Annotated in this window: 51 protein-coding genes and 4 tRNA genes (2 of these 55 only partly in view); 16 read left to right on the forward strand and 39 right to left on the reverse strand. The window is 67.6% G+C overall.

Going from position 1 to position 57,303, the window contains the following annotated elements:
* Window positions 1-1,552, reverse strand: partial view of an aspartate--tRNA ligase gene (gene aspS / locus ACFFN1_RS10325; RefSeq protein WP_376840647.1) — the 5' portion only. The gene continues 227 nt to the left of window position 1, outside the view; only the first 1,552 of its 1,779 coding nucleotides appear in the window; its start codon is at window positions 1,550-1,552; its stop codon lies off the left edge, out of view.
* A gap of 129 nt (window positions 1,553-1,681) precedes the next feature.
* On the opposite strand from aspS, the gene ACFFN1_RS10330 reads away from it, so the two are divergent.
* Window positions 1,682-2,071 (forward strand): ArsR/SmtB family transcription factor, encoded by a 390-nt coding sequence (locus ACFFN1_RS10330; protein ID WP_376840648.1) that lies wholly within the window; start codon window positions 1,682-1,684, stop codon window positions 2,069-2,071.
* A 7-nt stretch (window positions 2,072-2,078) separates the two neighbouring features.
* On the opposite strand, the gene hisS is transcribed toward ACFFN1_RS10330, so the two are convergent.
* Window positions 2,079-3,434: a histidine--tRNA ligase gene (gene hisS / locus ACFFN1_RS10335; protein ID WP_376840650.1), complete on the reverse strand. Its 1,356-nt coding sequence runs from the start codon at window positions 3,432-3,434 to the stop codon at window positions 2,079-2,081.
* A gap of 80 nt (window positions 3,435-3,514) precedes the next feature.
* Window positions 3,515-4,198: an MBL fold metallo-hydrolase gene (locus ACFFN1_RS10340; protein WP_376840651.1), complete on the reverse strand. Its 684-nt coding sequence runs from the start codon at window positions 4,196-4,198 to the stop codon at window positions 3,515-3,517.
* A 126-nt stretch (window positions 4,199-4,324) separates the two neighbouring features.
* On the opposite strand from ACFFN1_RS10340, the gene ACFFN1_RS10345 reads away from it, so the two are divergent.
* Window positions 4,325-5,785, forward strand: coding sequence for a DUF349 domain-containing protein (locus ACFFN1_RS10345; protein ID WP_376840652.1), 1,461 nt, complete (start codon window positions 4,325-4,327; stop codon window positions 5,783-5,785).
* A gap of 207 nt (window positions 5,786-5,992) precedes the next feature.
* On the forward strand, window positions 5,993-6,571 hold the full coding sequence (locus tag ACFFN1_RS10350; protein WP_376840653.1) for a hypothetical protein: 579 nt from the start codon (window positions 5,993-5,995) through the stop codon (window positions 6,569-6,571).
* Window positions 6,572-6,573: 2 nt separating this feature from the next.
* Here the strand turns inward: ACFFN1_RS10350 and ACFFN1_RS10355 are convergent, their stop codons facing one another.
* The 18 genes from ACFFN1_RS10355 to ACFFN1_RS10440 all read right to left on the reverse strand — a co-directional run bounded on the left by ACFFN1_RS10355 (window position 6,574) and on the right by ACFFN1_RS10440 (window position 23,167).
* A complete protein-coding gene (locus ACFFN1_RS10355) occupies window positions 6,574-8,895 on the reverse strand; it encodes a RelA/SpoT family protein (protein ID WP_376840654.1) in 2,322 nt (773 codons plus the stop codon).
* Between the two features lie 112 nt (window positions 8,896-9,007).
* Window positions 9,008-10,033 (reverse strand): protein translocase subunit SecF, encoded by a 1,026-nt coding sequence (secF, locus tag ACFFN1_RS10360; RefSeq protein ID WP_376840707.1) that lies wholly within the window; start codon window positions 10,031-10,033, stop codon window positions 9,008-9,010.
* Complete coding sequence (secD, locus tag ACFFN1_RS10365; RefSeq protein WP_376840655.1) at window positions 10,033-12,156, reverse strand: protein translocase subunit SecD; 2,124 nt, start codon at window positions 12,154-12,156, stop codon at window positions 10,033-10,035. The genes secF and secD overlap by 1 nt, the downstream gene beginning before the upstream one ends.
* A gap of 24 nt (window positions 12,157-12,180) precedes the next feature.
* Window positions 12,181-12,663, reverse strand: coding sequence for a preprotein translocase subunit YajC (gene yajC / locus ACFFN1_RS10370; RefSeq protein WP_376840656.1), 483 nt, complete (start codon window positions 12,661-12,663; stop codon window positions 12,181-12,183).
* Between the two features lie 74 nt (window positions 12,664-12,737).
* Entirely contained in the window at window positions 12,738-13,826 is a 1,089-nt protein-coding gene (gene ruvB, locus ACFFN1_RS10375; protein ID WP_376840657.1) for a Holliday junction branch migration DNA helicase RuvB, read from the reverse strand.
* A complete protein-coding gene (gene ruvA / locus ACFFN1_RS10380; RefSeq protein ID WP_376840658.1) occupies window positions 13,823-14,434 on the reverse strand; it encodes a Holliday junction branch migration protein RuvA in 612 nt (203 codons plus the stop codon). The genes ruvB and ruvA overlap by 4 nt, the downstream gene beginning before the upstream one ends.
* 187 nt (window positions 14,435-14,621) lie before the next feature.
* A complete protein-coding gene (ruvC, locus tag ACFFN1_RS10385) occupies window positions 14,622-15,233 on the reverse strand; it encodes a crossover junction endodeoxyribonuclease RuvC (protein WP_376840659.1) in 612 nt (203 codons plus the stop codon).
* Window positions 15,234-15,237: 4 nt separating this feature from the next.
* Window positions 15,238-15,993 (reverse strand): YebC/PmpR family DNA-binding transcriptional regulator, encoded by a 756-nt coding sequence (locus ACFFN1_RS10390; RefSeq protein ID WP_376840660.1) that lies wholly within the window; start codon window positions 15,991-15,993, stop codon window positions 15,238-15,240.
* Window positions 15,994-16,099: 106 nt separating this feature from the next.
* Window positions 16,100-16,579: an NUDIX hydrolase gene (locus tag ACFFN1_RS10395; RefSeq protein ID WP_376840661.1), complete on the reverse strand. Its 480-nt coding sequence runs from the start codon at window positions 16,577-16,579 to the stop codon at window positions 16,100-16,102.
* Window positions 16,580-16,665: 86 nt separating this feature from the next.
* Window positions 16,666-18,711, reverse strand: coding sequence for a S9 family peptidase (locus tag ACFFN1_RS10400; protein WP_376840662.1), 2,046 nt, complete (start codon window positions 18,709-18,711; stop codon window positions 16,666-16,668).
* A complete protein-coding gene (locus ACFFN1_RS10405) occupies window positions 18,708-19,295 on the reverse strand; it encodes an HIT family protein (protein WP_376840663.1) in 588 nt (195 codons plus the stop codon). Before ACFFN1_RS10405 ends, ACFFN1_RS10400 begins: the two co-directional genes overlap by 4 nt.
* The gene (thrS, locus tag ACFFN1_RS10410) at window positions 19,292-21,304 is read right to left on the reverse strand and encodes a threonine--tRNA ligase (protein ID WP_376840664.1); all 2,013 of its coding nucleotides are present in this window, start codon (window positions 21,302-21,304) and stop codon (window positions 19,292-19,294) included. The genes ACFFN1_RS10405 and thrS overlap by 4 nt, the downstream gene beginning before the upstream one ends.
* 127 nt (window positions 21,305-21,431) lie before the next feature.
* On the reverse strand, window positions 21,432-21,773 hold the full coding sequence (locus ACFFN1_RS10415) for a hypothetical protein (protein ID WP_376840665.1): 342 nt from the start codon (window positions 21,771-21,773) through the stop codon (window positions 21,432-21,434).
* A 2-nt stretch (window positions 21,774-21,775) separates the two neighbouring features.
* The gene (locus ACFFN1_RS10420; protein WP_376840666.1) at window positions 21,776-22,579 is read right to left on the reverse strand and encodes a hypothetical protein; all 804 of its coding nucleotides are present in this window, start codon (window positions 22,577-22,579) and stop codon (window positions 21,776-21,778) included.
* 205 nt (window positions 22,580-22,784) lie between these two features.
* Window positions 22,785-22,856: transfer RNA gene (locus ACFFN1_RS10425), tRNA-Val, on the reverse strand.
* A 50-nt stretch (window positions 22,857-22,906) separates the two neighbouring features.
* A tRNA-Val gene (locus ACFFN1_RS10430) sits at window positions 22,907-22,978 on the reverse strand.
* A 21-nt stretch (window positions 22,979-22,999) separates the two neighbouring features.
* Window positions 23,000-23,070: transfer RNA gene (locus ACFFN1_RS10435), tRNA-Cys, on the reverse strand.
* A gap of 24 nt (window positions 23,071-23,094) precedes the next feature.
* Window positions 23,095-23,167, reverse strand: a tRNA-Gly gene (locus ACFFN1_RS10440).
* 170 nt (window positions 23,168-23,337) lie between these two features.
* Between ACFFN1_RS10440 and ACFFN1_RS10445 the strand changes: the two genes are divergently transcribed.
* On the forward strand, window positions 23,338-23,808 hold the full coding sequence (locus ACFFN1_RS10445; protein ID WP_376840667.1) for a TIGR02611 family protein: 471 nt from the start codon (window positions 23,338-23,340) through the stop codon (window positions 23,806-23,808).
* Between the two features lie 42 nt (window positions 23,809-23,850).
* Here ACFFN1_RS10445 and ACFFN1_RS10450 read toward each other — a convergent pair whose 3' ends face one another.
* The 9 genes from ACFFN1_RS10450 to hrcA all read right to left on the reverse strand — a co-directional run bounded on the left by ACFFN1_RS10450 (window position 23,851) and on the right by hrcA (window position 32,689).
* Window positions 23,851-24,762 (reverse strand): PPK2 family polyphosphate kinase, encoded by a 912-nt coding sequence (locus ACFFN1_RS10450; protein WP_376840668.1) that lies wholly within the window; start codon window positions 24,760-24,762, stop codon window positions 23,851-23,853.
* Entirely contained in the window at window positions 24,762-25,781 is a 1,020-nt protein-coding gene (zapE, locus tag ACFFN1_RS10455; protein ID WP_376840669.1) for a cell division protein ZapE, read from the reverse strand. Before zapE ends, ACFFN1_RS10450 begins: the two co-directional genes overlap by 1 nt.
* Before the next feature lie 104 nt (window positions 25,782-25,885).
* Window positions 25,886-26,827: a GTPase Era gene (gene era / locus ACFFN1_RS10460; protein ID WP_376840670.1), complete on the reverse strand. Its 942-nt coding sequence runs from the start codon at window positions 26,825-26,827 to the stop codon at window positions 25,886-25,888.
* Window positions 26,824-28,095: a hemolysin family protein gene (locus tag ACFFN1_RS10465; RefSeq protein WP_376840671.1), complete on the reverse strand. Its 1,272-nt coding sequence runs from the start codon at window positions 28,093-28,095 to the stop codon at window positions 26,824-26,826. Before ACFFN1_RS10465 ends, era begins: the two co-directional genes overlap by 4 nt.
* A gap of 4 nt (window positions 28,096-28,099) precedes the next feature.
* Complete coding sequence (gene ybeY / locus ACFFN1_RS10470) at window positions 28,100-28,579, reverse strand: rRNA maturation RNase YbeY (RefSeq protein WP_376840672.1); 480 nt, start codon at window positions 28,577-28,579, stop codon at window positions 28,100-28,102.
* 1 nt (window position 28,580) lies between these two features.
* The gene (locus ACFFN1_RS10475) at window positions 28,581-29,549 is read right to left on the reverse strand and encodes a PhoH family protein (RefSeq protein ID WP_376840673.1); all 969 of its coding nucleotides are present in this window, start codon (window positions 29,547-29,549) and stop codon (window positions 28,581-28,583) included.
* A 166-nt stretch (window positions 29,550-29,715) separates the two neighbouring features.
* Window positions 29,716-30,483, reverse strand: coding sequence for a 16S rRNA (uracil(1498)-N(3))-methyltransferase (locus ACFFN1_RS10480; RefSeq protein ID WP_376840674.1), 768 nt, complete (start codon window positions 30,481-30,483; stop codon window positions 29,716-29,718).
* Window positions 30,480-31,598, reverse strand: coding sequence for a molecular chaperone DnaJ (gene dnaJ, locus ACFFN1_RS10485; RefSeq protein WP_376840675.1), 1,119 nt, complete (start codon window positions 31,596-31,598; stop codon window positions 30,480-30,482). Before dnaJ ends, ACFFN1_RS10480 begins: the two co-directional genes overlap by 4 nt.
* A gap of 80 nt (window positions 31,599-31,678) precedes the next feature.
* Window positions 31,679-32,689: a heat-inducible transcriptional repressor HrcA gene (gene hrcA / locus ACFFN1_RS10490; RefSeq protein WP_376840676.1), complete on the reverse strand. Its 1,011-nt coding sequence runs from the start codon at window positions 32,687-32,689 to the stop codon at window positions 31,679-31,681.
* A 183-nt stretch (window positions 32,690-32,872) separates the two neighbouring features.
* Between hrcA and ACFFN1_RS10495 the strand changes: the two genes are divergently transcribed.
* Window positions 32,873-33,748, forward strand: coding sequence for a DUF3097 domain-containing protein (locus tag ACFFN1_RS10495; protein WP_376840677.1), 876 nt, complete (start codon window positions 32,873-32,875; stop codon window positions 33,746-33,748).
* 161 nt (window positions 33,749-33,909) lie between these two features.
* On the forward strand, window positions 33,910-34,575 hold the full coding sequence (locus tag ACFFN1_RS10500) for a DUF4870 domain-containing protein (protein WP_376840678.1): 666 nt from the start codon (window positions 33,910-33,912) through the stop codon (window positions 34,573-34,575).
* A 142-nt stretch (window positions 34,576-34,717) separates the two neighbouring features.
* On the opposite strand, the gene hemW is transcribed toward ACFFN1_RS10500, so the two are convergent.
* Window positions 34,718-35,947, reverse strand: a complete 1,230-nt coding sequence (gene hemW, locus ACFFN1_RS10505; protein ID WP_376840679.1) for a radical SAM family heme chaperone HemW — start codon at window positions 35,945-35,947, stop codon at window positions 34,718-34,720.
* Between the two features lies 1 nt (window position 35,948).
* On the reverse strand, window positions 35,949-37,811 hold the full coding sequence (gene lepA / locus ACFFN1_RS10510; RefSeq protein WP_376840708.1) for a translation elongation factor 4: 1,863 nt from the start codon (window positions 37,809-37,811) through the stop codon (window positions 35,949-35,951).
* 165 nt (window positions 37,812-37,976) lie between these two features.
* Here lepA and ACFFN1_RS10515 point away from each other — a divergent pair, with 165 nt between their 5' ends.
* The 3 genes from ACFFN1_RS10515 to rpsT all read left to right on the forward strand — a co-directional run bounded on the left by ACFFN1_RS10515 (window position 37,977) and on the right by rpsT (window position 39,992).
* The gene (locus tag ACFFN1_RS10515; protein ID WP_376840680.1) at window positions 37,977-38,825 is read left to right on the forward strand and encodes an endonuclease/exonuclease/phosphatase family protein; all 849 of its coding nucleotides are present in this window, start codon (window positions 37,977-37,979) and stop codon (window positions 38,823-38,825) included.
* Between the two features lie 17 nt (window positions 38,826-38,842).
* Window positions 38,843-39,559: a type II toxin-antitoxin system PemK/MazF family toxin gene (locus ACFFN1_RS10520; RefSeq protein ID WP_376840681.1), complete on the forward strand. Its 717-nt coding sequence runs from the start codon at window positions 38,843-38,845 to the stop codon at window positions 39,557-39,559.
* Window positions 39,560-39,731: 172 nt separating this feature from the next.
* Complete coding sequence (gene rpsT / locus ACFFN1_RS10525; RefSeq protein WP_376840709.1) at window positions 39,732-39,992, forward strand: 30S ribosomal protein S20; 261 nt, start codon at window positions 39,732-39,734, stop codon at window positions 39,990-39,992.
* A gap of 96 nt (window positions 39,993-40,088) precedes the next feature.
* Here rpsT and holA read toward each other — a convergent pair whose 3' ends face one another.
* The 5 genes from holA to ACFFN1_RS10550 form a co-directional block, all read right to left on the reverse strand.
* Window positions 40,089-41,078, reverse strand: coding sequence for a DNA polymerase III subunit delta (holA, locus tag ACFFN1_RS10530; RefSeq protein WP_376840682.1), 990 nt, complete (start codon window positions 41,076-41,078; stop codon window positions 40,089-40,091).
* Between the two features lie 4 nt (window positions 41,079-41,082).
* A complete protein-coding gene (locus tag ACFFN1_RS10535) occupies window positions 41,083-43,407 on the reverse strand; it encodes a ComEC/Rec2 family competence protein (protein ID WP_376840683.1) in 2,325 nt (774 codons plus the stop codon).
* The gene (locus ACFFN1_RS10540) at window positions 43,404-44,324 is read right to left on the reverse strand and encodes a ComEA family DNA-binding protein (protein ID WP_376840684.1); all 921 of its coding nucleotides are present in this window, start codon (window positions 44,322-44,324) and stop codon (window positions 43,404-43,406) included. Before ACFFN1_RS10540 ends, ACFFN1_RS10535 begins: the two co-directional genes overlap by 4 nt.
* 146 nt (window positions 44,325-44,470) lie before the next feature.
* Window positions 44,471-45,373, reverse strand: a complete 903-nt coding sequence (locus ACFFN1_RS10545) for a DegV family protein (RefSeq protein WP_376840685.1) — start codon at window positions 45,371-45,373, stop codon at window positions 44,471-44,473.
* Window positions 45,370-46,680, reverse strand: coding sequence for a UDP-glucose dehydrogenase family protein (locus ACFFN1_RS10550; RefSeq protein WP_376840710.1), 1,311 nt, complete (start codon window positions 46,678-46,680; stop codon window positions 45,370-45,372). The genes ACFFN1_RS10545 and ACFFN1_RS10550 overlap by 4 nt, the downstream gene beginning before the upstream one ends.
* Window positions 46,681-46,829: 149 nt before the next feature.
* Here ACFFN1_RS10550 and ACFFN1_RS10555 point away from each other — a divergent pair, with 149 nt between their 5' ends.
* Window positions 46,830-47,513 (forward strand): hypothetical protein, encoded by a 684-nt coding sequence (locus ACFFN1_RS10555; RefSeq protein WP_376840686.1) that lies wholly within the window; start codon window positions 46,830-46,832, stop codon window positions 47,511-47,513.
* A gap of 99 nt (window positions 47,514-47,612) precedes the next feature.
* Here ACFFN1_RS10555 and nadE read toward each other — a convergent pair whose 3' ends face one another.
* Both nadE and leuS read right to left on the reverse strand, forming a co-directional pair.
* Entirely contained in the window at window positions 47,613-48,440 is an 828-nt protein-coding gene (gene nadE / locus ACFFN1_RS10560) for an NAD(+) synthase (protein WP_376840687.1), read from the reverse strand.
* A gap of 59 nt (window positions 48,441-48,499) precedes the next feature.
* A complete protein-coding gene (leuS, locus tag ACFFN1_RS10565) occupies window positions 48,500-51,376 on the reverse strand; it encodes a leucine--tRNA ligase (protein WP_376840688.1) in 2,877 nt (958 codons plus the stop codon).
* A gap of 251 nt (window positions 51,377-51,627) precedes the next feature.
* On the opposite strand from leuS, the gene ACFFN1_RS10570 reads away from it, so the two are divergent.
* The 6 genes from ACFFN1_RS10570 to ACFFN1_RS10595 form a co-directional block, all read left to right on the forward strand.
* Window positions 51,628-53,478 carry an AMP-dependent synthetase/ligase gene (locus ACFFN1_RS10570; protein WP_376840689.1) on the forward strand — a complete coding sequence of 617 codons (1,851 nt, stop codon included), beginning with the start codon at window positions 51,628-51,630 and terminating at the stop codon, window positions 53,476-53,478.
* Window positions 53,479-53,544: 66 nt separating this feature from the next.
* Entirely contained in the window at window positions 53,545-54,540 is a 996-nt protein-coding gene (gene ppk2, locus ACFFN1_RS10575) for a polyphosphate kinase 2 (RefSeq protein ID WP_376840690.1), read from the forward strand.
* Between the two features lie 79 nt (window positions 54,541-54,619).
* The gene (locus ACFFN1_RS10580; RefSeq protein ID WP_376840691.1) at window positions 54,620-55,675 is read left to right on the forward strand and encodes a YhjD/YihY/BrkB family envelope integrity protein; all 1,056 of its coding nucleotides are present in this window, start codon (window positions 54,620-54,622) and stop codon (window positions 55,673-55,675) included.
* Window positions 55,645-56,400, forward strand: coding sequence for a DNA-3-methyladenine glycosylase (locus ACFFN1_RS10585; RefSeq protein ID WP_376840692.1), 756 nt, complete (start codon window positions 55,645-55,647; stop codon window positions 56,398-56,400). The genes ACFFN1_RS10580 and ACFFN1_RS10585 overlap by 31 nt, the downstream gene beginning before the upstream one ends.
* On the forward strand, window positions 56,363-57,106 hold the full coding sequence (locus tag ACFFN1_RS10590; RefSeq protein ID WP_376840693.1) for a fructosamine kinase family protein: 744 nt from the start codon (window positions 56,363-56,365) through the stop codon (window positions 57,104-57,106). Before ACFFN1_RS10585 ends, ACFFN1_RS10590 begins: the two co-directional genes overlap by 38 nt.
* 55 nt (window positions 57,107-57,161) lie before the next feature.
* Window positions 57,162-57,303, forward strand: the start of a protein-coding gene (locus ACFFN1_RS10595) for an antibiotic biosynthesis monooxygenase family protein (protein ID WP_376840694.1). The gene runs 173 nt beyond the window's last position; 142 of the gene's 315 nt are visible here — the first part of the coding sequence; it begins with the start codon at window positions 57,162-57,164; the stop codon falls past the right edge of the window.

The raw sequence follows: 57,303 nt of genomic DNA on the forward strand, positions 1-57,303 counted from the left end.
AGCCGAACTTCTCCTGAGCTTCGGCTGCCGAGATGCCCATGACGTCGAACACCCGCTGCTGCACCTCGGGACGGTGGATGCGCAGCGAACCGCCGCCGATCTCGTTGCCGTTGCACACGATGTCGTAGGCGCTGGCCAGTGCGGCACCCGGATCGGTGTCGAAGGTGTCGAGGAACTCCGGCTTCGGAGCGGTGAAGGCGTGGTGGACGGCGGTCCACTTGCCTTCGCCGACGGCGACGTCACCCGCGGCGACGGCGTCCTCAGCCGGCTCGAAGACCGGTGCGTCGACGATCCACACGAAGGACCAGTCGCCGTCCTTGATGAGGCCGGTGCGCTCGGCGATCTCATTGCGTGCAGCACCGAGCAGCGCGCGGGCGGCTGCCGGCTTGTCAGCGGCGAAGAAGATCGCATCGCCGGGCTTTGCGCCGACCTTCTCCGCCAGGCCGGCCTTCTCCTCATCGGAGATGTTCTTGGCGACCGGGCCGACGAGGGCGCCGTCTTCGCCGATGAGCACATAGGCCAGACCCTTGGCGCCGCGCTGGCGAGCCCAGTCCTGCCAGCCGTCGAGCTGACGGCGGGGCAGCGAGCCGCCGCCGGGATAGACGACAGCGCCGACATAGGGAGCCTGGAACACGCGGAACGGGGTGTTCGCGAAGTACTCGGTCAGGTCGGTCAGCTCGATGTCGAAGCGCAGATCGGGCTTGTCGGTGCCGTAGCGCTCCATCGCCTCCCAGTAGGGCATGCGCGGGATCGGGGTGTCGATGGTGTGGCCGATGAGCGCCCACAGGGCCTTGAGGATGTCCTCGGCCAGGGCGATGACATCATCCTGTTCGACGAAGGAGGCTTCGATGTCGAGCTGGGTGAACTCCGGCTGGCGGTCGGCGCGGAAGTCCTCATCGCGGTAGCAGCGGGCCAGCTGGTAGTAGCGTTCGATGCCGCCGACCTGCAGCAGCTGCTTGAACAGCTGCGGCGACTGCGGCAGCGCGTACCAGGAGCCGGGGCGCAGACGGGCGGGGATGACGAAGTCGCGTGCGCCTTCCGGAGTGGAGCGGGTCATCGTCGGGGTCTCGACCTCGATGAAGCGGTGTTCGTCGAGCACCCGGCGGGCGGCCTTGTTGGCCTCCGAGCGCAGCCGGATGATGCGGGCCGGTTCACTGCGGCGCAGATCGAGGTAGCGGTGCTTGAGGCGGACCTCCTCGCCGACGGTGCCGGAGTCCTCGGCGTGGTCGGAGACCTGGAAGGGCAGCGGTGCCGCCTGCGAGAGCACGGTCACCTCGGTGTCGATGACCTCGATCTCGCCGGTGGCCAGCTGGTCGTTGGTGTTGCCCTCCGGGCGGGCGGCGACGGTGCCGGTGACCTGGATGACGGTCTCATTGCGCAGCTTGTCGGCGACGTCCTCACGCACGACGACCTGCACGATGCCCGAGGAGTCGCGCAGATCGATGAAGGCCACTCCCCCGTGGTCGCGGCGCCGGTCGACCCATCCGGTGAGGGTGACGGTGCTATCGATGTCGGGCGTGCCGAGTGTGGCCGCCTCGCGGGTGCGTAGCATAGGGTGGGACTCCTTCATGGTGTGAGGACTGTGGTGCTGGCCTGCAGACACGGACCATGCGCAGACCCTGCGCTTGCACCATGATAGTCACATCGTGCGTGGTACGGATTGAAAGGCTGGATGCTGTCGATGAGTCATGAGGCGAACGTCGAGATCGCTGTTCCCGAGGTGCCGACGCAGGCCCAGGTCGACGTCGCCGCTGAGACGTTCAGGATGCTGTCGTCGTCGACCCGGCTGTTCATCGTCTGGCATCTGCTGCACGGGGAGCGCGATGTCAGCAGCCTCGCCGAAGAGTGCGGGGTGAGCGTGCAGGTCGTCTCCCAGCATCTGGCGAAGATGCGGCTGGCCGGACTCGTCTCCTCCCGCCGCGACGGCAAGCACATCTTCTACGTCGTCGATGACCCGCACGTTGTCACGATGGTGGCCGAGATCTTCGACCACATCGCCCCGGACGGTTCGCTGGCGCCAGACCCGGGGCCGCGCACGGCAGCGCCGCTCCGGGTGCAGGCCGACGGCTGAGCCTACCTCAGTCTGCTGCGCCAGCGTCGACGCGTTCGACCCGCGGCCACACGTCCTCTGCCGGCGGCGCCCACAGCTCAGGGTCGGCCGAGACCTGCTCACCGGAGCGGATGTCCTTGACCTCGTGGCCGGTCTCACCGTCGATGAACCAGACGTATGGGATGCCGCGGCGGTCAGCGAAGCGGATCTGCTTGCCGAACTTGCTCGCAGCCGGGGCGACATCGACGGGGATGCCGCGGCGACGCAGCTGCATGGCGGTGGCATCCGCCTCGGCGCGGGCGCTCTCATCGGTGACGGCGACGAGCACAGCGGTCGGCACGGAGCGGGTCGCTGCCAGCATCCGGTTCTTACCCACCAGCCGCGACATCAGGCGGGAGACGCCGAGCGAGATGCCAACACCGGGATAGGTCTTCCTGCCGTTCGTCGCGAGCGAATCGTAGCGGCCGCCGGAGCACACCGAGCCGAGCGATTCGTGGCCGCGCAGCTGCGTTTCGTACACCGAGCCGGTGTAGTAGTCGAGTCCGCGGGCGATCTTGAGCTGGGCGACAACGACGCCGGGCTGCACCTGGCGGGCGGCGTCGACGAGCCGGACGAGGGATTCGAGCCCCTCATCGAGGAGGTCGTTGCTGACGCCGAGGGCGAGCACCTGTTCGGCGAAGGCCGAGGTGTCCGCTTCGATCCCGGCCAGGGCCAGCAGCGCCTTCTGCTGGGCGGCACTGGCACCGGCATCGGCGGCGAGCAGCTCGCCGACCTTCTCCGGGCCGATCTTGTCGTACTTGTCGAGGCTGCGCAGCACAGCCGGGATGTTCTCCAGGTCGAGTCCGCGGGCGAAGCCTTCGAGCAGCTTGCGGTTGTTCGCCAGGATCCGCACCGGCGGCACCCCCAGCTCGCTCAGCGCCTCGAAGGCCTGCGCCATGACGAGCGGGACTTCGACTTCGAAGTGATCGGCCAGAGTGTCTTCGGCGACAACGTCGATATCGGCCTGGATGAACTCGCGGAACCGGCCGTCCTGGGGACGCTCCCCGCGCCACACCGGCTGGATCTGGTAGCGCTTGAACGGGAACGACAGGTGCCCGGCGTTCTCGACGACATAGCGGGCAAACGGCACCGTCAGGTCGAAGTGCAGACCCATAGGATTGCGCGCCTCCGCCGGATCACCATGCAGGCGGGAGACGGCGAAGATCTCCTTGTCGATCTCCCCGTCCTTGGCCAGGGCGCTCAGCGGTTCAACGGCACGCGTGTGCAGAGCGGCATAGCCGTTGAGCTCGAAGGTGTGCTTGAGCAGGTCGATGACGCGCTCTTCGACGATGCGGTCACCGGGCAGCCATTCGGGGAAGCCGGATAGGCGTGCGGCTTGTGCCATGGGTCGTTCTCCTTGCCAGGTGGGTGCCGGCCGGCGGTGGTGCGCCGGCCGCATCCATCATAGGTCGCGCAGTGCGGTGGTCAGAGGAAGGGGTTGGTGCGCATTTCGTGCGCAATGGTGCTGCCGGGGCCGTGGCCGGGCAGCACCGGAGTGTCGGGCATCACGGCGAACATCTGCAGTGAGGAGCGCATCGCCGCGTCGTCACCGCCGGGCAGATCGGTGCGGCCGATCGACCCGGCGAAGAGCACATCTCCGGTGAACAGCACCTCGGGCACCTCGAGCTCCCCGGCCGGTCCCGATGTGTCGCGCACCCGCCACAGCATCGAACCTTCCGTGTGCCCGGGCGCCAGGGTCGCCTCGATCTGCAGCCCGGCCGCCTCCCAGGCGGCACCGTCAGCGGTCTCGGTCACCTCGGGAGCGGTCCAATCGCCGAGCATGCCCGCCAGCATCTGTCCGAGCTGCGGGGAGATGGTGCCGGCCGGGTCGGCGAGACGGTAGACGTCGGGGCTGGCCAGATGCGCCTGCAGCTGCGGGAACACTTCGCGCAGACGCGGGAGTCCGAGCACGTGGTCGGCATGGCCGTGGGTCAGCAGCACCGCCACCGGCGTCCAGCCGAGCTCGTCGAGCAGCTCCTTCATCTGCGGGGCGCAGTCGAATCCGGCGTCGACGAGCAGGCATTCGCGTGCAGCGCCGTCGGGATGCTCAGCTGCCACGGCGTAGCAGTTGACATCGAGGAACTCAGCGCGGACTCCAGCAATCTCCATGTCCCCAGTGTATCGAGCAGGATGGACACCGGTTCAGCAGGCAGATTTGTCGTTATGCTGGGAACGTACATTCCAGCGTTGAGTGATCCCTCACAGGATTCGACCGACGAGACGACAAGGTGCCACATGACCGACGAGACGCAGCAGTCCACCTCCGCGCCGCAGCCCGGCGACGCAGCCCAGCCCGCCGCAGCGCAGCAGCCGACTCCCACCCCGAAGCCCACTCCCGCCCCGGCTCCTAAGCCCTCGGCGATTCCCTCGCCGGCGGCCCTGCGTCCGCGTCCGGGCCCGGCAGCCGCCGCTGCGCCGGCACCGGTGCAGGACCGCACAGCAGAGCTGGCCGAGGCGACGGCGTTCGGCCGGGTCGCTGAGGATTCCACGGTCTATGTCCGCACTGCTGAGGGCGAGCGAGAGGTCGGCCAGTACCCGGATGCCGATGATGCGCAGGCGCTGGAGTACTTCGCCCGCAAATACCTTGATCTCGCCGATGCGGTGACGCTGCTGGAGCAGCGCCTGGCAGCCGGTGCTGCCGGGGCGACCGTCGCCGAGGCGGCGAGCACCCAGCGAGAGGCGCTGGCCGAAGCGCAGGTGGTCGGCGATATCGACGCCTTGCGCCGCCGCCTCGACGCCGTCTCCGAGGCTGCTGCCCAGGCGACCGCCCGACAGGCTGAGGAGCATGCGCAGGCGAAGGAAGCCGGTGTGCAGAAGCGCATCGCAGTTGTCGAGGAGGCCGAGGCGATCGCCGCTGCCGATCCGGCGCGCGTGCAGTGGAAGCAGTCAAGCGCCCGGATGAAGGAGCTGTTCGCTGAGTGGAAGCAGGTGCAGGCGACGACTCCGCGGCTGCCCCGGTCGAAGGACCAGGAGCTGTGGGGCCGCTTCTCGAAGGCCCGCAACCGCTTCGACAAGGCCCGCCGCGAGTTCTTCTCCGCACTCGATGAGCGCAATGCCGAGGGCAAGCGCGTCAAGGAGAAGCTCGTGACCGAGGCTGAAGCGCTGTCGGATTCCACCGACTGGCGGGAGACCGCCCAGCAGTACCGCCGGCTCATGGACCGGTGGAAGGCCGCTCCGCGCGCCGGCCGGAAGGACGATGACGCGCTGTGGGCGAAGTTCCGTGCTGCCCAGGATCGCTTCTTCGCCGCCCGCAACCGGGCCAATGAGGAGGTTGAGGCAGAGTACGTCGGCAACCTCAAGGTCAAGGAGGCGCTGCTGGCTGAGGCCGAGGCGCTGCTGCCGATCACCGATCCGGCCGTGGCAAAGGAGAAGCTGCGCGTCATCCAGGACCAGTGGGAGGACGCCGGCAAGGTTCCCCGGGCGGACATCTCGCGCATGGAGGGCGGACTGCGTGCTGTCGAGCGGGCCCTCGCCGAGGCGGAGGACGCCGAATGGCGTCGGACGAACCCGGAGCACCAGGCCCGCACCTCGGGCATGCTCGCCCAGCTCGACGCCTCGATTGCCGGTCTCGAAGCCGATCTCGCGAAGGCCGAAGCAGCCGGCGAGGAGAGGGCGATCGCCCAGGCACGGGAGGCGCTCGACACCCGCCGCGCCTGGCGCGATCAGGTGGCGCGCACCGCAGAAGAGCTGCAGTGACACAGCCGCGGTGATACGGCCGCAGCGGCAGCGCAGTGCTGAGGAGTGAGCGCACTGCTGAGGCGTGAGCGCAGCTGCAGGCTTCGGCCCCACCACAGTTGAGCGATTCGGCTCCGGCCCGTCTGGTCTCCAGGCGGGCCGGAACTGGTTATCCACAGATTCGGCCGGCCTCTGGCCGCGACGCTTCGAGTGGGCGAGAGTGGAGGCATGGACGATCTGCTGCGCCTGGGTGAGCCGCTGAGCTATGCCGAGCTCATGGGGCTGACATTCGACGGTCTGGCGTTCCGGCTGTCAGCCACCTGCTGGGCGCCGGTCGGCATGCCGGTCGATGCGCAGCTGCGGGCCAGCAGCATCGGGCCTGCTCCCCTGTCGAATCTGGTGCTCAGCCATCATTCGGCGCATTGGGTGTGGTGGGGTTCCGGGCTCGCACCGGTCGTCGCGGAGTACACGACCCGCACGCGCCGCCGGATCCGCTCGACTCGGCTGCCGGCGATCGTCCATGAGCGGAATGTGTGTCCCAGTGAGGAGACGCAGCTGGCCGGCCTCGCCCTCACCTCACCGGAGCGCACGCTGTACGACCTGCTCTATGCGCTGCTCGACGCCGAGCCCGATGATGCACAGGCGCAGGAAGGCGCCCGCAGAGTGCTGGGACCGGTCGGGGTCGATGAGCAGATCGCCTTCGCCCGGTTCGTCGTCGAGCAGTATCGGCGGCCCCATGTTGTGCGCATGCGCCGGCTGCTGGCTGCGCTCGTGCCGCACGCGCGTGCACTGCTGCCGGTGCGCTGAGCTCAGCCGCCGGTGATCCGGTAGACGTCGAAGACGCCTTCGACCTGTTTGACGGCAGAGAGCACAGTCTCCAGATGGGTGGAGTCGCCGATCTCGAAGACGAACCGCGACTGCGCCACCCGGGCCCGAGAGGTCGCGACCGAGGCCGAGAGGATATTCACGTGGTTGTCGGTGAGCACCTTCGTGATGTCCGACAGCAGGCCGGCGCGGTCGAGGGCTTCGACCTGGATCTGCACAAGGTAGATGCCCTGGGAGTTGTGGGACCACTCGACGTCGACGATGCGCTCGGGTTCGCGTTTGAGGCTCGCGACGTTCTTGCAGTCCTTCCGATGCACCGAGACTCCGGCGCCGCGGGTGACGAAGCCGATGATTTCGTCTCCGGGCACCGGGGTGCAGCAGCGTGCGAGCTTGACGAGGATGTCGTCGGAGCCCTTGACGCGCACGCCGTCGGTCGAGGAGTGATGGCCGCGGGATTTGCCGCGGCGATTGGACGGCCGCAGGATCTCGGTGGTCGGCTGGTTGTCGTCATCGGGCTCATCGGCGGCGACTTCCTTGGCGAGCAGGTCGACGACGTGGGCGGCGGACATCGTGCCGTTGCCGATCGCGGCATACAGCGCGGTGACATCGGGCAGCCGCTGCTCGCTCGCGACGACGAGCAGCGCTTCCTGGCTCATGAGCGCATCGGCTGAGAGATGATGGCGGCGCATCGCACGGGCGAGCTGGTCGCGGCCGGTCTCGATCGCCTCTTCGCGGCGTTCCTTGGAGAACCACTGGCGGATCTTGTTGCGCGCCCGCGGGCTCGTGACGAAGGCCAGCCAGTCGCGGGAGGGCCCGGCATTCTCATCCTTGGAGGTGAACACTTCGACGACATCGCCGTTGTGCAGCGTCGAGTCGAGAGACACCAGACGGCCGTTGACGCGCGCGCCCATCGTCTTGTGCCCGACTTCGGTGTGCACCGCATAGGCGAAGTCGACCGGGGTGGCATCTGCGGGCAGGGAGATGATGTCGCCCTTGGGCGTGAAGATGTAGACCTCTTTGGAGTTGACCTCGAAGCGCAGATTGTCGAGGAACTCATCCGGATCCGAGGTCTCGCGCTGCCAGTCGAGCAGCTGCCGCAGCCAGGCGACCTGGTCGACCTCGCCGGAGTCGCCGACTTTGGCCATCCTGCCGCCCGCAGCATTGATCGCCTGCGGGTTGACCTTGCGACGGTCCTTGTACTTCCAGTGGGCGGCGATGCCGAACTCGGCCCGCCGGTGCATCTCATGGGTGCGGATCTGGATCTCGACGGGTTTGCCGTAGGGCCCGATGACGGTGGTGTGCAGACTCTGGTACATGTTGTACTTCGGCATCGCGATGTAGTCCTTGAAGCGGCCGGCGATCGGCGACCACTTCGCATGGACGAGACCGAGCACGGCATAGCATTCGCGCACGGTCTCCACCAGCACCCGGACTCCGACGAGATCGTAGATATCGGCGAACTCGTGACCGCGGACGACCATCTTCTGGTAGATCGAGTAGTAGTGCTTCGGCCGTCCGGAGATCTCCGCGGCGATATTGGCCTCTGCGGCCTCCTCTTTGAGCTCCTTCGACACGATCGCCAGGTACTTCTCCCGCTCCGGGGCGCGTTCGGCTACGAGCCGGATGATCTCGCTGTAGACCTTGGGGTAGAGCACCTGGAAGGACAGGTCCTCGAGCTCCCATTTGATCGTGTTCATGCCCAGCCGGTGTGCCAGCGGGGCGAAGATCTCGAGTGTCTCCTTGGCCTTCCTCTGGCTCGAGGCGGCCGGGACGTACTTCCACGTGCGGGCGTTGTGCAGCCGGTCGGCGAGCTTGATGACGAGCACCCGGATGTCCTTGGACATCGCCAGGATCATCTTGCGCACGGTCTCCGACTGGGTGGCAGCACCGTATTCGATCTTGTCGAGCTTCGTCACCCCGTCGACCATGAGGGCGATCTCATCGCCGAAGTCCTCGCGCAGCTGTTCGAGGCTGAAGTCGGTGTCCTCGACGGTGTCGTGCAGCAGCGCGGCGGCCAGGGTCGGCGGGTTCATGCCGATCTCTGCGAGGATCGTCGCGACGGCGACCGGATGGGTGATGTAGGGGTCGCCGCTCTTGCGCATCTGCCCGCGATGCCACTTCTCCGCCACCCGGTAGGCACGGACGATGACCTCGATATCGGCCTTGGGGTGGTTGTGGGCAACAGCCTGCAGCAGCGGCGCCAGCGCCTTGGGGTGCTGCGGGGTCTGCTGCGAGCGGGCAGTCCAGAACGCCAGACGCGAGATGCCGCGCGGCCTGCGCGTGGACTCACCGGTGGTGTCGGCCATCTGACGCTCCTTCCCTCACATAATCAACAGACCATGACAGGGGAGCATTCCCTGTCATGGTCTGTCCATTTTACGCGGTCGCGGCCGCCTGGCTGTGCAACTGCGCCGGTGCTCAGGCGCCGACGTCTTCGAAGAGCACCGGCGGCCGGTCGGGCAGCCCGCGCTTGCGGCGGTACTCGTCGACGATCTCCTCCTGCTCCTTAACCGCCGGTTCGTTCTTCCGCAGCAGGTTGTACAGCGGCGAGGCGACGAACAGCGTCGAGGCGGCGGCGACGATGGTGCCGATGAACAGCGAGAGCGCGATATCGGTCAGGGTGCCGGCACCGAGCAGGAACACACCGATGAAGAGGATCGCTGCGATCGGCAGCACCGAGATCATCGAGGTGTTGATCGAACGCACCGTCGTCTGGTTGACGCCGAGGTTGACGAGTTCGGAGAACTTCATCCGGTGGTTGTCCTTGAAGTCCTCGGTGTTCTCGCGGATCTTGTCGAAGACCACCACGGTGTCGTACAGCGAGAAGCTGAGGACGGTGAGGAAGCCGATGATGGCCTCCGGGGTGACTTCGAAGCCGAGTGCCGAGTAGATGCCCATCGTCACGACCATGACGAAGACGAGCCCGAGGATCGCTGCCAGCGACATCTTCCACGTGCGGAAGTAGATCGCCATCACGAGCATCGCGATCGCCACGAAGATGATGAGCGCCCGCGTCATCTTCTCGGTGACGTCCTGCCCCCATTTGGGTCCGACGAAGTTCGAGGTGACATCGGCGTTGTCGACCTGGTACGACTCGACGAGCGCGTCTCGGACCTGCTGCATCTGCTCATCGGTGAGCTGATCGGTGTCGATCTTGATCGAGGTGTCCGAGGTCGGCACCACCGAGGTCGTCACCTCAGAGCCGACGACGCCGGTGATGGCATCGTGCGCGTGCTGTTCGGAGGTGTCCGAGGTGTTGGCGATCTGGAACTGCGAGCCGCCCTTGAACGCGATGCCGAGGTTGAACCCGCCGACGAGCGGCACGATGAGCGAGGCGACCATGAGCGCGGCCGCGATGCCGAGCCACAGCTTCGAGCGCTTGATGAACGGGATCGAGGTGCGCCCCGAGTGCAGGTCATTGCCCCAGGAGAAGAAGCGGCGCATCATCGGGCATCACCGTCCTTTCCGGTTCCGGTCTCAGCCTTCTCTGTGGTGCTGCCCTCTTCCTTCTCCTGCGCTTCCTTCGCGCGCAGCGCCTTGCGCTCGGCGATCGAGAGCTCGGAGCGGTCAGCGGTGAGCGTGCTGGTGCCCTTGCGGCGGCCGCCCCGCGCCGAGGCGGCAGACCGCTTCTCGATGCTGGCCTGCCGGCGCTTGGCCTCCTTGTAGGAGCCGCGCTTCTTCGACTTCTCCTTCGCCTTCTCCAGGTCAAGGCCCATCGCACCGCGGTAGGCGGCCATCTTGACGCCGAGCTGACGCGGATCCATGCCCGACCACGGGTGTCCGTGGCCGAAGAAGTGGGTGCGGGCGAGCACCTGGAGCATCGGATGCGTGAACAGGACGACGAGGATGACGTCGACGATGACGGTGAGGCCGAGCGTGAACGCGAAGCCGCGCACGCTGCCGACGGCCAGGATGTAGAGGATGACGGCGGCAAGCATGTTGACGGCCTTCGAGGCGAAGATCGTGCGCTTGGCGCGATCCCAGCCGATCTCGACTGCGCTGGTGAGCTTGCGGCCTGACCGCAGCTCGTCTCGCACGCGTTCGAAGTAGACGATGAAGGAGTCCGCTGTCATGCCGATGCCGACGATGAGACCGGCGACGCCGGCCAGCGACAGCCGGTATCCGTAGCGCCATGTGACGAACAATAAGAGCAGATACGTCAGCACACCGGCGACCGCGAGGCTGGAGACGGTCACGAGGCCGAGCACGCGGTACTGGATGAGCGAGTAGATCACGACGAGCAGCAGGCCGATGCCGCCGGCGAGCAGGCCTTTGGCGAGGTAGTCGGCACCGAGGGTCGGCGAGATCTGCTGTTCGCTCTGCACCTGGAAGCTGATCGGCAGGGAGCCGTTCTTCAGCTGGCTGGCAAGCGTTTCGGCTTCTTCGATGGTGAAGGCGCCGGAGATCTGCATCCGCCCGTCAGTGATGTGCGCCTGCGAACGCGGTGCGGACAGCACGAGCCCATCGAGCACCATGGCGAACTGGTCGTAGGGCTCCTGCTGGCCGGTGAGCTCACCGGAGATCTGGCTGAACGCCTCGGAGCCGTACTTGTCGAGGGTCACGGAGACAGCCGGGCGGTTCGTCTGGGTGCCCTGTGCAGTGGTCTCGAACTCGAAGCTGGCGTCGGTGATGTGGGAGCCGTCGAATTCGACGGGGCCGAGCACGTACTTGGCCTGGCCGGACTGATCACAGGCGACGACCGGCTCATCAGCGGGGCCGGCCTCACCGCCGGTGCGGTTCTCCTCTAGGCTGCAGTCGAGCTCCTGGAACTCGGTGAGCACCTCCGGGGTCATCCAGCTCTGGTCGGTCTGCGGGTCGAAGCGCGGGAACTCGCCCTCTGCGACGGTCTCGGCTCCGGATTCTGCGTCTTCTGCGCTGCCGGGCTTGCCGGCAGGTCCTGGAATCGTGCCGGCATCGCTGGGCTCAGCGGCGGCATTGACGTCCGCGGCTGCATCAGCGGTGATCGATCCTGCGCCGCCCTGTGCCGGGTCTTCATCAGCCGGGGCTTCGGGGTCGGCACCCTCCTCGGGCATCTCCCCTTCCGGAAGCTCACCTTCGGGCGCTTCGCCCTGGTCCTTGAGGAGCTCTTCGAGCTGCTTGCGCTCCTCATCGGTGATGTCGCTGCCCTGATCCTCGCCGTCCTCGGCCGGCTGCTCCTCACCGGTTTCGGCCTGCGGCGGTCCGACGACGGCGACCCGGCGGAACACCATCTGTGCAGAGGAGCGCACCAGCTCGCGCGTCTGCTCATCAGGATTGCCCGGCAGGTTCACGATGATGTTGCGGTCACCCTGGGTGGTGATCTCAGCTTCGGACACACCAGTGGAGTCGACGCGCTGGCGGATGATCGCCACCGCCTGTTCGAGCTGCTCCTGGGTGATGCGCTGATCCTCCAGCTGCGGCTCGAGGATGATCGATGTGCCGCCTTCGAGGTCGAGGGCGAGCTTGGGCGTCCAGGTGGCGGTCGACCAGATGGCTCCGCCGCCGATGAGGGCGACGAGGGCCAGCGTGAAGATCGTCAGCCATGCGAAGCGCAGGCCGGGACGCGGCTTGTCTGCGGAAGTTGACACAGGGGATCTTTCGTCGGGGTGTGATCAGGCCTTGAAGTCGTCGCCGCGGTCGTCGCGGCGCAGGTCGTCGACGTCGCTGTCGTAGCGATCGTCGGACGAGTAGTCGTCGTACCGGTCCTCAGACGAAGAGTCGGACGAGTAGTCGTCATAGCGATCGGCGGAGGAGCCATCGCCGTAGCGGTCGGACGCTGCCGCATCGTCGTCGGTGCTGCTGGCGTCATCGCTGGAGAGCCCGTCGGTGGCGACACCGCTGGCGGGTTCGATATGGCCGATAGCCTGCTGGTGGACGCGCAGCACCGTGCCGGGGCCGCTCTCGATGGTCACGATGTGGTCTTCAGGCGCGACCGTGAGCACGGTTCCGTACACACCGAAGGTCGTCATCACCTCGGCGCCAGGCACGAGGTCGTTCTTCAGGCTCTCCTGGCGGGCCTTCTGCTTCTTACGGCTGCTGAACATGAAGAAGAGCATGAGGGCGCCGAGCACGAGAAAAATGAGGGTGGAATTCACAAGCGTTCCGCCTTTCGATGATGACAATGGGCCGCAGCCAAAACGCCAGTCTAGTGGTCTGGCTGCGCCAAGCACTAATCGTCGTCTGTGAACTCGAAGAGAGCACGTTCGGCATCCCGCGGCGTGAGGCCGAGGTGGCGCCAGCCTGCAGTCGTGGCGACGCGACCGCGCGGGGTGCGGGACATGAGGCCTTCGCGCACGAGGAACGGCTCGGCGACCTCTTCGACGGTGTCCGGCTCCTCCCCCACTGACACGGCCAGTGTGCGCAGTCCGACCGGTCCGCCGTCGAAGCGTTCGCACAGGGCGCGCAGCACTGCCCGGTCGAGGCGGTCGAGTCCGCGTTCGTCGACTTCGTAGACCTCCAGCGCAGCCCGTGCCGCGGCGTAGTCGACAACGCCCTTTCCGCGCACCTGCGCCCAGTCGCGGACGCGGCGCAGCAGCCGGTTGGCGATTCTGGGGGTGCCGCGGGAGCGGGTGGCGATCTCCGTGAGGCCGGCGGCATCTGCTTCGATGTCGAGCATCGTCGCTGAGCGCCGCAGCACGGTGTGCAGATCCTCCTCGGAGTAGAAGTCGAGGTGGCCGGTGAACCCGAAGCGGTCGCGCAGCGGTGCCGGCAGCAGACCGGAGCGGGTCGTCGCGCCGACGAGGGTGAAGAGCGGCAGGTCGAGCGGAATGGCGGTCGCTCCCGGGCCCTTGCCGACGATGACGTCGACGCGGAAGTCCTCCATCGCGACGTAGAGCATCTCCTCGGCTGCCCGGGCCACACGGTGGATCTCGTCGATGAAGAGGACTTCGCCCTCCTCCAGCGAAGACAGGATCGCTGCCAGATCGCCGGCGTGCTGCACGGCCGGGCCCGAGGTGACCCTGATCTGGGTGCCGAGTTCGTGGGCGATGATCATCGCCAGGGTAGTCTTGCCCAGCCCCGGCGGGCCGGAGAGCAGCACGTGGTCAGGTGCCCGGTTGCGGGCGGCAGCGGCGTCGAGGACGAGGGAGAGCTGTTCGCACACCTGCGGCTGGCCGGTGAAGTCCTTGAGCCCGCGGGGCCGGAGCGCGACCTCAGCGACCCGCTCAGCGTCATCGGCGCCCGCACGGGTCAGCCGTGCGCTCTCGGCTCCGGTGAGCTCATCGCCGGTGAATTCGACTTCGTAGCTCGGCTCGCTCATACGCGCCCGCCGATCGACTTGAGCGTGGCCTTGAGCAGCTCAGCGGTGCTCGGCTCGCCTTCGAGCTGCGCACGAGTCTCGGCGACGGCCTTTTCCGCGTGCGCCTGGCTCCAGCCGAGGTTGACGAGGCCTGCGACGACCTGGGCGCTCGTGGCATCGGCAGCAGCCGGTGCGGCCTGGGCTGCGGGCGCTCCGGCCGGGCGCGGGATGACGCTGAGCTTGCCGGCCAGTTCGAGCATGAGGCGCGCCGCGACCTTCTTGCCGACGCCGGGGACCTTCGTGAGGGCGGCCTGGTCCTCATCGGCGATCGCCTGGTGCAGCTCATCAGGGCTGAGCACGGAGAGCACGGCCAGTGCGAGCCGGGGCCCGATCCCGGAGATCGTCTGCAGCGTTTCGAACAGGTCCCGCTCCTCGGCATCGCCGAAGCCGTAGAGGGTCAGCGAGTCCTCGCGGACGACGAGCACGGTGTGCAGCTCGATGTCCTGGCCGCGGCGCACCTCGGCGGCCAGCGCTGGGGTGGCGAAGACCCGGCGGCCGATCCCGGCGGTGACGACGATGAGGCTGTCGGGGCGCACGCTGTGCACCGTGCCCGAAAGAAAGGTGATCACTCAATCTCCCAGTGAGAACGTGTGTACGAATACAACTCTAACTGCTCGCACGAACAGAACCCGGCACCTGTGTCCTCGGGGCGTGCCGCGCTCCGCGAGACCGTACCGTTCACCGGCTGCGCGCCGCGCTCCGCGAGACCTACCCGCTCTGCGGTCGAACACCCCGTTCAGCGGGCGGGCAGCGCGTTCAGCGACGGCGGTTGGCGCCGGCGCTCTTGAGCGCGGCTGCCCACTGCTGCTGCGCCGGTGTCAGCGAGCTGCCCTGCCGGCCGGCGCCCTGGCGGGTGTCGACGTCCTTCGTGAACCCCGGCGTCGAACCGGCCGCACCGGCGCCGCGCCACAGGTGGCAGATCGCCAGCGCGAGGGCGTCGGCGGCATCGGCGGGCTTGACGGGGGCGTCGAGGCGCAGGATCCGGGTGACCATGTTCGTCACCTGCGCCTTGCCGGCCCGGCCGCTGCCGGTGACGGCGGCCTTCACCTCGGAAGGGGTGTGCATCGCCACGGGGATGCCGCGCCGGGCGGCCAACCCCATCGTCAGCCCGGAGGCCTGGGCGGTGCCGATGATCGTCGAGACATTGTGGCGGGCGAAGACCCGCTCGATGCTCACAACATCGGGCCGGTGCTCATCGAGCCACCGGTCGAAGGCGTCGGCGAGGGCACCGAGGCGGGTGTCGACGGCGTCGACGGAGGGCGTTTCGACGACGTCGACGGCGACGAGAGCCGGCCTGTGGACGCGCTGGGCATCGATGACGCCGATGCCGCAGCGGGTCAGGCCCGGGTCGACTCCCATCACACGCATCGGTTCATGCGCCGTTCAGCTGTGCGAGAACCTCAGCGGAGACATCGGCGTTCGAGTAGACGTTCTGCACGTCATCGCAGTCTTCGAGCACGTCGATGAGGTTGAAGACCTTCTCTGCGGTGGCGACGTCGAGAGGCACTTCGATGTTCGGCACGAAGGAGGCGTCGGCGGAGTCGTAGTCGATGTCCGCTTCCTGCAGGGCGGTGCGCACCGCGACGAGGTCGGTGGCCTCGCAGATGATCTCGTAGATCTCGCCGTTGTCGTTGACCTCTTCGGCGCCGGCCTCCAGGGTCGCTTCCATGATCGCCTCGTCGTCGGTGTCCGCAGCGGGGACGACGATGACGCCCTTGCGGTTGAAGTTGTACGACACCGAACCCGGATCGGCCATCGAGCCGCCGTTGCGGGTCACCGCGACCCGCACCTCGGAGGCGGCGCGGTTGCGGTTGTCGGTCAGGCACTCGATGAGCATGGCGACGCCGCCGGGGCCGTAGCCTTCGTACATGATCGTCTCGTAGTCGACGCCGCCGCCGTCGAGACCGGCGCCGCGCTTGACGGCGCGTTCGATGTTGTCATTGGGAACCGAGGACTTCTTGGCCTTCTGGATGGCGTCGAAGAGGGTGGGGTTGCCGTCGACATCGGGGCCGCCGGCACGGGCTGCCACCTCGATGTTCTTGACCAGCTTGGCGAACAGCTTGCCGCGCTTGGCGTCGATCGCTGCCTTCTTGTGCTTGGTTGTCGCCCACTTGGAGTGGCCTGCCACAGATGTCTCCTCGTCTCGGTTGTGCGTGTGCGCCGCCGACGCTCGGCGCCTCTCAGCGCCCGAGCCTGCCGCGCGGCTGTCTGAAGTGTACCGCCGCGGCTGTCTGCTAATCGAGAACGAGCGGTTCGGCCGGCACGTCCCGGCGCTGCACCATCTCCACGAGCGTCGCCAGCTGCGGAGGATAGATGACGTCGGTCGTCGAGCGCAGCTCTTCGAGCGGCCACCAGCGGCCTTCGACGATCGAGGCCTTCTCGACATCGGTCCAGACGGCTTCGTCGAAGTCGAAGTCCTCCTCGCACTGCATGCCGTAGTAGGTCTCGTGCTGCAGCGTCGAATGGTGCTTGAACTCCATCACGAAGGAGCGGCTGGCGAGCGGGCCGAGGAGGTCGCCGGGGTCGCACTCGATGCCGGCCTCTTCGGACAGCTCACGAGCCGCGGTCTGCACGGAAGTCTCGCCCAGTTCTGAGCCGCCGCCGCAGGTGATCCACCAGTGGCGTGAATCGTCGTACATGTCCTTGACATGCAACAGCAGGACCTCTCCTGCAGCGTTGAGCAGCACGACACGTGCTGCGGTGCGGGCTTTCATTCTTCTTCCTCTCGGCTGAGCTGGTGCGCCAGCTCCTCGGCGGTCGTTGCATCAGTCTCCGCTGCGGGAGAGCTGGTGAGCGGCGGTCAGGCGGGCAGGTGGGTGCTCCACCACCTGAGGATGTGCTCGAATCGCTGCACACGGTGGCGGGGCCTGCCGGTGCGTGAGAGCCCATGGCTCTCGCCGGGGAAGATCAGCAGCTCAGTGTACGTGCCATTGCGCTGCAGTTCTGCATAGTACCGCTGCGCCTGCTCCAAAGGACAGCGGAAGTCGCGCTCGGAGTGGATGACGAAGGTCGGCACATTGTTCTGCGCAAGACGCGTCATCGGCGACTGCACGGCGATCCGCTCGGCATCACGGCCGGTGTACTCCTCGGTGAAGAAGCGGCCGATGTCCGAGGTGCCGACGAAGGTCGCCGGATCGAGGTAGCCGCGTTCGACGATGCCGGCGGCGAAGCGGTCGGTGTCGTTGAGCGTCATCGCGGTGAGGTAGCCGCCGTAGGATCCGCCCTGCACGCCCATGCGGCTGCCGTCGAGCTCGGGGTGTGCGGCCAGCGCGGCGTCGAGGATCGCAAGCACATCGGCCATCGCCGGTTCGGCCATATTGCCCTGCACCGCCCGACCCCAGGCGCGGCCGCGGCCGTTGGAGCCGCGCGGATTGGAGTAGACGACGGCGTAGCCGGCGCCGACGAGCACCTGGGTCTCGTCGAACACCGCCTCGGTGTACTGGGCGAAGGGCCCGCCGTGGATGTTGAGGATGACCGGGAACGGTCCCTCGCCCTCGGGGATCGCGACCCAGCCGCGGACATCGCCGAGCGGGGTCGGTGCGGTGACCGGCTGCGGAGTGACGACCGGCAGCGGCGTCTCGACGAGGCTGCGGGCGAAGTCGCTCAGCTGCTCCAGCCCACCCGCGGCGTCGACGGCGAAAACCTCGCCGGGCGAGGTGACCGTGGCGGCGGTGACGATGAGCCGCTCGCCGTGGCGGGCGAGACCGGTGACGACGAGCTCCGGCGGCGTCAGCAGCGCCGGACCCGCGCCCGAGGCGGGGGTGCTCTCCGTGCCCGAGGCGGGGGTGCTCTCCGTGCCCGAGGCGGAGGCCGCCTCGGCGTGGGTGAGCGCACCGTCAGTGAGCTGCACGAGCGGGCCGTCGAGCGGGATGCGGGCAGCGCGCTGGGAGCCGGCGACGGTGAGCACGACATAGGCGCAGCCATCGGCGACGACCGGTGCGATGCCTTCGAGTTCGACGGTCTCATCGCAGGTCAGACGCGTGGTGTCGCCGGTGCGCAGATCGTGGACGAAGAGGCCGGGAACCGCGGCGACGAAGTCGATGGCCGATGCGCGCAGCTCCGATCCGGTGAAGAGGATGCGGTCGTCGTCGAGCCACTGGTGGGCGCCGACGCTCAGCATCCCCAGGTCGATGCGCTCCATTCCGGACTCTCCGATGAGCCACAGGTGGGAGCGCAGATCGACGCCGGCTGCCGGCTGTTCGACGCCGGCGATAACGCTCAGGCGTCCGCTCGGACTGAACTGGGGATCGCTGATGTCCTCGCTGTGCTCCGTCAGCTGTTCGGCAGCCGGCACATCCTCGCTGCCGGACACGCTCACGGCTGTCAGCGCCGGGTCCGTGAGGTCTGCGGCGTAGAGCTGGGTGACGCGGTCGCGGCGGTAGCCGAGCCCATCGGCGAGGTAAGCAGCCGCGGTGATGTGGCGCGGGGCCTCGGCATCGGCGCTGATGTCCTCATCGGTGCCGTAGCGTCCCTCCTCCGGCGTGCGGGCGAGCCAGACGACGCGGGCGCCGGAGGGGTCGAAGGCGAAGCCGGAGACGCCCAGCTGTGCGTCGGTCACGCGCCGGGCCTCGGCACCGGGGCTGCCGATGAACAGCTGCGGGGTGTCGTTCGGTCCGGTCGCCCGGATGAAGCCGAAGGCGGAGTCGGTGATGGTGAGGCTGCTGTCGCTCCAGCCGTGGGTGGCGCGGGTCCACTCCCCTGCCGCGGCGTCGAGGCTGCGGGTGAGGTACTGGGCGCGGTAGGTGTTGGCGTCCAGATCCGGGCGGGTGAGCTGGCAGTACAGACGGTCACCGGTGACGACCGGCTCTGCGCAGCTGATGAGGGAGGTGATATCGGCTGGTTTCACGCGTTCCATTCCTTTGCGAAGAGGGCTCGGACGTCGGCATGGACCTGTGGCAGCGCCTTGGTCTGGGCGATGATGGGCAGGAAGTTGGCGTCTCCGCCCCAGCGGGGCACAACATGCTGGTGCAGGTGCGCGGCGATGCCGGCTCCGGCCACCCCGCCCTGGTTCATCCCGAGGTTGAAGCCGTGCGGTGCCGACACTGCGCGGATGACGCGCATCGCCTGCTGGGTGAACCGGGCGAGCTCGACCGTCTCCTCCTCGCTCAGATCCGTGTAGTCGGCGACATGGCGATACGGGCAGATGAGCAGGTGGCCGGGATTGTAGGGGTACAGGTTGAGCACCGCGAAGACCGTCTCGCCGCGGGCGACGATGAGGCCGTCCTCATCACTGCGGCTCGGCGCCAGGCAGAACGGGCACTGCTGGGCGCTGCTATCGGCGGGCTTGTCCTGCCCGCCGATGTAGACCATGCGGTGCGGCGTCCACAACCGCTGCAGGCCGTCGGGCTCCCCGGGGAACCCGGCAGCCGCCTCGGGCTCGGGGATCCCGGAGGCGGCGGCGCCGGTGTGCTCGCCGTGCTCGTCGGTCATACCTGCGCCTTCGTCTCGATCGCCTCGACGATCTGTGCGATCGCCTCATCGATCGGCACGCCGTTGTGCTGGCTGCCGTCGCGGAACCGGAAGGACACCGCCTGGGCGTCGCGGTCCTCGCCGCCGGCGATGAGGGTGTAGGGCACCTTCGACTTCGAGGCGTTGCGGATCTTCTTGGGGAAGCGGTCGTCGGAGTCGTCGACCTCGACGCGCACGCCGCGGGCGCGCAGCCGATCGGCCACCTCGTGCAGGTACGGGGAGAACTCCTCGGCCACCGGCACGCAGGTGACCTGCACCGGGGAGAGCCAGACGGGGAACGCTCCGGCATAGTGTTCGGTCAGCACGCCGAAGAACCGTTCGATCGAGCCGAACTTCGCCGAGTGGATCATGACCGGACGCTTCCGGGAGCCGTCCGCGGCCTGGTATTCGAGGCCGAAGCGCTCCGGCTGATTGAAGTCGAGCTGCACGGTCGACATCTGCCAGGTGCGGCCGATCGCGTCGCGGGCCTGCACGGAGATCTTGGGGCCGTAGAAGGCTGCGCCACCGGGATCGGGCACGAGTTCGAGGCCGGTCTCACGGCCGACGCTCTCCAGCACCTCGGTGGCGGCCGCCCACTGCTCATCCGAGCCGATGAACTTGTCCTGCTTCTTGCCGTCCTCATCGCGGGTGGAGAGCTCGAGGTAGAAGTCGTTGAGGCCGAAGTCGCGCAGCAGCGAGAGGACGAAGTTGAGCAGGTGGCGGATCTCTGCGGCAGCGTCCTCTTCGGCGACGTAGGAGTGGGAGTCGTCCTGTGTCAGGGCGCGCACGCGGGTCAGGCCGTGGATGACGCCGGAGGCCTCATCGCGGTACACCGTGCCGAACTCGAACAGCCGCAGCGGCAGATCGCGGTAGGAGCGGCCGCGCGAGCGGTAGATGAGATTGTGCATCGGGCAGTTCATCGCCTTGAGCCGGTACGGGGTACCGGCCTTGACGATCTCGCCGGTGGCATCGTCGCGGACCTCGTCGACGGGCAGGGACGGGAACATGTTCTCCCCGTAGTACGGCAGGTGGCCCGAGGTGTAGTAGAGCGCTTCCTTGGAGATGTGCGGGGTGCCGACGTAGGAGAAGCCCTCCTCGATGTGGCGCTGGCGGACGTAGTCCTCCATCTCGCGCTTGATGACACCGCCCTTGGGGTGGAAGACCGGCAGGCCGGAGCCGAGCTCATCGGGGAAGGAGAACAGGTCGAGTTCGGCACCGAGCTTGCGGTGATCGCGGCGCTCCGCCTCGGCGATGCGATCCTGGTAGGCCTTGAGGTCCTCTTTCGAGGCCCAGGCGGTGCCGTAGATGCGCTGCAGCGAGGCATTGGCCTGATCACCGCGCCAGTAGGCGGCCGAGGAGCGGGTGACAGCGAAGCCCTGGCCGATGTGCTTGGTGCTCGGCAGGTGCGGGCCGCGGCACAGATCCTGCCAGACGGCTTCGCCCTGCCGGTTGGTGTTCTCGTAGACCGTCAGCTCAGTGCCGCCGACTTCGACGAAGGCGTCGTCATCGCTTCCGGCCTTGGCACGGTCGTCGATGAGTTCGAGCTTGTACGGCTCTGCGGCCATCCGGCTGCGGGCCTCTTCCTCGGTGACGACAACGCGCTTGAACTGCTGGCCTTGCTTGATGATCTGCTTGGCCCGCTTTTCGATCTGCTTGAGATCCTCCGGGGTAAACGGTTCGGCGACATCGAAGTCGAAGTAGAAGCCGTCGGTGATGTAGGGGCCGATGCCCAGGGTGGTGCCGGGGAACAGCTCCTGGACGGCCTGGGCGACGACATGGCCGGCGGAGTGGCGGAGGATGTTGAGGCCCTCGGCGTCTGCCAGCGTGATGGGCTCGACGACGTCGCCGGGCGCCAGCTCGCGGCTGAGGTCGGCCGAGGCGCCGTTGAGTTCGATGGCGATGACATCTTTCCGGTCGGCGTACACAGTCGTGCCAGTCATTCCTTCCTCGAACGGGATCTGCCTGCCCTCGAGCTGAATGGAATCGGCCACTGCGGTGCTCCTTGCTGTGTCGTCTGTGATGTCGATCGGTGAAAGTCTACCCCTTCTGCCGCCGGCCAGAAGAGGATGGGCTGAGGCTCCGGTTGCGGAGCCTCAGCCCATTGTGGGACTGGTGTTCTCAGCCCTTCTTGAAGATGTACGGGTTGCTGTAACCCTGGTCGGAGTTGGGCATCGTCACTTCCAGCTCAAGGGAGTCGATGTCGGAGTGCGGGACCTCGTATCCGAGGGCGAAGTCCTTGCTCTCACCAGCCGGAACCGGCTCGAACGACAGCGCGCCGCTGTACTCTCCGGTGAAGACGTCCGTGCAGTCACCGCCGGAGTAGGTGCAGGAGATGAGCGGGAAGCCGGGATCGAACTCAGCATCGGAGTTGTTCTCGATAGTGAAGACAACTCGGGCCATCTCGCCGTTGGTGCTTTCAGCACCGAAATCGACCGTGTCCTCGCCGACTGCCACGGCCATCGTCACACCGTCTGTGAGATCGACTGTCGAGCCGCCGCTCGAACCGCCGCTGTCGTCGGTGTCCTCGGAGGGCTGCGCATCCGAGGTCTCGTCGCAGCGCCGGCGGGTTCAGACGGTTGAGCAGAACCGTCTTCCGCCGGGTTGCCGGCGGCGGAGCTCGACGATGAAGGCGACTGGCTCTGCTGGTTCAGGCTCTTGTTGGCGCTGTTCAAGATCCAGATCTGGACAATGATGAGGATGATCGTCAGCAGAATGGAGATTCCGCCGAGCACGATGCCGGTGATGTTCATGCCGCGGTTGGTCGCCTTGTTCTGCTTGGCGGCCGAGAGCCCGATGAAGCCGAGGATGATCGCAGCCAGGGCGAGCAGCAGGGCGAGTCCGCCGGCGACGAAGCCGACGAACGGGATCCACGAGCCGCCGGAGGACAGCAGCGCGAGGATGCCGGCGATGAGCGCGAGGATGCCGAGGATGTTGCGGGACTTGTTGTCGCCGCCGGAGCCGTAGGGGTCAGCCTGACCGCCGTAGGGATCCGACTGGCCTCCATAGGGGGCGCTCGGGCCGCCGTAGGCAGGAGCGAACTGGTCGGCGGGCCCAGCCTCGCCGCCGGGGTAGCCGCCGGCGGAGGAGTAGCTCGGAGCCGGCTCGCCGTACGACGGCTGGGAACCATACTGCGGCTGTGCACCGTAGTCCGGCTGCGAGCCGTAGGGCGACTGGGAGCCGTAGGGCGACTGGGAGCCGTAGCCCGGCTGTCCGCCCTCACCGCTGCTGCCGTAGGGGTCGGAACCGTATGGGGGCTGAGATGACATCGACGTTCTCTTTTCACATTGAGGTCAGTTCGTGCTTTCCCGTTCAGCTTAGCTGTCACGGGGGCACGCTGATGCACGCTGGAGTTGCGATCCTGCAACAGGACGGTGACATACAGGAGTGAAATGTGGCGCGCCCCACACCAGGCAGTCGATCGGCCGACACAACGCAGAATGCCGGGCTGCAGAGCCCGGCATCCACAATCTGTGCGCGATACTGGGATCGAACCAGTGACCTCTTCCGTGTCAGGGAAGCGCGCTACCGCTGCGCCAATCGCGCCTGAACCACTTCATGTGGGGCGTATTCAGTTATGCATGGCGTTCTCGCCGTGCGCGATACTGGGATCGAACCAGTGACCTCTTCCGTGTGAAGGAAGCGCGCTACCGCTGCGCCAATCGCGCTTGCGCCCGAAGGCGAAGCCGAGGTGGAGATGGGATTCGAACCCACGTATACGGCTTTGCAGGCCGCTGCCTCGCCTCTCGGCCACTCCACCGTGAGACGGTCTGGCCTGTCTCCGAGCGGATGACGGGACTCGAACCCGCGACCCTCACCTTGGCAAGGTGATGCTCTACCAACTGAGCCACATCCGCGTGTTTGCGAGGGAGATTTCCTTGCAACGAGAAACAACTCTATCTGGTGAACCCCAAGTTGCCAAATCGCTCGCAGGTGACCCTCGTCACATCAGAGGCGAAGCCCTTGAACCGGCCTCAGCAGCAGTCCCGCAGGCTGCTGCAGCGCTGCCGGACTCTAGACTGATGGGGTGACCCTGCACCGTCCCCGTCCCCCAGGCTGGCTGTCCCGCACCCATAAGCAGGGACGGCCGTGGTGGCGGCGTGCGCGCTTGGCATTCCTGCGGTGGCGGCGGCTGGTGATGAGCAATGCGCAGACGGCATTCATCTACCGCTGGCTGGTCGGCTGCGTCGGGGCCGTCGTCATCGTCATCGGCCTCGCCCTCGTGCCCCTGCCCGGACCGGGCTGGCTCATCGTGTTCATCGGCTTGGCGATCATCGCATCAGAGTTCCAGTGGGCGCAGAGCCTGCTGCTGTGGGGACGGGCCGTGCTGCACCGGTGGACGACCTGGCTGCGGACCAGCCATTGGACGGTCTCACTGGCGGTGGCGGCCGCGACCGCACTGTTCGTCGCCGCTGTTGTATGGCTGACGACGCGAGTCATCGGCCTGCCGGATTGGGTGCCGGACTGGCCGGTGTTCCGGTGGCTGCTGCTGCGCTGACTCATCCTCCGGCAGCTGCGTGGGGTGGAGGCGGGAGGCGGCTCAGTCCTCGAACTGCCGGTTCGTCTCCTCCAGGCGCTTGAGCTCTGCATCCGGATCGAAGTGGCCGAGCGGCCAGTCGAGGTTGAGCTGCTGGAGCTGATGGATGAGCAGCCGCACGATCGCCCACCGCGAATACCATTTGCGGTCGGCCGGGATGACGTACCACGGCACCAGATCCGTCGAGGTGCGGTCGAGCACATCCTGATAGGCCTGGGTGTAATCCGCCCAGCGTGCGCGGTCATCGATGTCGGTCGGGTTGAACTTCCAGTGCTTGTCGACACGGCGCAGCCGGTTCTCCAGGCGCTTCGCCTGCTCCTCCGGCGACACGGTCAGCATGCACTTGACGATATGGATGCCGGAGTCGACCTGCGTGTCCTCGAAGGAGTTGATGTCCTCATAGCGGTCGAGCCACACGGACGGCGGTTCGAGCTCGTGCATGCGCACAGCGAGGATGTCCTCATAGTGGGAGCGGTCGAAGACCCCGATGTTCCCCCAGCGGGGCAGCGCGCGGTTGATCCGCCACAGGAACGGCCGTGACGCCTCCTCAGCGTTGGGCACGCCGAAGGCAGAGACCTGCACGCCGTGCGGGCTCAGTGCGCCGACGACGTGCTTGACGACGCCGCCCTTGCCGGCGGTGTCGCGGCCTTGCAGCACGAGCAGCACCGACTTGCGCAGACCGCCGACATTGGCGTTGGCGTAGAGCCGCTCCTGCAGATCGGAGAGCAGCTCCGTGTCGACCTGCTGGGCTGCTCTGCCGTCCTGCTTCTCCCCTGAGAATCCTGGGGTGGCTGCGGTGTCGATCGCGGAGAAGTCATCGCCGGGGGCGAAGCGCAGCAGCTCGGCGACCTCAGCCGGGGAGGCCTGGTCGACGTTGTCGGCCAGGGGCGGTGTTTCGGCAGGCTGCAGTTCCATCATCGCTCCGTTCCGCTGGCCAGCGCGGTCAGGCGCGACAGGCAGCGCAGATACTTCTTGCGGTAGCCGCCGGAGACCATGTCGTCGGTGAACACAGCGTCGAGGCGGGCTCCGCTGTTGTGAATGGTGATCGCACGGTCGTACATCCGGTCGACGAGGGCGACGAAGCGCAGGGCGACGCTTTCGCTGTCGATCGTCTGCACGTCCTCCCACAGCATCATGTCGATGCCGTCGAGCATCCTGCTGTAGCGCGAGGGGTGGACCGACGGGAGGTGTTCGAGCACCGTGGAGAAGTCGTCGCGGGCGATGGTGACATCGCCTGCAGCGGCGGCGACCGCATCGAGCTCGGCCGCATCGACCGGCTCCGGCGGGGTGGGGCTGCCGCGGTGGCGATAGTCATCGCCGTCGATGGTGAGCACGGTGAACTGATCGGCCAGCGCCTGGATCTCGCGCAGGAAGTCCTGGGCGGCGAAGCGGCCCTGCCCGAGCGCGCCGGGGAGGGTGTTGGAGGTGGCGACGATCTTGACGCCGGCGTCGGTGAGTTCGCGCATGAGCCGCGACATCATGACGGTGTCGCCGGGATCGTCGAGTTCGAACTCGTCGATGCACACGAGCTTCATGCCCGACAGCTCATCGCGGGCGCGCTGGAAGCCGAGGGCGCCGATGAGGTTCGTGTACTCGACGAAGGTGCCAAAGGTCGCCGGCTTCTCGCTGGCGTGCCAGGCCGAGGCGAGCAGGTGGGTCTTGCCGACCCCGTAGCCGCCGTCGAGGTAGATGCCCTTGCCGGCTTTCGGCTTGGAGCCGAAGAGCTTGGAGAGGAACCCCGATTCCCGGCGCTGCGCAGCGAACTCCCGCAGCTGGTCGCGGGCGCGCGACTGCGAGGGCTGACGCTCATCGGGCCGATAGCTGTCGAAGGACACATCCGAGAACTGCGGCGGCGGCACGAAGCCGTTGATGAGGTCTTCGGGGGCGACCTCGGGGCGCCGCTCGGTCAGCTTGATGATCTTGGGTTCACTCACAGCACATAAGTCTACAAACGTTCAGCCGCCGCCCCCGCGCGCCCTGCCGCTATGAGGACATGCGCCTGCCGGGAGCAGACGGAGCCCCGCCGTCAGGAGACGTATCAGGAGAAGTCGAAGCCGAGCCGGCCGAGCTGCTTGGGATCGCGCTGCCAGTCCTTGGCGACCTTGACGTGCAGATCGAGGTAGATCGGGGTGCCGAGGATCGCCTGGATGTTCTTCCGCGCCGTCGTGCCGATCTCCTTGAGGCGGGAACCGCGGCGGCCGATGATGATCGCCTTCTGGCTGGGCCGCTCGACGAAGAGGTTGACCCGCACATCCCACAGCGGCTTGTCCTCCGGCCGGCCCTCGCGCGGGCCCATCTCCTCCACCTGCACGGCCAGGGAGTGCGGCAGCTCATCGCGCACGCCCTCCAGCGCCGCCTCGCGCACAAGCTCGGCGACGAGCACGGATTCCGGCTCGTCGGTGACCTCCCCGTCCGGGTACAGCGGCGGGGACTCCGGCAGGTGGCCGGCGAGCACCGCATCGACGGTGTCGACCTGGAATCCGTCCTGCGCGGAGACCGGGACGATGTCGGCGAAGTCGCCGAGCTGCTCGACGGCGATGAGCGCCTCGGTCAGGTGCTGCCGGTCGACGAGGTCGGTCTTCGTGACAATCGCCACGACCGGGGTGCGCTCGGAGACGAGCTGGAGCTGTTCGGCGATATAGCGGTCGCCGGGGCCGACCCGCTCATCGGCAGGCAGGCAGAAGCCGATGACATCGACTTCGCTCAGGGTCGCCGCGACGAGGTCGTTGAGACGGGAGCCGAGGAGTGTGCGGGGCCGGTGCAGGCCCGGCGTGTCGACGAGTACGAGCTGGTGGTCGTCACGGTGGACGATCCCGCGGATCGTGTGCCGGGTGGTCTGGGGCTTCGCCGAGGTGATGGCGATTTTGGTGCCGACCAGCGCATTCGTCAGCGTGGACTTGCCGGTGTTCGGCCGGCCGACGAGGCAGGCGAAGCCGGCCCGGTAGCCTTCGGGCAGATCGGTGCGGAACAGCTCTGTCATACGTCCTCTGTCTCTCGTTCCCGCCGCACCCGCACATGGGTGATGCGGTGGCGGCGGCCCTGTCCGGGCATCGCTTCGATGTACAGTCCGGAGATCGTGGCATGGGCGCCGGCGATCGGCACGCGGTCGATCTCCTTGGCCAGCAGGCCGCCGACCGTGGTGACGTCCTCGTCCTCGATGCGGGTGTCGAAGAACTCCGCCAGATCGTCGATCTGGGTGCGGGTGCTCACCAGGTACTCCCCCGGCTCGGTTTCGACGATGTCGTCCTCTGCTGCATCGTACTCATCTTCGATCTCGCCGACGATCTCCTCGACGATGTCCTCCATCGTGATGAGGCCGGCGGTGCCGCCGTATTCGTCGACAGCCATCGCCACGTGGTTGCTCGCCAGCTGCATCTCGCGCATGAGCTCGTCGACCGGTTTGGTCTCCGGGACGAAGACCACCGGTCGGCAGTGTTCGGCGACCGGTGCCTCGGCGTCCTCCGGGTGCAGGTGGAGGCGGCGGGCGACGTCCTTGAGGTAGACGATGCCGCGCACATCGTCGAGGTCGTCGTCGATGACCGGCACGCGGGAGAAGCCCGAACGCAGGAACAGCGCCATCGCCTTGGCCAGCGGCTGTGCGGCGTCGATCGCGACGATGTCGGTGCGCGGGACCATCACCTTGTACACGCGGGTGTCGGCGAGGTTGAAGACCGACTCGATCATGTCGCGCTCTTCGTCTTCGATGACGTCGACGGCGGAGGCGCGCTCAACAAGATCGCGCAGCTGGCCTTCGGTAACGAACGGGCCGTCGCGGAACACCTTCTCCGGGGTGAGCATATTGCCCAGCCACACGAGGATCCGCGCAACCGGGCCGAGCGCCTGGCGCAGGCCGACGACGAGCCACCCGGTCAGCAGGGTCACCTGCAGGGAGCGGCGCCGGCCGATGGTGCGCGGGGACACTCCGGCGACGACGAACACGGCGATCGAGGCGGTGATGACCGAGGCGAAGATGAGCTGCCAGCTGATGCCGAAGACGTGGTAGTAGCCGACTGCAACGAACACGGTGGCCAGGGATTCGAAGAACTGCCTGACGAAGGTGAGCACGTTGATGTGCGTCGGCAGATCCGCGAGGATCGCCGCGGCTGTGCCACCGCCCCGGGTGCCGGATTCGGCGGCGTGGGCGATCTCATGATGCGACACGTTCGAGATCGCCGAATCCGCGGCAGCGAGCACAGCTGCGAAGGCGATGCACAGCAGCCCTGAGAGCATGAAGGCGAGGATCGGCACGCTGTCAGTCCTCGGTCGGTTCAGGGATGGTGGTGCGTCCGGGCTCCCGTTCGGCGAACCAGGTCAGCAGCAGGTGGCGCTGCAGCCCGAACATCTCCTCCTTCTCCTCCGGCTCATGGTGGTCGTAGCCCATGAGGTGCAGCAGACCGTGAGCGGTCAGCAGCAGAATCTCATCGCTGAGGGAGTGCCCGGCTGCGCTGGCCTGCTCGGCGGCGACGGCTGGGCAGATGACGATATCGCCGAGCACGCCGTCCTCGTCGTGGCCCGGTTTGAGCTCGTCCATCGGAAAGGACATGACATCGGTGGGACCGTCGAGGCTCATCCACCGCTGGTGCAGCTCGGTCATCGCCGCTTCGTCGATGAACCGGATGCCCACCTCGGCAGCGGGGCTGATGTGCATGCGGTCAAGGACATGCTCAGCCAGGGCGACGACCTCGGGCAGGTCGATCTGGGCGGGGGTCTCGTTGCCGATCTCGATGGTCATCTCAGCGTCCCTTCCGTCCGGCGCCCGCGGCTTCGCGGCCGGACCACAGATCATAGGCGTCGACGATCGCCGACACCAGGTCGTGGCGGACGACGTCCTTGCTCGTCAGCCGGCAGAACCGGATGTCATCGACATGGCCGAGGATGTCCTGGGCGAGCACGAGGCCGCTGCGGGTCGCGCCGGGCAGGTCGACCTGACTGGTATCGCCGGTGACGACCATCCGGGAGCCGAAGCCCAGCCTCGTGAGGAACATCTTCATCTGCTCGAATGTCGTGTTCTGCGCTTCGTCGAGGATGATGAACGAGTCGTTGAGGGTGCGTCCACGCATATAGGCCAGCGGGGCGACCTCAATGGTGCCGGAGTCGAGCAGCATCCTGATCCGGTCCGGTTCGATCATGTCATGCAGCGCATCGTAGAGGGGCCGCACATAGGGGTCGATCTTCTCGTCGAGCGTGCCGGGCAGGAACCCGAGGTTCTCCCCTGCCTCGACGGCCGGCCGGGTAAGGATGATGCGGGAGACGGCTTTGTTCTGCAGCGCATTGACAGCCATCGCCATCGCCAGATAGGTCTTGCCGGTGCCGGCGGGGCCGAGGCCGAAGGTGATGGTGTGCGAGCGGATCGCGGACACGTACTGGTGCTGACCGTAGGTCTTGGGCCGCACGGTGCGCCCGCGCGAGGACAGGATGTTCTCGCTCAGCACCTGGGCTGCGCTGCCGGCCTCAGGCTCCATCGTGTGGACGCGGCGCACCGCATCGGGATCGATGAGCTGGCCGCCGGCGACGAGCTTCTTCAGCTCCCCGATCGTCGTCACGAGCGCACCGACTGCCGCCTCGGGACCGGACAGCGTCATCTCGTGCTGCCGGCAGTGGATGTCGACGTCCGGTGCGAGCTCCTCCAGGGTGCGCAGATTCGCTTCGGCCGGGCCGAACAGCGCAACAGGGTCGATGTTCTCTGGGATCGTCAGGTGCACGCGGGTGTGCGCCTGCTGAGCGGGGCTGAGGTTCTCAGCCGGTTCCGACGTGTTCTGGGCCTCCAGCGCGGGTCCTCTTCTCAGTTCTCGTTCTCAGTTTCGGTGTTCTCGTGGCACGTGGGCTCTTATGGGCAACTCTAGCGCCTCGCCGGTTCGGCCGCCGGGCTCACCAGCGGCCCAGCGCGGCCTGGCACAGGCCGAGTGCCACCGGGCCGGCTGTCGAGGCGCGCAGCACGGTGGCGCCGAGCACCGCAGTCTGGGCTCCTGCCGCACGCAGCGCGGCGATCTCCGCCTCGGCGATGCCGCCTTCGGGGCCGACGATGAGCACGATCCGCGCGCAGCCGGCTGGATCCGCCGAGAGCTTCGCTTGCAGGGCCTGCAGCCGTTCCGTCAGCGGCTGGCTGGCGGCCTCGTGCAGCACGAAGGCCGCGTCGTTCGGTCCCAGCACGTGAGCCAGATCGGTGCCGCGGACCAGCTCGCCCACAGCCGGGACGAAGGCCCGCCTGGCCTGTTCTGCTGCCGCCGCCGAGGTGTGCTGCCATTTGGCGAGCGATTTGCCGGCTTTGGCTGCCGGCCAGCGGACGATGGACCGCTGTGCTTCCCAAGGGATGACGGCGTCGACGCCGACCTCGACGGCTGCTTCGACGGCGGCCAGGTCGCGGCCGGACTTCGCCAGCGCTTGGACGAGCACGAGCTGCGGGCTGGGGCGCTCCTCGACCTCGACTGCGGTGATGTCGATGCGCAGCTCTGAGCGGTCGGCGCGGCTGATCGTGCCGGTGATGCGCAGGCCACTGCCGTCGCTGAGCTGCAGCTGTTCGCCGGCCTGCATGCGGCGCACAGTCACCGCATGGTGGGCGATCGCCTCCGGGGCCAGCAGCTCGCCGGCCTCACCCCGATGGGCGAGACCGGCGTCGATGAAGACCGGCAGGGTCATCGGCCGGCGAACCGCTCGCGGAAGCGGCGGAAGGCGCTGCGCTCTGTGCCCTTGCCGACCGTCGCCTCCGGCTGGGTCTCATCGCGCAGGCGGGCGAGCTCTTCGAGCAGCTCCGCCTGCTTGGCGTCGAGCTTCCTCGGGGTGGCGACGTTGATCGTGATGATGAGGTCGCCGCGGCTGCTGTGGCGCAGCCGCTGTGCGCCGAGCCCGGACAGCTTCTGGGTGGTGCCGGACTGGGTGCCGGCTTCGATGCTGATGTCGCGGCTGCCGTCGAAGGTGTCGAGGGACACGGTCGCGCCGAGGGCGGCCGCCGTCATCGGCACTTCGATCGTGCAGCGCAGATGATCTCCGTCGCGTTCGAAGGAGGGGTGCTCGCGCACGGTGACCTCGATGAACAGGTCGCCGGCCGGTCCGCCGCCGGGTCCCACCTCGCCGCGGCCGGGCAGCTGGATGCGGGTGCCGGTGGTCACGCCGGCGGGCACCTTGAAGCTCAGGGTGCGTTCGACGCGGATCCGGCCGTCTCCGTGGCAGGAGGTGCATGGGTCGGTGATGCGGGTGCCGTAGCCGCCGCAGTTGTTGCAGGTCTGGTTCGTCACCATCTGCCCGAGCAGCGTGCGAGTCATCTGCTGGATCGAGCCGGTGCCGTGGCACAGTGAGCAGGTCTCGACCGAGGTGCCGGGCCGGGTGCCCTCGCCGTCACAGGTGTCGCACACCTCGGCGGTGGCGATGTCGATGTCCTCTGTGCCGCCGAAGGCCGCGGTCTCCAGGTCGATCTCGATGCCGATGAGCGCGTCCTTGCCGCGGCGCTTGCGCGAGGCCGGCCGCTGCGGCCCGCCGCCCATGCCGCCGCCGAAGAAGGTCTCGAACAGATCGGAGACCCCGCCGAAGTTCGCGCCGCCGAAGCCCTGGCCGTATTCGGAGCCGCCGAGGTCGTAGTTGCGGCGCTTCTCCGGATCGGAGAGCACCTCATAGGCGACCGCGACCTGCTTGAACTCGTCTTCGCGCCCCGGGTTGACGTCCGGGTGGAGTGAGCGCGCCAGCTTGCGGTAGGCCTTCTTGATCTCGGCCGTCGAAGCATCCTTGGACACGCCGAGCGTTTCATAGTGATTGGTCACGTTCGTCCTTTGATCGATGAGGCGATTCGCGGATCGGTTGTCGGTTCGTGGGTCTGCGGGCAGGTCAGTCGTTGGGCAGGTCAGTCGTTGAGGATGACCGAGACGTACTTCGCCACGGCTCTCACCGCAGCCATCGTCGTCGGATAGTCCATCCGGGTGGGGCCGAGCACGGCGAGGCTGGCTGCGGAGTCCTCGGCGCCGTAGCTGGTCGCCACCACCGAGGTGGAGGAGAAGGACTCGACGGTGTTCTCGCTGCCGATCCGCACGCTGACCTCGTCGGTCTCTGCGGCGATCGAGGTGAGCAGCTTGAGCAGCACCACCTGCTCCTCGAAGGCTTCGAGCAGCGGGCCGATGTGCGCGCCGAGCTCACGGGCCGAGCGGGCGAGGTTGGCGGTGCCGGCCATGAGCAGGCGATCCTGGCGGCCCACCTGGCTCAGATCGGCCAGCGCCGCGGCCACTGCGCGGCCGGCGCGCTGATGCTCCAGCGGCAGCTCGATGCGTTCGCAGGCTGCCGCGACGGCATCCATGCGCACCTGGTGGAGCACCGACATGAAGCGGTCGCGCAGCCCGGCGACCTCGGCCTCGCTCAGCTCGCTGCCGACGTCGATGAGGCGCTGTTCGACCTGGCCGGCGTCGCTGATGAGCACGACGAGCAGGCGGGGGGCGGCGATCGAGACGAGCTCGATGTGGCGCACCCGGGTCTGCCGGGCGATCGGGTACTGAATGACGGCGACCTGCTGGGTCAGCCGGGCGAGCAGCCGCACGGTGCGCTCGAGCATCTCGTCGATGTCGAGGGGCTCTTCGAGGACGCGTGCGATCGCCCGCTTCTCAGCAGCGGAGAGCGGTTTGACTTCGTCGATCCGGTCGACGAAGCGGCGGTAGCCCTTGTCGGTGGGCACGCGCCCGGCCGAGGTGTGCGGCTGTGCGATGAGGCCTTCGCTTTCGAGGACGGCCATATCGTTGCGGATGGTGGCCGAGGAGACGCCGAGCTGGTGGCGCTCGACGAGGGCTTTCGAGCCGACCGGCTCATTCGTGGCGACATAGTCTTCGACGATGGCGCGCAGCACGCGCGTCCGGCGGTCGTCGTTCACCGCTCCTCACCTCCTCGCAGTCTCGTCCGCTGTCACCGTCTAGCGCTGTCACCGGGCCCGCACACAGCGCGAGCCCCCTGCAGCGACTGGCACTCGGATAAGCAGAGTGCCAATCAAGTGTACGCCTCGCCGATGTTCTGCCCAAACACGGGCACGCCCGAGCTGTGCCCCTACCCTTGGGGTGTGAACTATTCCGATCCCTACGGCGCCGATGTGCTCGCCGGCTCATCGCCGCGTTCCCACCGCCGCCCGCGTTCAGTCGAAGTCCCTGCCCAGCGCGGCCTCGTCGTCGAAGACGTCGAGTCCGGCTATGTCGGGGCGATCACCGGGGTGGAGAAGACCACCGCCGGCTACGTCATGCGCTTGGAGGACCGGCACGGCCGCACGAAGATCGCGCCGCTGGGCCCCGGCTTCTGGGTCGACGGCAAGCCGGTGACCATCACCCGTCCCCAGGCTGTGCGCCCGGCTGCCCCGGCGCGCACCGCCTCGGGTTCGGTGGCCCGTCCCCAGCAGCGTGCCCGCGTGGCGCGCGGCTCCCGCATCTGGGTCGAAGGCAGACACGATGCCGAGCTGGTGGAGAAGATCTGGGGCGACGATCTGCGCGCGGAGGGTGTCGTCGTCGAACCGCTCGGCGGCCTCGATGTGCTGGCGGAGAAGCTCGCGGAGTTCGGTCCGGACCGGCAGCATCGTGTCGGGGTGCTCGCCGACCATCTGGTCGCCGGCACGAAGGAGTCACGCATCGCCGAGGAGGTGCTCGCCGATCCGCGCTTCGCCGGGGTCGTGCACATCATCGGCCATCCCTATATCGACATCTGGCAGGCGGTGCGCCCGGCGGTCGTGGGCATCAGCGCCTGGCCGCAGGTGCCGCGCAGTGAGGACTTCAAGACCGGCACGCTGCGGCGCATCGGCTGGCCGGCCCGCGATCAGCGCGACATCGCGCTGGGTTGGAAGCGGATCCTCGGCTCCGTCACGACGATCGGTGATGTCGAGGCGGCGCTGTCGGGGCGCGTCGAGGAGCTCATCGACTTCGTCACCGTCGACCATCTCTACGGCCGCTGACGGGTTCTTTCGCTTGTGTGGCAGAATGTTGCCGCAACTGTTCGCCGTCCGGTGGCCGCTACGCGCACTTCCGGTGTGCCAGAACTGCACCACTGAGCGGCGGCGCACTGTTCCTCGATCGACTACCGTGGATCTCTGATGACGTCAACGAAAGGAAGGCCATGAGCTCCGACTACCATCCCCAGGGCGGTTACGGATCGCAGCCTGGCGGACCGGCCCCACAATCCTACGGCTCCCAGCCCCAGGGCCCACAGTCCGGCGGCTCCCAGCAGCCGGGCGCCGGTGCCTACGGTCAGCAGCAGGGCGGCTACCAGCAGGCCGGCGGCTACCAGCAGCCAACGGGTGGAGCCTACGGCCAGCAGCCGGGTGCCACCGCCCCGAACGGTCAGCCGCTGGGCGGTTCGACCCTCGCCGGTGTGCCGCTGACAGCGCACCACCCGGAAGGCGCCTACCAGCAGGGTTCGGCCGGCTACTGGCACGCCGATGCCGAAGAGCGGCAGATGGCGATGTGGAACGGCATCGGCTCGCTGCTCATCGGCTTCGTCATGCCGCTCATCCTGTTCATCGTCTACAAAGATCGCAGCGCCTTCGTCCGCGAGCATGCCCGACAGCTGCTCAACGCCAGCCTGTCCTACCTCATCTACATCCTGGCGCTGACAGTCGTCCTCACCATCATCACGATCGTGACGTTCGGCATCGGCGGCTTCCTCTTCATCCTGCTCGTCGCACCGGGCATCATGCTCACGGTCTTCGAAATCATCGCTGCGGTGCGCGGCAGCAACGGCGAAGGCTACCGCGCCCCGCTCACCATCAACATGGTCAAGTGAGCTGAACACTGCACCTGCTCGTCGCAGCTCTCCCGCTCCGCACACAGCACTGAGGCCGGTCCCATGGGGCCGGCCTCAGTGCTTGCCTGCTGGATTCTCCGCAGCACACCGCAGGGTCAGCCGCGCACCGGTCTGATGCTCATCACCGCGCCTCGGTCATGCGGCGGACCATGAGATCGCACAGCAGCCGGCCGTGCAGCGTCGGACTGAACAGCCCCTGCTCAAAGGACACCGGGTCGAGCATCCCGAGGCGTGCGAACTCCGCCGCCTCCGCCTGCACTGCTGCCGGCAGGCTGGCGATGCTGAGCTCATCGCGCAGTCGGGCGGTGAGCATGATCCGCTCCAGCTCCTGCACCTCGGGGTCGAGGATCTCCCGGCCGATGAGCGGAGAGTGACCGGCGTTGAGCCTGTCGGCCCACGCCCGGGGATGCTTGGCATTCCACATCCGCACGCCGCCGAGGTGGGAGTGGGCTCCCGGCCCGAATCCCCACCAGTCAGCGCCGCGCCAGTAGGCGAGATTGTGCCGGCACCGGGTGTCCGGCCCGGTTGAGAAGTTGCTCACTTCGTACCACTGATAGCCGGCGCTGCTCAGCAGCTCATCGGCGAGTTCGTATTTGTCGGCGGCATCGTCGTCTGAGGGCATCGGCAGCTGTCCGCGGCGGATCTGAGCGGCCATCTTGGTGCCGTCTTCGATGATGAGCGAATAGGCCGAGAGGTGATCGGGAGCGCACGCGATCGCCTGCTCCACGGACGTCCGCCAATCGGTCAGGCTCTCCCCCGGTGTGCCGTAGATGAGGTCGAGGCTCACCTGCAGACCGGCGTCCTTGACCCACGCGACGACCTGCGGGATGCGTGCGGCGTCGTGGGTGCGGTCCAAGGTGGCCAGCACCTCGGGGACGGCCGACTGCATGCCCAGCGACACCCGCGTGAAGCCGGCAGCAGCAAGCGTCGCCAGATACTGCGGGCTCAGCGTGTCCGGGTTCGCCTCGGTGGTGACCTCCGCATGCGCGGCGAGCGGGAAGCGCCCGCGCACATCATCGAGCACCCCAGCCAGCACCTCGGCGTCGAGCAGCGTCGGGGTGCCGCCGCCGAAGAACACCGTCGAGACCTCCCGGTCGGGGAAGCCGGCCCGGCGCAGCGCGCCGGCGACGAAGTCGAGTTCGGCTGCCAGCATCGGCCGGTAGTCGCTGCGCGAAGCGCCGGGGCCGAGCTCCTCTGCGGTGTAGGTGTTGAAGTCGCAGTACCCGCAGCGCACCCTGCAGTACGGGACGTGGATGTAGAGGCTCAGACCTCGGCCGGCCGCGCCAAGGGCCGCACTGGCGGGAAGGCTGCCGTCCAGCGGCGCCGGTTCGCCGGCAGGCTGGGCGGGCATATCAGTTCTTCTTCGCGCTTTCGGTGTCAGAGGACAGCGCAGCGATGAAGGCCTCCTGCGGCACCTCGACGGTGCCGACCATCTTCATCCGCTTCTTGCCTTCCTTCTGCTTCTCCAGCAGTTTGCGCTTGCGGCTGATGTCGCCGCCGTAGCACTTCGACAGCACGTCCTTGCGGATGGCGCGGATCGTCTCGCGGGCGATGATCCGGGAGCCGATCGCGGCCTGGACCGGCACCTCGAACTGCTGACGCGGAATGAGGTCCTTGAGCTTCGAGGCCATCTTGACGCCGTAGCTGTAGGCCTCATCGCGGTGGACGATGGCGGAGAAGGCGTCGACGGTGTCGCCGTGGAGCAGGATGTCGACCTTGACGAGGTTGGCGGCCTGCTCGCCGTCGGGCTCATAGTCGAGAGAGGCGTAGCCCTTCGTGCGGGACTTGAGCTGGTCGAAGAAGTCGAAGACGATCTCGCCGAGCGGGATCCGGTAGCGCAGCTCGACTCGGTCCTCCGAGAGGTAGTCCATGCCCTTCATCTGGCCGCGCTTGGACTGGCACAGCTCCATGACCGCGCCGACGAACTCGCTCGGCGTCAGCACCGTGGCGCGGACCATCGGCTCGTGGACTTCGGCGATCTTGCCCTCGGGGTACTCCGAGGGGTTGGTGACGGTGTGTTCGCTGCCGTCCTCCATCCGCACCTGGTAGACCACCGACGGGGCGGTCGAGATGAGATCGAGGTCGAACTCGCGCTCCAGACGCTCACGCACGATCTCCAAGTGCAGCAGGCCGAGGAACCCGCAGCGGAAGCCGAAGCCGAGCGCCGCCGAGGTCTCCGGCTCGTAGGTGAGCGCAGCATCGTTGAGCTTGAGCTTGTCGAGCGCCTCACGCAGATCCGGATACTGGGAGCCGTCGATGGGGAACAGTCCGGAGAACACCATCGGCTTGGGATCCTGGTATCCGGCGAGCGGGTCCTCGGCAGCGTTGTGGGCGGTGGTGACGGTGTCGCCGACGCGGGACTGCCGGACGTCTTTGACGCCGGTGATGAGATAGCCGACCTCTCCGGCGCCGAGGCCGTTGGAGGGTTTGGGCTCCGGGGCGGAAACGCCGATCTCCAGCAGCTCGTGGGTGGCGTGGGTGGAGATCATCTCGATCTTGTCGCGCGGGCGCAGGCTGCCGTCGACGACGCGGACGTAGGTGACGACGCCGCGATAGGTGTCATAGACGGAGTCGAAGATCATCGCCCGGGCCGGGCCGTCCGGATTGCCGGAGGGGGCGGGGATATCGGTGATGATGTGGTCGAGGACCTCTTCGACGCCCTCACCGGTCTTGCCGGAGACGAGCAGGCAGTCCTCGGGCTCGCAGCCGATGAGCCCGGCGAGCTCGTCGGCGTACTTGTCCGGCTGTGCGGCCGGCAGGTCGATCTTGTTGAGCACCGGGATGATCGTGAGATCGTGCTCCATCGCCAGATACAGGTTCGCCAGCGTCTGGGCCTCGATGCCCTGGGCGGCGTCGACGAGCAGCAGCGCGCCTTCGCAGGCGGCCAGCGAGCGGGAGACCTCATAGGTGAAGTCCACGTGCCCCGGGGTGTCGATCATGTTGAGGGCGTACGGTTCGCCGTCAACCTCCCACGGCATGCGCACGGCCTGGGATTTGATGGTGATGCCGCGTTCGCGTTCGATGTCCATCCGGTCGAGGTACTGGGCGCGCATATCGCGCGGCTGCACGACTCCGGTGATCTGCAGCATCCGGTCCGCCAGTGTCGATTTGCCGTGGTCGATATGGGCAATGATGCAGAAGTTGCGGATGAGCTCCTGCGGGGTCGCCGCAACCTGGATGCGTGCTGCGGCGTCATCACTGACCTGAGGTGCCATGAACGTCGACGTCCCTTTCGTGTACAAGCGAAACTCCATTGTTCCATGACCGCGGGCCCCGCGCCGAACTCACCCGACGTCCGCGGCACCCCGACGCAGAACTCACCCGGCGCCCGCGGTGCGGCGCCGCAGCAGGTGTCCGGCCCGGCTCCGTAGACTGTGAGCATGCTCATCCGCCCGCAGGACCCGCAGCAGCTCTCGGTGATGTCGTTCAACCTCCGCTATCCGGCACTCGACGGGCAGCCCTGGCGGCGACGCCTGCCGCAGGCGGCTGCAGTCATCCGGCAGGAGCGCCCGCATCTCATCGGCACGCAGGAAGGGGTGCTGCGGCAGCTCACCGAGCTCATCGACGCGCTGCCGGAGCACTACGAGTGGCTGGGTGAGGGCCGCGAGGGCGGTGATGCCGGCGAGTTCACGGCCGTCATCTACGACTCCCGCCGGCTGGAGATCACCCATCAGGAGGTGTCGTGGCTTTCCGAGCGGCCGCGTGTGCCCGGCAGCCGGTCCTGGGGAGCGCGGCATCCGCGCACCATGACGATCGCCGATGCGATCGACAGGCAGACCCGCCGCCGGGTGCGCTTCGTCAACGTCCACCTCGACCACCGCTCGGAGGACGCCCAGCTGCATTCGGCCGACCTCATCCTTGAGGCGATCCGCGCAGCCGATGCAGACTCTGAAGCGGTGCTGCTCGGAGACTTCAACGCCTATAAGGACCGGAAGGTCTACCGACGGTTCATGGACACCGGGCTGCTGACCGATGCTGTCGCAGCGTGTCCTTCGGAGACGTGTGAGATCAACACCTTCCACCACTACCGCGGCCCGCAGCGCGATGGGCAGCATATGGACTGGATCCTGCACACGGCCAGGCTGCGCACGTGTGCGACCGGTGTCAACACCTTCGGCCGGGGCGTGCAGTACCCTTCGGATCACTTCCCGCTGCAGGCGCTGCTGTCCTACTCCGACGCCGCTGACACCGCCAGCGCCGACCGGAGTGTGGAATCCTCAGCAGGCTGATTCGTTAGGCTGGGGGTATGGATCTCAGATCTCTGGCCCGGCGGGCCGTCAACCGCGGTGTGCGCGACGGCGTCGGCTTCATCAGCCGCAAGCTCGCTGACCCGCGTACCCAGCAGGCGATCGGCGATGTCATCGGCGGCAAGGAACCGGCGAAAGTGCTTCAGGAGTACCGCGACTCCGGGCGCACCGACCAGCGCGTCGAGGATCGCCAGCAGCCGCCTCGGGCCCGGAAGCGCAAGGAGAAGAAGGATCCCCGCGGCGATTACGGCCCGGCAGCCAAAGCATCGCGCTCCCGGCCCAAGCAGGGCTTTCCGCATCGGCCCTCCGGCGGGTATCCCGGCGATTACACCGGTCCGATCCGCCCGCTGTACGCCCCGGACCTTGACGGCGATGCCGACCCCGGTGAGATCGTGTGGGCCTGGGTGCCCTATGAAGAAGACCATTCCCGAGGCAAGGACCGGCCGGTGCTCATCATCGGCCGGGAGGGGCCGTGGCTGCTCGGGCTCATGCTCACGAGCAAGGACAATATCCCCGGTTCGGTCGGCGAGGTGCACGAGACCGAGCATGCCCGCTACATCAACGTCGGCACCGGCGATTGGGATGAGCAGCGGCGCCCCTCGGAGATCCGAATCGATCGCGTCGTACGGATCCAAGACGGTGCGGTGCGCCGGGAGGGCGCGATCATGCCGATGACGCTGTTCTCCCGTGTCGTCGACGAAGTGCGAAACGCCTAGGATTCGTGTAAAGTCGTTCGCTGTATGTTCACCGTTGGTGTGTGTCTCACCAGTGGTCGGGTGAATGTACACTCTCCGCTCTGGCAGCACCTGTGTTTCCCCGCAGTGCTGCAGCGAGCTGTGAGTAGCCCTCACGACCATGAACAGTGACGAACACGAAAGAGTGTTGGATTTGGCAAACATCAAGTCTCAGATCAAGCGGAACCTGACGAACGAGAAGGCCCGCCTGCGCAACCGCATCGTCCGCACCGAGGTGCGCAAAGCTGTGCGTGCCGTGCGTGAGCAGGTTGAGGCAGGCAACGCTGAAGAAGCGCAGTCTGCTTTCCGGGTGGCTTCCCGCAAACTGGACAAGGCTGTGTCGAAGGGTGTGCTGCACCGCAACAACGCCGCCAACCGCAAGTCGAAGCTTGCCAAGCAGGTCAACGCGCTCTGATGCGCTGACCGCACTGGCTGAGGGCCGGAGATCCTGCTGGATCTCCGGCCCTCATTCGTGTGCGAGCGCGGTGGCGGTGCCGGTGTGCAGACCGGTTCAGCGGACGCGGGACTGCTGGCAGATGAAGGTCACGAGACGTTCGAGTGCATAGACCGGGTCGCGGCCGCCGCCTTTGACGGCATAGTCGGCTTCGGCGACTTCGATGAGCACCCGCCCGAGCGCCACATCGTTCCAGGCGCGCATCTCCCGGCGCGCTCGGTCGACCTGCCAGGGCGCCATGCGGAGTTCTGCCGCCAGCTGCTGGGAGCTGCCGGAGATGCCTTCGACGCGGGCCATATTGCGCACCTTCATCGCGATCGCTGCGACGAGCGGCACCGGGTCGGTGCCGGTGGCCAGGGCATGCCGCAGCAGCGTCAGGGCCTCGGCAGTGCGGCCGGCGATCGCCGCATCGGCGACTTTGAATCCGGTGGCCTCCACCCGACCGCCGTAGTAGGCGTCGACGGTCGCATCGGTGATCGTGCCCTGCGTGTCGGCCAGCAGCTGTTCGATGCCGGCGTTGAGCTCCGAGAGATCCGAGCCGAGGGCGTCCATGAGCGCAGACAGTGCACCGGCGGTGATCTCCCGCTTCGCAGCGGCGAACTGCTGTTGGGCGAAGGCCTGCTTGTCGCCGTCGTTCTTGATCGCCTGCGCGTCGATGCGCGGGTAGCCTGCCTTGTCGATGGCTGTCAGCAGCTTCGACCCGCGGTTGCCGCCGGAGTGTTTGAGGACGAGCACGGCGTCGTCGTTGACGTCGGCGACATAGGCGAGCGCATCGGCGAGGAAGGCGTCGTTCATCTGCGCCACGCTGTCGACGATGACGAGTTTGCGTTCGGAGAACAGGCTGGCGCCGGCGGCCAGGTCAAGGGAGCCGGCCTCATAGGCTGCCGCGTCGAGGTGGGTGGTCTCCAGCTCTGCGGACTTCTGGCAGGCAACGACGATCCGGTCCTGGGCTTTGCGGATGAGCACCGCCTCGGGCCCGGAGATCACGACGACCGGAGCCGGTTTGGCCCGATGGTACGGGATGAGGGTCTTCTTCTTCGCTGCCACGCCTCTACCCTAGTACGAAGCTCTGACACCCTGAGGTCACCTGACGGTCGACGTCGATGACGATGGTGGCGCACTCATCGGTGCGCAGGACCGGGCTCGCCCCGAAAGCCGCCAGCGCCCGTGTTGTCGGATGGCCGTAGGTGTTGTCGGCCCCGACGGAGACAATACCCAGGCGCGGTCGCGCGGCGTGGAAGAACGCCTCATCGATGTCGCCGGAGCCGTGATGGGGTGCTGCGAGCACATCGACCGGCGGAGTCGCAGCGGCCAGTTGCCGCTGCGCTTCGGCGCCGACATCGCCGGGGATGAGGACGCTGAATTCCCCGAGATCCGCATGGACGACGAGGGAGACGGCATTGCTGTCGCGCTGTGCCTCGTGGGCAGTGGCGGTGGGCAGCGGCCACAGGATCGTCCAGCGGATGGTGCCGAACTGATACTGCTGGCCCGCACTGACCGGAATCTGCTCGGCATCCGGCAGGTCGCGGGCGATCTCCGCCAGGCCAGGGTCTTCGGCGGCTGCGGCCGGAAAGTACACCGCAGCGACCTCGCGCCCTTCTGCGGTGCCGGCATAGCCGCCGTAGTGGTCAACATCGAAATGGGAGATCATAAGATGCACCCGCCGGTCGCCGGTCCGGTCGAGACAGATGTCGATGTGCGAATCGTCCTCACCGGTGTCGATGACGAGGACATCATCGCCGGGCAGGCTGATAAGGGTGGCACTGCCCTGGCCGACATCGCAGAACATCACCCGCCAGTCGGCACTCACCGGGGTGCGGATGCCGGGGATCAGCAGACCGGCGAGCATGGCCGCGGCGATGATGCCGGCGCCGAAGCGGCGTGCGCGGCGGTGTTCGATGACGAGCAGGCACAGCCCTGCGATGACGACGCAGCTGAGGCTGATACCGAGGAGCCCGACAGGCCACGGCAGCTCAGAGGCCGGCAGCGCTGCGCACACGCGCGCCACCGCAGCGATCCACCAGGCGCACCAGTTCGCCGGTGCGGCGAGAACCGCCGCAATCACCTCCCCAAAGGGCAGCAGTCCACAGGCGAGCACGACCATGCCGAGCAGCGTCGCGGGGGCGACGGCCGGAGCAGCCAGGGCGTTGGCGGGCACCGACCAGGCCGAAAGCGTGCTGTCGATGCTGATGAGCACCGGGGTCACACCGGCTTGTGCGCTCAAGGGCACAGCGAGGGCAGCAGCGAGGAAGCGCGGCAGCCGCCAGGCTGTCAGCAGCTCAGTGACGGGCCGGCCGAGGATGATGAGCGCTGCGGTGGCACTGACGGACAGATGGAAGCCCACCGAGGTGGACAGCCCGGGGCGGTAGATGAGCACGGCGATGATGCCGGCCGCCAGCAGCGCCAGGCTGGCCGTGCGGGTGCCGCGCAACATCGCGAGCGCCCCGACGAGCCCCATGCCGGCCGCCCGGGTGACCGAAGGTTCGGGCCCGACGATGAAGACATATCCCGCGGTGACGATGACTGCCACGATGATGCGGCTGAAGCGGCCGCGGAGTGCGAATCCCGTCGCCCACAGCACCGCCAGAGACACGATGGTGATGTTCGCTCCGGAGACCGCGGTGACGTGGCTGAGCGACACTGTCCGCATCGCCTCGCTCAGGTCGTCGCCGATCTGGGAGACGTCCCCGATGACGAGCCCGGGCAGCAGTCGTCCGCCGTCGTGGGCCGTTCCCGAGGCGGTGGCCAGCATGTGCCGCAGATGGGCGCGCAGCTGCCAGATCGGTGCGGGACGGGAGCGGATCTGGGGTGTGCCGCGGATGAAGGCGACGGTCTCCGCGCCGCTGGGATGCAGCTCGGCTCGCACGATGGTGTGGCTGCCGGCAGTGGGCAGGGGCTGCTGGCTCAGCGCTGATGCCGGACCGTAGTCGGTGAGGATCTCTGTGCGGTAGCTGCCGGTGGCGGTGGCCTGCGATTCTGCGGCAATGAGAGCAGGTCCGCTGTAGAGGGTCGTCTCAGTGGGCTGGACGATGCGGGCAGCGCCGATGAGTGCGGCGACAGCGGCCGCCAGCAGCACGGCGCTGAGGATCCAGCCGGCCAGCTGCCGGCCGCTGCTCTGCTTGAACCGCACAGTCAGGAGGATGGCGGCGCTGGCGGTGGCGAGCAGCCCGCCGGTGATGAGCACACTGCGGGCGGTGAACACGCCGGAGGCCGCGATCCATGCGGCCGCTGCGGTGACGATGAGGCGGTGCAGGCCGGCCCGGTGCAGCAGCAGCGTCGAGACCCACACACCCCAGCACGGTGCCGTGCCCTCCGGCACAGAGCTGGGTGTTCTGCGGGGCTCAGCCTGACCGCTGGCGGAGGTGTCGGTAGTCATCCGACGGTGATGTGCTCGCGCAGCCGTGCCAGGGTGGCATCGCCGATGCCGTGGACGAGGACCAGATCCTCAACGCTGGCGAAGGGTCCGTGCTCCTGCCGGTGGGTGATGATCGCCTGGGCAGTGGCTGGGCCGACGCCCGGCAGTGTCTCCAGCTCCGGTGCGCCCGCCTGGTTGATGTTGACTTGGCCTGGGCCCTGCTGCCCCGGCCCACTGCCGGACTGTCCTCCAGCACCGGGGGCGGTGCCCGTGCCGGGATCGGTGCCGGGCGGACCTGCCGGCGCTTGGCCGACTGCACCGGCGGCGCTGCTGCGATCCGGTACGACGATCTGCTCACCGTCCTCCACCGTGCGTGCGAGATTGACGCCGGCCGGTTCCGCATCGTCGCTCAGCCCACCGGCGGCATCGATCGCATCGACGACCCGGGCCCCGGGTCGAAGGCGCACGACTCCCGGCTCGGCGACAGCCCCGACGACATGGGCAGTGACGTCCTCGGCATCAGCGCTGACCTGCACCGGCGCCGCGTCGGTCGCATGAGGTGCCTGTGGATCAGCAGCGCCATCGACTGCTTCGAGCGGCCGGGAGGCTCTGTCGTCTGTGCCCGGTCCGCGCAGCAGCATGAAGCCGCCGATGCCGGCAGCAGTGAGGATGAGGACGGCGAGGAGGATCCAGCGCCGCGGGATGGGCCGATTGCCCGGCAGCAGAGCGAGGATCTCCGCGTCCTCATCCTCGTCGAGGTCATCGGATGCGTCGAGCTCCGCGTCCGGCGACTCATCTTCCTCTGCAGAGAATCCGAGCCCAGCGCCGCCGCGCGGATCGCGCCGGTGCTCGGCAGCAGAGCTGCGCCGGGGCGTCCAGCCGTGCTGCTTGGACCGGGAGAGCATATCGGCCAGCCGGTCGTCCGGAGATGGGGCCATGCGCACACGGTAGGAATGCTGTATTCGTCACCGGCGGCAGATGGCCGCCGGTGTGGATGGCAGCGGGCGTCCACAGAGTCTGTGACACGCCGGCCGGACGCAAGTGCGGATGCGAGTGCGGACGCGAGTTCGCACCGGGCTGGCAGCTACGGGATCGTCTGGACGACGATGCCGGTGCTGCCGGGGCCCACGTGGGCGGTGACAACAGTGGAGAGCACCGCCTGCCGGAACTGCGTGCCGGCTGGCAGATCCGCTTCCTCCAGCGCCGCGGCAAGCCGGTGCGCGGTGTCCGAGGCGTCGGCGAAGGTCGCCTCGGCGTGCAGCAGCACGACTTCCTGCCCGCGCTCCGGGTAGAGCTCGCTGAACTCGTGGGCCGATTCTGTCACCAGGTTGATGACCCGGTCGACAGCCCGGGCGCGTGTGCGCACCCGCGCGAGCGGGGCGACGGTGCCTTCGCGCAGCCCGAGCACGGGCGTGATCGCCAGTGCGCGGCCGACGAGCGAAGCGGCCGCACCGATCCGGCCTCCCTGGCGGAGGTACTCCAGCGAATCCGGCATGAAGAAGGTGCGCGTCTCCGCCTGGCACCAGTCGGTGACTTCGCTGGCAAGATCCTTCGGTTCGATGCCGCGCTCGGCGCCGGCCACGGCGAGGGCGACCGCGCCGGCCATTCCGGCCGAAGTCAGCTGGGTGTCGACGATGTGCACCGGGACCGGCGCCTCGGCAGCGGCCTGCTGCGCTGAGGAGAAGGTGCCCGACAGCTGCGCTGACATCGTGAGCACGAGCACCGCCTCGGCACCGGCTGCGGCCATCTCAGCGATCGCGGTGCGGAACTGGTCAGGGCTGGCCAGGGATGTCGTGACGGCATGGCCGGCCATCTGGCCAGCGCACACCTCGGATGCGGACCACTGACGGTCCAGTCGGGTCTCCTCGCCGACGGTGACGCTCAGATCGACGATGTCGAAGCGGCCCTCAAGCCGCTCGGCGAAGGCGGCCGCGGTCGCTTCGTCGATATTGGCGGTGGAATCGCAGAGGACGGCGAGCACGGTCATGGGCGGCCCAGTGCGCGGTAGGTCCAGCCGGCCTCGCGCCAGGCCACCGGGTCGAGGACATTGCGGCCGTCGACGATCGCCTGCCGCTTGACGAGGCGGGCAGATGCGACCGGATCGAGCTCGCGGTACTCCTGCCATTCGGTCAGCAGCAACACGGCGTCGGCGTCGGTGAGGGCCGTCTCCAGGTCCGCTTCGTATTCGAAGTCGGGGAACAGCGCACGGGCGTTGTCGATCGCCTGCGGGTCAGCGACGGTGACGACTGCGCCCTGCAGAGCGATGAGACCGGCGACCGCCAGGGCCGGGGAGTCGCGCACATCATCGGAGTTCGGTTTGAAGGCCGCGCCGAGGATCGTGATGCGCTTGCCGATGAAGGAGCCGTCGACGACCTCGCGGGCGAGGTCGACCATGCGGACGCGGCGACGCATATTGATGCTGTCGATCTCGCGCAGGAACGCGACTGCCTGATCGGCGCCGAGCTCGCCGGCACGCGCCATGAAGGCGCGGATGTCCTTGGGCAAGCAGCCGCCGCCGAAGCCGAGGCCGGCGTTGAGGAACTTGCGGCCGATCCGGTCGTCCATGCCGATCGCATCTGCCAGCTGCGTGACATCAGCGCCGGCGGCCTCACAGAGCTCAGCCATCGCATTGATGAAGGAGATCTTCGTGGCGAGGAAGGAATTCGCGGCAGTCTTGACGAGCTCGGCTGTCGCATAGTCCATCACGAGCCGCGGGGTGCCGGCCTCGACGATTCCGGCGTAGACCTCGTCGAGGATCTCCGTGGCCCGCTCACCGGCCTCACCGGCCGGCACGCCGTAGATGAGGCGGTCGGGTGCGACGGTGTCCTCGACGGCGTGTCCTTCGCGCAGGAACTCCGGGTTCCACACGAGCGTGGCGCCGGTGCCGCTGATGAGCTCAGCGAGCCGCTCGGCAGTGCCGACGGGCACCGTCGACTTGCCGACGACGAGGTCGCCTTCGTTCAGATGCGGCAGGAGGGACGCCGCGGCGGCATCGACATAGCGCATATCGGCGGCGAACTCGCCCTTGCGCTGCGGAGTGCCGACACAGATGAAGTGGACATCGGCTGCAGCGGCGGCTGCGACATCGGAGGTGAAGGTGAGGTTGTCGCTCGTCTGCGCGCGGTCAAGGAGGTCTTCGAGACCCGGCTCGTAGAAGGGAGCCTGGGCCTGGCGCAGCGCGTCGATCTTGCGCTCGTCGACATCGATGCCGATGACGTCGTGACCCAGCGATGCCATTGCCACAGCGTGCACGGCTCCCAGATATCCACAGCCGATCACGGAGATCTTCGCCATCGTGATGTGCTTCCTCACTGCTTGTCGCGTGTCCGGGCAGCAGAGAGGGGGCAGAGCAACTGCCGCGGTTCGCTCGGCTGCCAGATCTTCCTGTCGGTCTCAGCATAGATGTCCCAGTTTGAAAACCGGAAGTCGTCTACCCTGGAGGCGTGAAGCGTTTTGGTGATTTCCTCCTCAACACGCCCGCCGCTGCTGCAGCCGCCGGCGTGCTCGTCATCTGCCTTGTGCTCTTCCTCATCCCACCGCTGCATGGCGCGGCCTGGGTGATCGGGATCGTGATGGTGCTGCTGCTCGCCGGCTGTCTGCTGCTCATCGGCCGGCAGTGGTGGCAGGATCAGCAGCGCATCGACCGGCTCAATGCCGCTGTCGCCGATGCCTCGAAGACCTATGCAGCTGTGGGACTGAGCCCGGTCGAGGAAGAGGAGACCGAGGCGGCTGACACCACCCGTGCGAAGCGGATCCTGGAGCTGTTCCCCCAGGACGACGGGCTCATCCAGCACATGCGCATCGACAACGGCTTCAGCACGCTCGACCCGCAGCTGCTGGACCCGCTGCGCACCTTCCTCGAGGAGTTCAAAAAGACGAGCTTCGAGCATCCGCGGATGCACCCGGCGTTCATGAACGTCTTCCGAGCGGCGACGCGATTCGAGTCATGGGTAGGTGAGGAGACCTACGCGCCGAACGCGGCGCTGGAGATCCGGCCCGGTGACATCCGCGAAGGCGGCTGGCAGGAGTTCAGCACCGCCCGCGATGACGGCGAGCAGCGAGTCGATGCGCTCATCACGAGCCTGCGCGACTTCGAACGCACCGCCCTGGAGACCCGCACGGTCTGAGCCGCCCGGCAGGACGCCTCGGCGGCACACCGGAAAGGACACCTCGGCGGAGGGCCCGAGAGCCGGCCGCCAGCACTCAGCAGCCGGCCGCCACAGCACTCAGTGGCGGATCCACCAATCGTCGGCTGGGCCGACGGGCATGCGCCGCTTGTGCTCGCTGGAGAGAAACAGGTCCTCGATCCGGTCGGCGGCATCCTCTGCGAGCGCACGGCCTTCGAGATAGGCGTCGATCTCAGCGTAGGAGACGCCGAGGACGGCCTCATCGCTGCTGCCGGGATGCTCATCGAGCAGATCGGCGGTCGGGACCTTCTGCCACAGCCGCTCATCTGCCCCGAGGTGCTGCAGCAGCGCCGCACCCTGGCCCTTCGTCAGTCCCGTCAGCGGGGCGACATCGGCGGCGCCATCACCGAACTTCGTGTAGAAGCCGGTGACCGCCTCGGCGGCGTGATCGGTGCCGAGCACGAGGCTCGAACGCTGTGCGGCGATCGCATACTGCACGAGCATCCGCTGCCGGGCCTTGGCATTGCCCTTGTTGAAATCGGTCATCGGCGTCCCGGTCGCCGCAGCGAAGGCCTCCACGGTCGCATCGACGGCAGGGGCGATGTCGACGGTCATCGACGTATCAGGCTGGATGAACTCCAGCGCTGCCTGCGCATCGTCCTCATCGTGCTGCACCCGGTAGGGCAGGCGCACCGCGCAGAACGTCGCTTCCACTCCCCTGTCGCGCAGCCGCTCAGCTGCCAGCTGCGCGAGCCGCCCGGCCAGGGTGGAGTCCTGCCCGCCGGAGATGCCGAGCACAAAGCCCTTCGTCGCCGTCGACAGACAGTAGTCGACGAGGAACTGCACCCGCGCCGACACTTCGGCGGCGGGATCGATGACCGGACACACCCGCAGGGTCGACCGGATCCGTTCCGACAATGCACTCATAACGACCCTTTCCTGCCGGTCCACTGCGCCGGCATCCTCACGTGACTTCTCCATCATGCTCAGTTGTCCGGGACGATGTTGACGAGCTTCGGTGCGCGCACGATCACCTTGCGCACCCCGGCACCGGCCAGCGTCCGCTTGGCGCCGTTGGACTCCAGCGCCAGCTTCTCCAGCTCTGCCGGCGAGATGTCCGGGGCGACCTCCAGCCGGTCACGGACCTTGCCCTTGACCTGCACGACACAGGTGACGGTGTCCTCGCCCAAGTACTGCTCGTCAGCAACCGGGAACGGCTCATAGGTGATCGTGTCGCTGTGGCCCAGGCGCTGCCAGATCTCCTCGGCGATGTGCGGGGCCAGCGGCGAGAGCATGATCGTCAGCGGCTCGATGACCTCCCGCGGGCTCACCCCCTGCTTCGTCAGGTGGTTGGTGAGCACGATGAGCTTGGCGACCGCGGTATTGAAGCGCATATGCTCCATGTCCTCGCGGACACCGGCGATCGTTGTGTGCAGCACCCGCAGCGTCTCGCGGTCGGCAGCGGAATCGACGACGGTGGTCTCACCGGTGGCCTCATCGACGATGAGGCGCCACACCCGCTGCAGGAACCGCTGCGAGCCGACCACCGCACGGGTCTCCCAGGCACGCGAGATCTCCAGCGGCCCCATCGACATCTCATACAGCCGGAAGGTGTCCGCACCATAGGCGTCGTAGATCTCATCGGGGGTCACGACGTTCTTGAGCGACTTGCCGATCTTGCCGTACTCGCGGTTGACCTGCTCGCCGTTGTGCCAGAACGTCGATTCGCCGCTGTCATCGACCCGCTCCTCGACCTCATCGGCCTGCACATAGGTGCCGCGGGCATCGGTGTAGGCATAGGCCTGGATATAGCCCTGGTTGATGAGCTTGTGGAAGGGCTCATAGGAGCTCAGGTGCCCCAGGTCGTAGAGCACCTTATGCCAGAACCGGGCGTAGAGCAGGTGGAGCACGGCGTGCTCGACACCGCCGACGTACAGATCCGCACCGCCGGAGACGGCACCCTCGCGCGGGCCGAGCCAGTACTCCTCATTCACCGGGTCGACGAGCTGCCTGTCGTTCGTCGGGTCGGCATAGCGCAGCTGGTACCACGAGGAGCCGGCCCAGTTGGGCATCGTCGAGGTCTCCCGGCGGTAGGTCTTGGGCCCGTCGCCGAGGTCGAGGGTGACGTTGACCCAGTCGGTGTTGCGTCCCAGCGGCGGCTCGGGCTTCGAATCGACGTCATCGCTGTCGAAGGTGCGCGGCGAGAAGTCCGGCACCTCCGGCAGGGTCACCGGCAGCTGATCGGCCGGCAGCGCAATCGGGGTGCCGTTCTCGTCGTAGACGACCGGGAACGGCTCACCCCAGTAGCGCTGGCGGCTGAACAGCCAGTCGCGCAGCCGGTACTGGGTCGTCGCCTCGGCCAGTCCCCGGCCGGCCAGCCAGGCGATGACGGCGTCCTTGGCTTCGACGACCCCGGCACCATTGATGTCGATCTCGTCGTTGGCGGAGTTGATCTTGCGGCCCTCACCCGTGTACGGCTGGTCCTCGTCGTGGCCCTCGGTCGGCTCCACCGTGCGGATATAGGGCAAGCCGAAGGCCTTGGCGAAGTCCCAGTCGCGGGTGTCCTCGGCCGGCACACCCATGATGGCCCCGGTGCCGTAGCCCATGAGGACGTAGTCGGCGACGAACACCGGCATCGCCTCGCCGGTGGCCGGATTGGGCACCCAGGTGCCGGTGAACACGCCGGTCTTGTCCTTGTTCTCCTGCCGCTGCACCGAGGTCATCGCGGCCGCCTGCCGCTGGTAGGCGCTGATCGCCTCGGCCGGGGTGGCGCCTGCCCCGCGCCAGGAATCCGGGACCGAGGCGTCCCATCCTGCCGCCGTGACCGCGTCGACGAGCGGGTGCTCGGGGCTGAGCACGAGGTAGGTGGCGCCGAAGATCGTGTCCGGTCGCGTCGTGTAGACATCGATGGCGATGTCATCGGCGACCGGGAAGGTCAGCTGCGCGCCGGTCGAGCGGCCGATCCAGTTGCGCTGCATCGCCTTGACCGCCTCGGGCCATTCGACAGTCTCCAGATCGTCGATGAGGCGGTCGGCATAGGCGGTGATGCGCATGTTCCACTGCTGCAGCCGGCGGGTGAAGACCGGGAAGTTGCCGCGTTCGGAGCGGCCTTCGGCGGTGACTTCCTCATTGGCGAGCACTGTGCCCAGACCCGGGCACCAGTTGACCGGCGAGTCCGACAGATAGGCCAGCCGGTGTCCCTGCAGCACGTCCTCGCGCTGCGCCGGGCTCAGCTGCGCCCACGGGGTTCCGGTGCCGGTGTCGCGGCCGGCTTCGAACTGCGCGATGAGCTCACTGATCGGCCGCGCGGCCCCACGGCCGTCGGCGGCCACGGGGTCGTACCAGGAGTTGAAGATCTGCAGGAAGATCCACTGCGTCCAGCGGACGAAGTCGGTGTCGGTCGTCGCGAAGGTGCGGCGCGCATCGTGGCCGAGCCCGAGGCGGCGCAGCTGGCGGCGCATATTCGCGATGTTCTCTTCCGTCGTCTGCTGCGGGTGCTGGCCGGTCTGCACCGCGAACTGCTCGGCCGGCAAACCGAAGGCGTCGTAGCCGAGGGCGTGCATGACGTTCTTGCCCTTCATCCGCTGGAACCGGGCGTAGACATCGGTGGCGACGTAGCCGAGCGGGTGACCCACATGCAGTCCCTTGCCCGAGGGGTAGGGGAACATGTCCATGATGTAGGCGGTCTCGCGCCCCTCGGCCACGGCCCCGCGCGGGGTGCTGGCCAGTGCGCCGACCGGATTCGGTGCGGCGAAGGTCTCCTCGGCCTCCCAACGATCCTGCCACTTCGCCTCGATCCTGCCGGCGAGCTCCGCATCGTAACGGTGGTCGGCGGTGTTCGAGCGCGAATCGGAGGTGCTCATGAATCAGGCCTTTCAGGGGTTCGGATGCACGGCGGCGCCAGCGGCGCAATGCAAGCATTCTACGTAACCGCCGATCACGGTTGCTACACGGTCCGCAGAAGCGGCGGCACCCGGCCGAGCGACCACCTCGGGAACGGCCGATCTCACACGTAATGCAGGCCACATGCGTGATAGCTTGGAGGCTGAGCAGGGCGCGTCGAGGACGTGCCTGATGAGTCCCTGCGGCGAGCCGCGCGAAGGAGAAGTGCCCGATGGCCGAGACCATGATGCAGTCCGTGACCCCTGCCCCCTTCGAGTTCGACCGAGAACCGAACATTCCGGACACGCTCGTCAACCGGGCGGCGGCGAACCCGCACGGCGTGGCTCTGGCCCGCCAGCAGAACGGCGCGTGGATCGACATCACCGCACAGACCTTCCTCCACCAGGTCGAGGCGCTCGCCAAGGGCCTCATCGCTGCCGGTGTGCAGCCGGGCCAGCGGGTCGGGCTGTTCGGTTCGACGTCCTATGAGTGGACGCTGGCCGACTACGCCATCTGGTTCGCCGGTGCCGTCACCGTGCCGTTCTACGACACCTCTTCGCGCGAGCAGCTCGCGTGGATGCTCGAAGACGCCGAGGTGACGATGGGCTTTGTGCAGTCGGAGGAGCATGCCGGCCGCATCCGCGAGGCTTTCGGCGATGTCGAGTCGCTGGCCGACACGACTCCGACCGCCTGGATCTGGACCGAGGACGGACTCGCCGAGCTGCTGCGCGCCGGTGCGCAGATCTCCGATGAGAAGCTGACCGAGCGGCGCACCTACGCCACCCAGGACGATGTCGCCACCCTCATCTACACCTCGGGCACCACCGGCCGGTCGAAGGGCTGCGTGCTCACCCACGGCAACTTCGTGCTCACCGCGCAGGCGGCCATCCACCAGATGGGCGAGATCCTCCGTCCCGGCGCCCGCTGCCTGCTGTTCCTGCCGCTCGCCCACGTCCTCGCCCGCTTCATCCAGGTGGTGACGATCCAGGGCGGCGGCACCCTCGCCCATGAGGGCGATCTGACGAAGCTCACCGATGCGCTCGGCAGCTACCGGCCGACCTTCATCCTCGGTGTGCCGCGGGTGTTCGAGAAGGTCTTCAACGCCGCCCTGTCGAAGGCTGAGGCCGGCGGCCAGCAGAAGATCTTCCGCGCCGCCGAGGCGGTCGCCGTGCGCTACTCGCAGGCGCTGGACGAAGGGCCGGTGCCGCTGAAGCTGCGCCTGCAGCATGCGCTGTTCGACAAGCTCGTCTACCGGAAGCTGCGCGCGGTCATGGGCGGTGCCGTCACGCATGCGATCTCCGGCGGCGGCCCGCTGGGCGAACACCTCGGGCATTTCTTCCGCGGCGTCGGCCTCATCGTCCTCGAAGGCTATGGGCTGACCGAGACGACGGCGCCGGTGACGGTCAACATCCCCTCGAAGTCAAAGATCGGCACCGTCGGCGTGCCGCTGCCGGGCTGCGCCATTGCGATCGCCCCCGACGGCGAGGTGCTCGCCAAGGGTGTGTGCGTGTTCCGGGAGTACTGGCGGAATCAGGAGGCCACGGAGCAGGGCTTCATGGACGGCTGGTTCGCCACCGGCGACATCGGCGATCTCGATTCCGACGGCTACCTGCGCATCACCGGCCGGAAGAAGGAGCTCATCGTCACCTCCTCAGGCAAGAACGTCGCCCCGGCGCCGATCGAGGATGCGCTGCGCCGCCATATGCTCATCCACCAGCCGGTGCTCATCGGCGACTACCGCAACTTCATCTCCGCGCTCATCTTCCTCGACCCGGAGATGCTGCCGACCTGGCTGGAGAACCACGGTCTGCCGGCGATGGATCTCCAGGAGGCTTCGGAGCATCCGGAGGTGCAGGCTGCGATCGAGAAGGCCGTCGAACGCGTCAACCGGAAGGTCTCGAAGGCCGAGAGCATCCGCGCCTTCCGGATCGTGCCGGCCGAGCTGACAGAGCAGAACGGCTACCTGTCGGCCAAGCAGTCGGTCAAGCGCCACCTCATCGACCGGGACTTCGCAGAGGTCATCGACGAGATCTACGCCGGGTCCAAGGGCAGCCAGACTGAGGCTCCTCTGCGGCTGCGCTGAGGGCGGCCGCAGCGCTTCCGCTGGGGTCGCTCTCAGCCCTGCTCAGCATGCTTATACACTCTGAGCATGAGCGATGAGCGTAGCAACAGCAGCAAGACCAAGAACTCCACCTCCGCAGAGTCGAACGGCACCGGCGCCGGCTTCGAGGTCACCCCGGAGGGAGTGCCGCATTTCGGCGATGAGATCGACGAGATCCGGGAGCTGTCGAAGAAGCTCAACCCCGAGGTCAGCAACTCCGATGCGTGGAAGCACGGCTACCCGTACGATGTCAAGCTCACCCGCCGCCGCTATGAGCGCGAGAAGCGCCAGCTGCAGATCGAACTGTTGAAGCTGCAGACCTGGGTGCGCGAGACCGGCCAGAAGATCGTCATCATCTTCGAAGGCCGCGATGCCGCCGGCAAGGGCGGTGCGATCAAGCGCTTCACCGAGCACCTCAACCCACGCGGCGCCCGCGTCGTCGCACTGGAGAAGCCCACCGAGCGCGAGACCACCCAGTGGTTCTTCCAGCGCTACGTCCAGCATCTGCCGGCCGGCGGCGAGATCGTGCTGTTCGACCGCTCCTGGTACAACCGTGCCGGCGTCGAGCGGGTGATGGGCTACTGCACCCCGACGCAGTACCTGGAGTTCACCCGCTCGTGCCCGGAGTTCGAGAACATGCTCGTGCAGTCGGGCATCCGGATCATCAAGTTCTGGTTCTCCGTCGGACGCGAAGAGCAGCTGCACCGCTTCGGCGCGCGCCGCACCGACCCGGTCAAGCAGTGGAAGCTCTCCCCCACCGACCTCGCCAGCCTCGACAAGTGGGACGCTTACACCGAGGCGAAGAATGCGATGTTCTTCTACACCGACACTCCGGCCGCGCCGTGGACGGTGGTGAAGTCCAACGACAAGAAGCGCGCCCGGCTGGAGGCGATGCGCTACGTGCTCAACCAGTTCGACTACCCGGGCAAGGACAAGCGTGTGGCGCGGGCGGCTGATCCGCTCATCGTCGGTTCGCCCAAGGACATGTACGACGACGGCGAAACTCCGACGCACTCGTTTCCCTCGACACTCAGCGGAGACTAAGCTCGTACCCAGAGCTCCCTGTCAGAGCCTCACCGACGGGAGCACTGCCGTCCGACAGAACCCTTGAGGAAGCGAAGATATGGAACCCGACAATCGGATCCTGGTGAGTTCGAGTTCGGCGGCTGCCGCCGCCCAGAGCTTCATGAACCGACCCGCTGTCGTGCACCTGATGGCGACCCTCCAGCGCTTCGGCCAGCGGCTGGGCAGCCAGTTCGGGGCGGCCATCACCTACTTCCTCGTGCTGGCGCTCATCCCGACGCTCATGTTCGCGTTCGCGGCGCTCGGCTTCGTCCTCGACGTCGTGCGCCCCGAACTCGTCGACGTCGTGACGCAGAAGCTCGAGGAGTTCGCGCCCGGCCAGGACCAGCTCGTCGAGATGCTGCAGAACTTCATTAGCAACTGGCAGGCCGTCGGCCTCGTCGGCATCGCCTCGGCGCTCTATACCGCACAGGGATTCATCGGCAACCTCAAGGACGCCGTCCGCGCGCAGCTGCGCAAGGACATGGAGGCGAAGCCCAAGGAGAACTTCGTCATTCGCACCCTGTCCAATGTCATCACCCTGCTCGGCCTGCTTGTCGGCATCGGGCTCATGATCGCGCTGACGGTCATCGGCGCGAGCCTGCAGTCCTCGATCGTCCGCTGGCTGCAGCTGCCCGGCTGGGTGACGCCGGTGCTGACGATCACCCCGATCATCATCACGCTCTTCTCCGCGTGGCTGATCTTCATGTTCATGTTCACGATGATCCCGCTCACGCCGATCCCCAAGCGCACCAAGCGCCTCGGCTCGCTGTTCGGTGCGATCGCCCTGACCCTGCTGCTCAATGCCGCCACGCTGCTCATCGACGTGTTCTCCGGATCGCCGACGGCGGCGCTGTTCGGCCCGGTCATCGCGATCATGCTGTCGATGAACGTCTTCGCCCGCATCATCCTCATGGTCGCCGCTTGGATGGGCACCGCCGATGATGAGTCGATCTTCGCCACCATCGCCCACGCCCCGCCCAGGAGCCGCGCCGAGCTCGTGAGTGCCCAGAGCACTGCAGAGACGGTCGGCGCCTTCGCCGTCGCCGCCGGCCTCATCACCGTCACCCTGCTGGGCTTCAACCGGTGGGCCGACAAACACGATCCGACCCGCTGAGCGGGTACTTCGACCGCCCCGTCCACACGGTGGCGCCCGCCCTGCTGGGCGGGGTGCTCAGCTGGGTTGCCGGCGATCAGGTCATCTCCGTGCGGCTGACTGAGGTGGAGGCCTACGGCGGCGCCGCTGACCCCGGCTCCCATGCCCACCGCGGCCGGACTGCGCGCAATGCGACGATGTTCGGCCCGCCCGGACACCTCTACTGCTACCTCTCCTACGGGATGCACCGGCTGCTCAACATCATCTGCCAGCAGCCCGGCGACCCAGCTGCGGTGCTGCTGCGCGCCGGGGAGGTCGTCTCCGGCCACGCCCTGGCGAACGCGCGCCGGATGCGCAGCCGCGGCCGGGCAGTCGCCGAGCATGAGCTCGCCCGCGGGCCCGGCTGCCTCGGACAGGTCTTCGCCGCCACCGCCGCGACCGACGGCGCACCCATCACCCTCACCCCTGCTCCCCCAGCATCCGCCGCTTTCGAGGTGCCGGCCGCCGCCGAGGTGCCGGCCGCTCCCGAGGTGCCGGCCGGCTGGTCCTTCACCCCGCCCGCGGCCCGGTCGCCTATGCGACCGGGCCGCGGGTCGGCGTCTCCGGTCCCGGCGGCGACCCGGACGAGTTCCCGTGGCGCTTCTTCATCCCCGCAGACCCGACCGTCTCCCGCTTCGTTCCCGGCCGCCGACGGACAGGAGGCACCACATGACCTTCCGCAAGACAGGCACCCATGTGCCGGCTGACTTCTTCGCCGTCGAAGCCGCCGGTCTGCGCTGGCTGGCCGAGCCGCAGACAGCCGCCGTCGCCGCGGTCATCGACGTCACCGACACCTCCCTGAGCCTCGAACGGATCACACAGGCCCCGCCCACCCGCGAGGCCGCTGCCGACTTCGGCCACCGGCTCGCCGCGCTCCACCAGACGCCGGCCGGGCGGTTCGGGGCGAACCCGCCGGGAGCCGGTGCGCACTACTTCGGGCCGCTGAGCCAGCCGCTGCGCATCGCCACGGCCGAGGCGGATGGGATCGGCGAGGCCTATGCGGTGCGGCTGGCGTCTCTCGCCTCCCACGACAGCAGCCCGCCTGCCGAGGTGACCGCCCTCATCGACCGGATCGCAGCCGGAGTCTTCGATGACGATGCCGCCCCAGCCCGTATCCACGGCGACCTCTGGGCCGGCAACCTGCTCTTCACCTCGGGCACGGCGGTGCTCATCGACCCGGCCGCATGGGCCGGCCACCCGCTCATCGACCTCGGGATGCTCAGCCTCTTCGGCGCCCCGCACCTGGAGACGATCATCGGCGCCTGGGCCGATGCGTATCCGGTCTCCCGGCTCGGAGCGGACTGGCGGGAGCGCATCGAGCTGTACCAGCTCTTCGGTCTCTATGCGCATGCGGTGCTCTTCGGCGGCGGCTACCGGGAGGCGAGCAGCTCGGCGGCGCGTCAGTACCTGTGAGGCGCGTCGATTAGGCTGAGGGCAGATCCACCCGCCGAAGCACAGGAGAGTCCCCATGTCAGTCGTCAAGATCAACGCCCTCACCGTCCCCGCTGAGACCGGTGACGAGATCGTCAACCGCTTCGCCCCGGCGATCGAGAACCTCGACAGCTTCGAGGGTTTCGAGCACTTCGCGCTGCTCAAGCCCACCGATGAGC

Source organism: Brevibacterium otitidis, assembly GCF_042429315.1.
GTDB classification, from domain to species: Bacteria; Actinomycetota; Actinomycetes; order Actinomycetales; family Brevibacteriaceae; genus Brevibacterium; species Brevibacterium otitidis.

Coding starts and splice junctions, on each gene's coding strand:
- ACFFN1_RS10330 (WP_376840648.1), top strand. CDS start 1,682: ATGAGTCATGAGGCGAACGTCGAGATCGCTGTTCCCGAGGTGCCGACG.
- hisS (WP_376840650.1), bottom strand. CDS start 3,434: ATGGCACAAGCCGCACGCCTATCCGGCTTCCCCGAATGGCTGCCCGGT.
- ACFFN1_RS10340 (WP_376840651.1), bottom strand. CDS start 4,198: ATGGAGATTGCTGGAGTCCGCGCTGAGTTCCTCGATGTCAACTGCTAC.
- ACFFN1_RS10345 (WP_376840652.1), top strand. CDS start 4,325: ATGACCGACGAGACGCAGCAGTCCACCTCCGCGCCGCAGCCCGGCGAC.
- ACFFN1_RS10350 (WP_376840653.1), top strand. CDS start 5,993: ATGGACGATCTGCTGCGCCTGGGTGAGCCGCTGAGCTATGCCGAGCTC.
- ACFFN1_RS10355 (WP_376840654.1), bottom strand. CDS start 8,895: ATGGCCGACACCACCGGTGAGTCCACGCGCAGGCCGCGCGGCATCTCG.
- secF (WP_376840707.1), bottom strand. CDS start 10,033: ATGCGCCGCTTCTTCTCCTGGGGCAATGACCTGCACTCGGGGCGCACC.
- ruvB (WP_376840657.1), bottom strand. CDS start 13,826: ATGAGCGAGCCGAGCTACGAAGTCGAATTCACCGGCGATGAGCTCACC.
- ruvC (WP_376840659.1), bottom strand. CDS start 15,233: ATGCGTGTGATGGGAGTCGACCCGGGCCTGACCCGCTGCGGCATCGGC.
- ACFFN1_RS10395 (WP_376840661.1), bottom strand. CDS start 16,579: ATGAAAGCCCGCACCGCAGCACGTGTCGTGCTGCTCAACGCTGCAGGA.
- ACFFN1_RS10405 (WP_376840663.1), bottom strand. CDS start 19,295: ATGACCGACGAGCACGGCGAGCACACCGGCGCCGCCGCCTCCGGGATC.
- ACFFN1_RS10415 (WP_376840665.1), bottom strand. CDS start 21,773: ATGGCCGTGGCAGTCGGCGAGGACACGGTCGATTTCGGTGCTGAAAGC.
- ACFFN1_RS10420 (WP_376840666.1), bottom strand. CDS start 22,579: ATGTCATCTCAGCCCCCATACGGTTCCGACCCCTACGGCAGCAGCGGT.
- ACFFN1_RS10450 (WP_376840668.1), bottom strand. CDS start 24,762: ATGGAACTGCAGCCTGCCGAAACACCGCCCCTGGCCGACAACGTCGAC.
- era (WP_376840670.1), bottom strand. CDS start 26,827: ATGACAGAGCTGTTCCGCACCGATCTGCCCGAAGGCTACCGGGCCGGC.
- ybeY (WP_376840672.1), bottom strand. CDS start 28,579: ATGACCATCGAGATCGGCAACGAGACCCCCGCCCAGATCGACCTGCCC.
- ACFFN1_RS10480 (WP_376840674.1), bottom strand. CDS start 30,483: ATGACCCTGCCGGTCTTCATCGACGCCGGTCTCGCCCATCGGGGTGAG.
- ACFFN1_RS10500 (WP_376840678.1), top strand. CDS start 33,910: ATGAGCTCCGACTACCATCCCCAGGGCGGTTACGGATCGCAGCCTGGC.
- hemW (WP_376840679.1), bottom strand. CDS start 35,947: ATGCCCGCCCAGCCTGCCGGCGAACCGGCGCCGCTGGACGGCAGCCTT.
- lepA (WP_376840708.1), bottom strand. CDS start 37,811: ATGGCACCTCAGGTCAGTGATGACGCCGCAGCACGCATCCAGGTTGCG.
- ACFFN1_RS10515 (WP_376840680.1), top strand. CDS start 37,977: ATGCTCATCCGCCCGCAGGACCCGCAGCAGCTCTCGGTGATGTCGTTC.
- ACFFN1_RS10520 (WP_376840681.1), top strand. CDS start 38,843: ATGGATCTCAGATCTCTGGCCCGGCGGGCCGTCAACCGCGGTGTGCGC.
- ACFFN1_RS10535 (WP_376840683.1), bottom strand. CDS start 43,407: ATGACTACCGACACCTCCGCCAGCGGTCAGGCTGAGCCCCGCAGAACA.
- ACFFN1_RS10540 (WP_376840684.1), bottom strand. CDS start 44,324: ATGGCCCCATCTCCGGACGACCGGCTGGCCGATATGCTCTCCCGGTCC.
- ACFFN1_RS10545 (WP_376840685.1), bottom strand. CDS start 45,373: ATGACCGTGCTCGCCGTCCTCTGCGATTCCACCGCCAATATCGACGAA.
- ACFFN1_RS10550 (WP_376840710.1), bottom strand. CDS start 46,680: ATGGCGAAGATCTCCGTGATCGGCTGTGGATATCTGGGAGCCGTGCAC.
- nadE (WP_376840687.1), bottom strand. CDS start 48,440: ATGAGTGCATTGTCGGAACGGATCCGGTCGACCCTGCGGGTGTGTCCG.
- leuS (WP_376840688.1), bottom strand. CDS start 51,376: ATGAGCACCTCCGATTCGCGCTCGAACACCGCCGACCACCGTTACGAT.
- ACFFN1_RS10570 (WP_376840689.1), top strand. CDS start 51,628: ATGGCCGAGACCATGATGCAGTCCGTGACCCCTGCCCCCTTCGAGTTC.
- ppk2 (WP_376840690.1), top strand. CDS start 53,545: ATGAGCGATGAGCGTAGCAACAGCAGCAAGACCAAGAACTCCACCTCC.
- ACFFN1_RS10580 (WP_376840691.1), top strand. CDS start 54,620: ATGGAACCCGACAATCGGATCCTGGTGAGTTCGAGTTCGGCGGCTGCC.
- ACFFN1_RS10590 (WP_376840693.1), top strand. CDS start 56,363: ATGACCTTCCGCAAGACAGGCACCCATGTGCCGGCTGACTTCTTCGCC.